Origin of the sequence: Planococcus sp. FY231025 (assembly GCF_052078085.1) — a bacterium.
In the GTDB taxonomy this organism is placed as follows: Bacteria; Bacillota; Bacilli; order Bacillales_A; family Planococcaceae; genus Planococcus.
Genome location: NZ_JBQJJG010000010.1, coordinates 1 through 57,671, shown reverse-complemented (window position 1 = coordinate 57,671; position 57,671 = coordinate 1). Strand labels below are relative to the sequence as shown.

Genomic DNA, 57,671 nt, shown 5'->3' with positions numbered 1-57,671 from the left:
CCCATAAATATTTGCAGCGGGCCACTGAACTGAATCCGGGAGATGCGGATATCTGGGTCCAATTCGGCATTGTCCAGATGGAAATGCAGGAATTTGAAGCTGCGATGGAAGCTCTTCGGACCGCGCATGAACTGGATCCATCAAAACCGGAGACGCTTTTTTTTCTTGCAGAAGTCTATGCACATATGGGCATGTTCCTGGATGCGCGGAATTACGCGAAAAGGTATACAGAAAAAGATGCCCACGGCGAATACGTGGCGGAAGCTCTGGAAATCATCGATTTTGCCGAACAGGAAGACTGGCAGCTCTTGGATGATGAAGGGGAAGCGCAGGATAGTGAATATTATTACCAGCAAGAAAAAGCACGCCGGTTGATGGAAGGGGGCAAATTCCCGGAAGCGATCGAACTGCTGGAGAACCTGATCGCCGAAAAGCCGGAATTCTGGGGAGCCCATAACAATTTGGCGCTCGCTTATTTTTATATCGGAGAATCAGAAATGGCAAAGGCGCTGCTTCACGATGTACTGAGAAGAAATACAGGGAATCTCCATGCACTGTGCAATCTGGCCGTGTTCCATTATTACGAGAAGAACGATGAACTGGAAGATATTTTGGCATTGCTGAAAAAAATCCAGCCGTATGTGTTCGAGCACCGGTATAAGCTAGGCGCAACATTCGCGCTGGTCGGCAAATATAAAGAAGCCTACCGCTGGCTGAGAAGCCTCCAAAAGCGAGGTTTTGACGGCGATCCCGCGTTTTATTTCTGGCTATCGCACGCGGCTTACCATTCCGGGCATGAAGATATTGCAAAACAGGCATGGAAGCAGCTGACTCTCATGGATCCGGGCAAGGGCGGCTACGAGCCGTGGGCAGACAATGGCGTCATGCCGCATGAAGATGCGCTTGAGCATAACCGGGATTACCTGGTCGGAAAGCTCGACCATTCCCATAAAAGCGAGCGGCTCTTCGGCTTATTTCTGCTGGGGAAATCCGCACACAAACAAGAGCTCATTTCCCATCCGAACTGGCTCGAGTCGGACCAGCCTTCTGTGCTTGAATCGTATATGCTCGGCTATGCACTCGGCCATCCGTTCAAAGAAGAGGTCTCTGAAGAGCGGGCATTCAAAAGAGCGATGGAAACGGCGGAAATCCTGTACGCGGAAGAAGGCATGGTGACGGAACAAGGATCCTACGCCTTTCAGATGTGGTTCATGTTGGTCGAAAAAGCGTTCGGCCATAATTATGAATTCAAGAACCCGACCGCTTTGGCGGCCGCAGTCCAATATATGGTGAAGTCTTCCCGGAACCGGGAAGTCACCAAAAAAAGCGTGTCCGCGCAGTATGGCATATCACCCGGCACGCTGACCAAATACGTCAACGACTTGATCCGTTTTTTGCCGCTTTTTGAATCATAAGCAAATAAGTTGCCCATAAAGTTTAATTCTTATACGATTTACTTATTGAGATTTAGGAGGCCATAATATGACTGAAACGACGAAAATCTACGATGTAATCATTATCGGAGCCGGACCTGCAGGCATGACAGCCGCAGTCTACACTTCACGGGCCAACCTTTCCACTTTGATGCTGGAGCGGGGAATCCCGGGCGGCCAGATGGCCAACACTGAGGAAATCGAGAACTATCCTGGATTTGACCATATCCTGGGGCCGGACCTATCCACTAAAATGTTCGAACATGCGAAAAAATTCGGTGCAGAATACGCTTATGGCGATGTGAAAGAAATCATTGACGGGGAAGAGTACAAAACCATCAATGCCGGATCGAAAGAATACAAAGCACGTTCGATCATCATCACTACGGGCGCCGAGTATAAAAAAATGGGCGTGCCGGGCGAAAACGAACTTGGCGGCCGCGGCGTCAGCTATTGCGCGGTTTGTGACGGAGCATTCTTCAAACAAAAGAACCTTGTCGTCGTCGGCGGCGGAGATTCAGCTGTTGAAGAAGGCGTCTACTTGACCCGTTTTGCGGACAAAGTGACCATCGTCCACCGCCGCGACGAACTCCGTGCGCAGAAGATCCTTCAAGACCGCGCTTTTGCAAACGATAAAATCGATTTTATCTGGAGCCATACCGTCAAAGAAATCAACGAAGAGAACGGCAAAGTCGGCAGCGTCACGCTGGTGTCAACAAAAGACGATACCGAACGCGAATTTGATGCGGACGGCGTCTTCATCTATATCGGCATGCTGCCATTGACGAAGCCATTTGCATCGCTGGGCATCTTGAATGACCAGGGCTATATTGTTACCAATGAAAATATGGAAACAGCAGTGCCGGGCATTTATGCTGCAGGGGACGTACGCGATAAAATGCTTCGCCAGGTCGTCACAGCGACAGGCGACGGAAGCATCGCAGCGCAGGCCGCTCAGCATTATATCGAAGAATTAACGGAAAAACTTCAAATAAAAGCGTAATTTAACGCTATTTTAATCCCTTTGTAACACCAGTGTCATGAAGCAGGGGTATAGTAGGAATAGTAAATTGACCCCCTTTTATAAGCAAGTTTGACAGGCCGTTTTCCGAGCTACTCGGAGGACGGCCTTTTTTTGTGAAAAAACCGATAAAAGCTTTTCATTTCACGGCTGCATCTGTCTTGAACAAGGACCCGGTATTCCGTTCCAAATAAAAGACTGAAAAGAAGAATGTGTGAAAAGTTCAAGCAACTGGGAAACTGTGCTTTTCTTTTTTTGCATGACACGCCTGGATAGTTGTATAATGAAAGAAGTTTACAATAGATACGGAGTGTCGACAGTGCAGCGAATCGCAAATTTACTAGTGGTCCAAAACGGCCAAATGCTTTTATTGAAAAAACCCCGCCGCGACTGGTACGTCGCACCTGGCGGGAAAATGGAGTCCGGCGAATCGATCTATGAAGCGGCGATTCGGGAATTTACCGAAGAAACAGGCGCCAAACCGGTTGGCACACATTTAAAAGGGATCTACACAATGATGATCCATGAAGAAGGCCGCATTATCGATGAATGGATGCTTTTCACTTTTATCGCTCATGGCATAGAAGGGGTTCCATTCGAAGAAACGCGTGAAGGGCTGCTCGAATGGCATCCGGTCAGCAGCTTGGCATATCTGCCGATGGCTGAAGGGGACCGGACGAATCTGCAATTTGCCGCTGTGCAGGAAGGCATCCAGTACGGAACATTCCACTATACAGAGGATTTCCAACTGATCGAAGAACAGATCCAAACATCAACCGAAGAGGTGAACCGCCTGAATGGATAATCATACCGATGAAACTGAATTGATCATCATAACCGGCATGTCCGGCGCCGGCAAGACGGTGGCGATTCAGAGCTTTGAAGACTTAGGCTTTTTCACCATCGATAACTTGCCGCCGGCATTGCTATTGACATTTATCAAATTGATGAGAGACTCCGGCAAATCGATGAAACGGGTCGCTGCTGTAATGGATTTGCGCGGCGGCGATTTCTTCGACAGCCTGGTGGATGCCATCGACAACCTGTCGCAAGAACCGAAAGTCTCTGTCACCATCCTTTTCCTCGATGCAGACAACCAGACACTGGTCAGCCGCTACAAAGAGTCGCGGCGTTCCCATCCCCTTTCTCCAGGCGGGCTTGTCCTTGGAGGCATCAAAAAAGAACGCGATATGCTGATGGATTTGCAAGGGCGTGCTAAATACATCTACAACACCTCTACGATGACACCGAGACAGCTGAAAGAACGGATTGCTTCCGATTTTGCCACACGAACCAGCAATGTTTTCACGGTCAATGTCATGTCGTTCGGATTCAAGCACGGCATGCCGATCGATGCGGATCTGGTATTCGATGTCCGTTTTTTGCCGAATCCGTATTACATCGAAGAATTGAAACCACAATCCGGGCTTGATGAGCCGGTTTCCAGCTACGTGCTGCGATGGAATGAAACACAGACGCTCATCAAAAAGCTCACCGATCTTTTCGAGTTCATGATTCCGCAATACAAGCGGGAAGGAAAAGCGCAGCTCGTCATTGCTTTCGGCTGCACCGGCGGCCAGCACCGCTCGGTGACGCTGGCTGAATACTACGGAAAATTGCTTGCTGAAAACTATAAAACAATCGTTACCCATAGAGACGTCAAAACAAGAAAGGGCTGAGTGCATGGAAGAAACTTTAGGCCGGAAGCGCATTGTGATCATAGGCGGCGGGACAGGACTTTCTACGCTGCTGCGCGGCCTTAAATTATTTCCGCTCGATTTGACCGCGGTGGTAACCGTAGCAGACGACGGCGGCAGTTCCGGACGGCTGCGCAATGATCTGGACATTCCGCCTCCGGGCGATATCCGCAATGTCATGGCGGCATTGTCCGACGCTGAACCGCTGGTTGCAGAAATGTTCCAATACCGTTTCAAAACATCACTTGACCTCGAAGGGCATTCGCTCGGGAATCTGATGTTGGCTGCTTTGACCGAGATCACAGGTGATTTCTCGCATGCTGTTCGGGAGATGAGCCGCGTGCTAAATGTCAACGGAACGGTGTTGCCGGCAGCCAACCAGCTGGTGACGCTCAATGCAGAATTTGAAGACGGCACCATCGTCAGCGGAGAATCGAAAATTCCGGCGTATTTGCAGCCGATCAAACGCGTATTCCTAGAGCCAGGCGATGTCAAGACCTTGCCGGATACAATTGCGGCCATCAGCAAAGCGGACGTCATCATCATCGGTCCGGGCTCGCTTTACACCAGCATTCTGCCCAATCTGCTTGTGCGCGACATCAAAAAAGCGCTTGTGGCGTCCCAAGCAAAGAAAATCTATATCTGCAATTTGATGACACAAGCCGGTGAAACATATAAATACACAGCCTCTGACCATGTCCAGGCACTTTATGACCACGTCGGCGTTCCATTTCTGGATGCCATCCTGCTCGATAAGATCCAAGTGCCGAAGACGGTGGCGGAGCGCTATGAAAAACAGAAGGCCTGGCCTGTCGAATGTGACGAAGAAAAATTGGAAGAAATGGGCTTGACGGTCTATAAACAGGACATCACCAGCATTTTCGGAGAAGCCGTACGGCATGAACCGATCAAAGTGGCTGAATGGCTGTTTGGATACGCCGGCGGCCTGATGAAGGAAAATCCGAAGCATCTTTATTTCTGATGCTAGGGAAGGGGGAAAACGGTATGTCCTTTGCCTCGGAGACGAAAAAGGAAATGACCCAGATTGAAGTGGATGACTGCTGCGGCAAAGCGGAACTTTCGGCCATGATCCGGATGAATGGGACACTGTCCTTTTCCAACCGGCAGCTGAGCCTGGATATCCAGACAGAAAACGCTGCGATTGCCCGGCGCATCTACACCTTATTAAAACGTTTTTACCCTGCATACCCGGTCGAATTGCTGGTCCGAAAAAAGATGCGGTTGAAGAAAAACAATATCTATATTTGCCGAATCCGGGAAGGCGCCAAATTGGTGCTGGAAGACCTGTCGATCATTTCAGAAGGATTCCAATTCCAGCATGAAATCGATAAAGGGCTGATCGAAAAGAATTGCTGCAAACGCGCTTACCTGCGCGGTGCTTTTTTGGCGGGAGGGTCGGTCAACAACCCGGAAACGTCTTCCTACCACCTGGAAATCTATTCGTCCTATAAAGACCATGCCGATTCACTGGTGGAGTTGATGAACGAATTCCATTTGAACGGCAAGACGATTGAACGCAAAAAAGGGTTTGTCACTTATTTGAAGGAAGCGGAAAAGATTGCGGATTTCCTTGGCATTACGGGCGCCCATTCGGCGTTGTTGAAATTCGAAGATGTCCGGATCATCCGGGATATGCGCAATAGCGTCAACCGGCTCGTCAATTGCGAGACGGCAAATCTCAATAAAACCATAGATGCGGCCTTGCGCCAAGTGGAAAACATCCGCTTTATCGATTCTGTGATCGGCATCGATCAGCTTCCGGAGCGCTTGCGGGAAATCGCAAGGCTGCGCGTAGAATACCAGGACGTAACCTTGAAAGAGCTCGGCGAAATGGTGTCTGCCGGGAACGTCAGCAAGTCCGGTGTGAACCACCGGCTGCGGAAAATCGATGAGATTGCAGAGCAATTGAGAAAAGGAGAAATGATTGGCCGGTAGCCAAAGGCCAATCTTTCATATATATTAGATTCAGTTCGGTTCAGAGGAGGAGCAGTATGGTTGAAAAACAAGTGGAAGTCCAGTTGAAATCAGGTTTGCAGGCAAGGCAGGCAGCATTGTTTGTGCAAGAAGCGAATCGCTACAATGCAGATGTGTATTTGGAGAAGGACTCTAAAAAGGTCAACGCCAAAAGCATCATGGGAATCATGAGCCTGGCAATCAGCAAAGGCACATCCGTCATCATTTCAGCAGACGGTTCAGACGAAGAGTCTGCAGTGGAAGCGTTATCTTCCCTAATCGATAAAGAAGCGTAAGAAGGTCCGCAGCGGAAGCTGCGGACCTTTCGAGCTTTTAAACAAAAGAATATTTTTTGTTCTTAAAGAATCACCAGTCATTTAAGAGAAGCTGTACCGGATCCTCCACTTCAGGCGGACGCTTTCCGCGGGCTTGCGCCAAACTAACTCGGACTGGCGTCCGAGTGGATTTCGGCACTTCGCTATCCCGCAGGAAAGCCAATGGCCGAAGGCAGTTCGGTCATTGGCTTTGCGACGAAGTGCGAAGCACTGCAGGAGCATAATGTTTGCACTTGCCGCCTTCCGTTCCGGATCCTGAAGCCAATGGTTTGGACTTAGCGAGTTTGTGTTGAATCTATTTCTCCTGCGTCATCGATTAAATACAAGTGACGCTCCAGCCCGGTCGGGCTTCTACATCTCAAATCTTTCTTTTCAGGCTGTAGGCCTAGAAAAAAACATCGGTGTCTAATGAGTTTTTCCAATATAAAAAGCCTGCAGCGTGAGCTGCAGGCTCTTGGTATTTAGATATCTTCTTTTACGTGTTCAGGCATTTTGCTGCGTGTGATGATCTGATCGATCAAGCCGTATTCAAGCGCGCGATCGGCAGTCATGAAGTTGTCGCGGTCCGTATCTTTCGAAATGACTTCCAAAGGCTGGCCTGTACGTTCTGACAGGATCGTGTTCAATTTCTCGCGAAGGAACAAGATGCGTTTTGCTGCGATCTCGATTTCAGTCGCTTGGCCTTGTGCGCCGCCCAGCGGCTGGTGGATCATGACTTCCGCGTTCGGAAGCGCATAGCGTTTGCCTTTCGTGCCGGCTGCCAAAAGGAAGGCGCCCATTGAAGCTGCCATACCTACGCAGACGGTCTGTACGTCCGGTTTGATGAATTGCATAACGTCGTAGATTGCCATACCGGCTGTGATGCTGCCGCCCGGGCTGTTGATGTAGATGGAAATATCTTTTTCCGGATCTTCAGCTTCCAGGAATAGCAACTGAGCTACGATTGAATTCGCAACATTGTCGTCGATGCCGCTGCCGAGCATGATAACGCGGTCTTTGAGCAAGCGCGAGTAAATGTCATATGCGCGTTCGCCTCTGCTTGTTTGTTCAATAACTGTAGGAATTAAGTTCATAGTACATTTCCTCCTCGGGTATATGTTTTCTTATTCATGCTGAAAGGTCTTCAGCTGTACTAATATCATACACATCATGGTCAATGAAGGTCAAATTTAACGAATTGAAAAAACAGGCTTGATAAAAATATTATATCTGTATATAATAGAAAAGTCGCTAATAGGTGATTCGCCCTCGTAGTGTAATGGATCACACGCAAGATTCCGGTTCTTGAAATGGGAGTTCGATTCTCTCCGAGGGCATTTTTAACAGCTAAGCCGATTCCTTTTTCGCATCTGCGGAAGGGGCGTCGGCTTTTATTATTTACGGAAGAAAATGCATCATTTCTTAATCATAAAAATGGAAAGCAGGGATGGCATGATCACTTTTTATACCCGGGCAAACTGCCCTCTATGTGAAGAAGCGCGGCTGATGCTTCAATTGGTCCAGGAGGATTTCGAACTCGATGTAACGGAAGTGGACATCGAAAGCGACGAGGCGCTCCATGAAAAATACATGCTCATGATCCCGGTCGTTGAAAAAGACGGCAAGACCGTCATCTATGGAAATATCGGCTATATCGAACTTTTGGAAGCGTTGGAACTCTAACGCTTCTTTTTATTTGCATTTATTCGGTCAATTGGCTATTATGAGGGTAGTGGGACATTAATATACATAGTGGGACAAAAAACGTCCAGCTATAAAGGAGTGAAAAAATGGATCCATTAACGGAAGCACAAAAGATGCTTGTACCGGAAATGACCGACCTCCTGAAAAAACGCTATCAGATATTGCAGACGATAGGGATGGAACAGCCGATTGGCAGGCGCACGCTTAGTGAACTGGCTGGCATTACGGAAAGGGAAGCACGCAAAGAAACCGATTTGCTTCGCGGCCAGCAGCTTATTGAGGCGAAATCAGCCGGTATGGTGATTTCCGCCCAAGGCGAGCTGGTGCTCGAAAGTTTAAAGGAATTTATGCGTGAGGTTTCAGGTTTATCCGATCTGGAGAAACAGCTGAAAGCCATTTTGGGAATTTCCAGGGTGCTGATTGTGCCGCAGGACAGCGATGAAATCCCGGCGGTTAAAACAACAATCGGCAAAGAGGCTGCAAGGCTGCTCGAAACCCGGTTCGCCCATTCCAAGAAAATCGCTGTAACCGGCGGCAGCACGATGGCCGCCATTTCAAAAGAATTGGCATTCGACAGGAACGACCCGGCCCTTCAGTTTATCGCTGCCCGAGGCGGCCTGGGCGAGGACGTACTTCACCAGGCCAACACGATTGCTTCTGCCTTTGCCGCCCAGACCGGCGGCTCTGTCAAAACGCTGTACTTGCCGGACCATCTAAGCGCAGAAGCGTTCGAGATGATGATGCGGGAACCGGTGATCATGGAAATGATGGACCTTTACAGCAAGGTTGATGTCGTCGTCCATGGAATCGGCAATGCAGAGGAAATTGCGCTGCAGCGGAAATCCTCCACTGAAGAAGTGGAACGCATCCGTTCCGGCGGCGCCGTAAGCGAAGCGTTCGGCTATTACTTTGACAAAGAAGGAAATATTGTTTACCGCATCCGTACAGCGGGAATCCAATTGGAGCAGGTCAAAAATGCCTCTTATATACTGGCGGTAGCCGGTGGGCATTCAAAGGCGAAAGCCATCCTTTCTTATTGCAAAGTTGCATCGCCTCAAACAGTCCTGGTCACCGATGAAGGTGCTGCCAGAGAAATAATTGAACAAATACAAAATTTGGAGGAATACTAAATGACTTTAAAATTAGCAATTAACGGATTCGGACGCATTGGACGCATCGTTTTCCGCCAGGCATTGGCAAACGAAGAAGTGGAAGTAGTGGCAGTAAACGATTTGACGGACGCGAAAATGCTTGCCCACCTTTTGAAATATGATTCCATCCACGGAATTTTGGATGCAGAAGTTTCAGCTGACGGCAATGATTTGGTCGTTAACGGCAAGAAAATCCATGTTTACTCTGAAAAAGATCCAGCAAACCTTCCATGGGCTGAAAACAACATCGATATCGTGATCGAGTCTACAGGATTCTTCACAAATGCCGACGATGCGAAAAAACACATCCAAGCTGGCGCGAAAAAAGTCATCGTTTCGGCACCCGGCAAGAACATGAAAACACTTGTCATGGGCGTTAACCATGAAAGCTATAACCCTGAAGAAGACGATGTCATTTCAAACGCATCTTGCACAACAAACGGCCTTGCAGGCATCTCTAAAATCCTGAACGACCGTTTCGGCATCAAAAAAGCGATGATGACGACAATCCACTCATATACAAACGACCAGATTCTTTTGGATTCACCGCATAAAGATTTCCGCCGTGCACGTGCTGCTGCAGAATCCATGATTCCGACAACAACAGGGGCAGCAGTTGCCGTTACAAAAGTATTGCCGGAATTGGTCGGCAAATTGGACGGTATGGCAATCCGCGTTCCAACGCCAAACGTATCACTGATTGATTTGGTTGCAGAACTTGAAACGGATGTAACGAAAGAAGATGTGAACAACGCTTTGAAAGAAGCAATCGATAAAGACGAAAATGCTTTCTTGAGCTATAGCGAGCTTCCATTGGTTTCGCGCGATTACAACGGCGTCACTGCTTCATCCACTGTCGACTTGTTGTCCACGATGGAACTTGGCGGCAACATGGTAAAAGTTCTTGCATGGTATGATAACGAATCCGGTTATTCTGCACGATGCATCGACATTGCAATGCACATGTACAAAAAGGGTTTGTAATCCCAAAATCATAGCTTAATTACCGTTGAACCTCTATAATGAAAGAGGGTAAAAGGGGTGGGGAATTTACCCCACCCCTTATTTTTTTAGATGAACGGGAGGATGTTTTCATGATGAAGAAAATGACCATGAAAGACGTGGATTTAAAAGGGAAACGCGTATTTTGCCGAGTGGATTTCAATGTGCCGATGTCTGAAGGGAACGTAACAGACGACACGCGGATCCGCGCAGCTGTCCCGACGATCGAATACCTGATCGGAAACGGGGCAAAAGTTATTTTGGCAAGTCATTTAGGGCGCCCAAAAGGCGCAGTCAATGAAGACATGAGGCTGGCGCCGGCTGGAGCCAGGTTAAGCGAATTATTACATAAAGAAGTGAAGAGCCTCGATGAATCCATCGGGGAAGAAGTGGAACAGGAAATTGCCGAAATGAATGACGGCGACGTTATCCTCCTCGAGAATGTCCGTTTCCACCCGGGCGAAGAAAAGAACGATCCGGAGCTGGCAAAAGCATTTGCGGCACTCGCTGACGTGTTCGTCAATGATGCATTCGGAGCCGCGCACCGTGCGCACGCGTCAACAGCTGGCATCGCAGAGCATCTGACAGCGGTGTCCGGCCTGCTGCTGGAAAAAGAATTGGACGTTCTCGGGAAAGCGCTATCCGAACCGGATCGCCCGTTCACAGCAATCATCGGCGGCGCGAAAGTGAAAGACAAGATCGGCGTCATCGACCATCTTTTGGATAAAGTTGATAACCTGATCATCGGCGGGGGCTTGTCTTATACATTCAGTAAAGCGGAAGGCCATGAAGTCGGAAACTCGCTGTTGGAAGAAGACAAGATCGACCTCGCAAAATCCTTCATTGAAAAAGCGAAGGAAAAAGGCGTCAAATTATACATGCCGATTGATGTAGTGGTTGCGAAGGAATTTTCTAACGAAGGAGAAACGAAAGTTGTCGGGATTTCGGAAATCCCTTCTGACTGGATGGGTCTCGATATCGGACCGGAAACCGCTAAAACCTATGCGGAGGTCATCAAAAATTCGAAGCTGGTCATCTGGAACGGACCTATGGGCGTGTTCGAAATGAGCTCCTTTGAAAATGGCACGAAATCCGTCGCTCAGGCGATGGCAGAAACCCAAGCGTACACGATTATCGGCGGAGGAGACTCTGCGGCGGCTGTGGAGAAATTCAACGTAGCTGATAAAATGGACCATATCTCTACGGGCGGCGGCGCTTCACTCGAGTTTATGGAAGGCAAGGACCTCCCAGGCGTTTCGGCTTTAACCGATAAATAAGAAGGAGTGGTTTTGTTGAGAAAACCTATTATTGCGGGAAACTGGAAAATGTACAAAACTTTTACTGAAGCAAAAGAATTTGTTGAAGAAGTCAAAGGGCTGGCGCCGGATGAAAACAAAGTGGATTCCGTCATTTGTGCGCCTGCACTCTTTTTGCAGCAGCTCCAAGCTTCAGCGGAAGGCAGCACGCTCCAAATCGGAGCCCAGACGATGCATGAAGAGAAAGAAGGCGCGTTCACAGGTGAAATCAGTCCGGCCCAATTGGCCGACCTTGGCATCCCTTATGTGATCATCGGCCATTCAGAGCGCCGCCAGTACTTCAACGAAACCGACGCTTCTGTCAATAAAAAAGTCCATGCCGCATTTGAGTTCGGACTGACACCGATCATGTGCGTCGGAGAAACGCTTGAACAGCGCGAAAGCGGTTCAACCGGCAGCATCGTTGAAAACCAGGTAGCAGAAGGGCTGAAAGGCTTAACGGAAGAGCAGGCGGCAAAAACAGTGATCGCATACGAACCGATCTGGGCAATCGGCACCGGAAAAACGGCGACGGCCGAAGATGCCAACGAAGTATGCGGCATTATCCGCAAAAAAGTAGCAGCTTTGTATAACGATGAAACAGCACAGCAAATCCGGATCCAATACGGCGGCAGCGTCAAACCGGCGAACATCGAAGAATTGCTTGGAATGGAGCATATCGACGGCGCGTTGGTCGGCGGAGCGAGCCTGGAAACGGAATCTTTTGTCAAACTATTAGAGGCGGGATTGCATGCATAATACTGAAAATCCAGTAGCGCTAATCATTCTCGACGGCTTCGGCTTCCGGGCTGAAAGCTACGGGAATGCAGTCGCTCAAGCAAAAAAACCGAATTTCGACCGATTATGGGCTACCTATCCCCACGAGCTTCTGACCGCTTCCGGCGAAGCGGTCGGCTTGCCTGAAGGGCAGATGGGCAACTCCGAAGTGGGCCATTTGAATATCGGCGCAGGGCGGGTTGTCTACCAGAACCTGACGCGCATCCATAAATCCATCAAGGACGGCGATTTCTTTCAAAATCCCGCTTTCCTGGAGGCTATCGCGAATGCCAAGACAAAAGGCACTGCGCTCCATCTGATGGGTCTGCTCTCTGACGGGGGCGTCCACAGCCATTATGAGCATCTTTTCGCCTTGCTCGAACTGGCGAAACAGCAAGGGCTGACAGAAGTTTATGTCCACGGATTCCTTGACGGCCGGGATGTAGGCCCACAGACCGCTGTGGGGTATATTGAAGAAACTGAACGGAGAATGGAAGAAATTGGAATCGGGAAATTCGCTTCGATCAGCGGACGCTATTACGCGATGGACCGGGACAACCGCTGGGAGCGGGTGGAACTTGCATATCGGGTGCTGGTGGACGGCGTCGGCGGAACCGCTGATACGGCCGCTGAGGGCGTATTGCGTTCCTATGAAGTGGGGACAGATGATGAGTTCGTCGTGCCGTTTGCGGTCACCGAGAACGGTTTGCCGATTGCAACAATCAAATCCGGCGATTCTATCATCTTTTTCAACTTCCGGCCGGACCGAGCGATCCAGCTGACTTCAGCTTTTGTACGGGAAGATTTCGAAGGCTTCCCGCAAGGCGGCACAAAACCCGAAGATCTCGTCTTCGTTACGTTTACGAGCTACAGCGACGACTTGCCGACGCGCGTGGCATTTGATACATTGAATCTTGAAAATACCATCGGCGAGGTACTGTCGGAAAATGGCCTGCGCCAGCTGCGCATCGCCGAAACGGAAAAATATCCGCATGTCACGTTCTTCATGAGCGGCGGGCGGGAAGATGTTTTCCCGGGCGAACAGCGCATTCTGGTGGATTCGCCGAAAGTCGCGACATACGATTTGCAGCCGGAGATGAGCGCATATGAAGTGACCGGCCGCCTTGTGCAGGAAATCAAGGAGGAGGCGTTCGATGCCATCATCTTGAACTTCGCCAATCCGGACATGGTCGGCCACAGCGGCATGCTGCAGCCGACCATCGAAGCCATTGAAGTGGTCGATGAATGCCTCGGCCGCATTGTCGAAGCACTTCATGAAAAAGGCGGCACGGCCATCATCACAGCCGACCACGGCAATGCCGACGAAGTGACGACGCTTGAAGGAAAGCCGATGACGGCGCATACGACCAATCAGGTGCCGCTCATTGTGACAAAGCACGGCGTCGTCTTGCGGAACGACGGCATCCTTGCTGATCTGGCGCCGACTGTATTGAAATTGCTGAACGTTGAACAACCGGCAGAAATGACCGGAAAACCATTATTCTAAACTAAGGGAGCTGTTTTTAATGCCAATCATTACCGACATTCTAGCACGCGAAGTACTTGATTCACGCGGAAATCCAACCATCGAAGTGGAAGTATTCACTGAAAGCGGCGCTTTCGGGCGCGCAATCGTGCCATCCGGCGCATCTACAGGAGAGCACGAGGCGGTTGAACTGCGTGATGGCGATAAAAGCCGTTACCTTGGAAAAGGCGTTTTAAAAGCTGTAGATTTCGTCAACAACGAAATTTCTGCTGAAATTGAAGAGAATTTCTCGGTTCTCGACCAAGTCTCGATCGACCAGGCGCTGATCGAACTGGACGGCACGGAAAACAAAGGCCGTCTGGGCGCAAATGCGATCCTTGGCGTTTCCATGGCGGTTGCGCATGCAGCGGCGGATTATTTGGACGTACCGCTTTACCAATACTTGGGCGGATTCAATGCCAAGCAATTGCCGGTTCCGATGATGAACATTCTGAACGGCGGCGAACACGCCGACAACAATGTCGACATCCAGGAATTCATGGTGATGCCGGTCGGAGCTGAAACGTTCCGCCATGCACTCCGCATGGGCGCAGAAATCTTCCATAACCTGAAGAGCGTCTTGAAAGAAAAAGGCTATAACACTTCTGTCGGCGACGAAGGCGGCTTCGCTCCGAACCTCGGTTCAAACGAAGAAGCACTGACAACAATCATGGAAGCAATTGAAAAAGCAGGCTATAAAGCGGGCGAAGATGTATTGCTTGCGATGGACGTTGCATCGTCTGAGCTATACGACAAAGAAAAAGGCGTCTACAACTTGCCTGGCGACAATACAGTGAAAACATCAGCCGAAATGGTTGACTGGTACGAAGAACTTGCCAATAAATACCCGATCATCTCAATCGAAGACGGCTTGGATGAAAACGACTGGGAAGGCCATAAATTGCTGACTGAACGCATCGGCGACCGTGTCCAATTGGTCGGAGATGATTTGTTCGTTACGAACACGAAGAAATTGGCGCAAGGCATCGAGCAGGGCGTCGGCAACTCAATCTTGATCAAAGTCAACCAGATCGGTACATTGACAGAAACATTCGATGCGATTGAAATGGCGAAACGCGCGGGCTACACAGCGGTCATCAGCCACCGTTCAGGCGAGTCGGAAGACGTAACGATTGCTGACATCGCAGTAGCGACAAACGCTGGCCAAATCAAAACAGGGGCTCCGTCGCGTACGGACCGTGTAGCGAAATACAACCAGTTGCTGCGCATTGAAGACCAATTGAATGATACGGCGAAGTATTTAGGCCTCAAAACTTTCTATAACTTGAAGAAATAAAGGCGAAGCAAAGGGTTTCTTCTATTGCTATTGTCATATTTCTTAGAATTTGGTAAACTAGTTCTTGTTGTGGAAGTTCTTTTCAGGAGGTGGAATTTATGCATACGTTGTTAATGACATTACTTGTCATCGTATCGCTCGCTTTAATCGTCGTTGTATTATTGCAATCAGGAAAAAGTGCAGGTCTTTCAGGAGCCATCTCCGGTGGAGCTGAGCAACTTTTCGGCAAGCAAAAAGCTCGTGGGCTGGACTTGGTCCTGCACCGGGTAACGATTGTACTTGCTGCCTTATTCTTTATTCTGGCTATCGCCGTAACCAAAGTTTAATGTAGATTAAATCGCCTGACCAAACTACTGGTTAGGCGTTTTCTTTTAGAACAAAATGAATGGAGTGTCTTTTATGCGGGTATCGCAGCCAAAACCGTTTTTCTTTAAATCTGGACCTAGAGCCGTCTTGCTGCTGCACGGATTCACCGGGAATTCTGCAGATGTGCGGATGCTGGGCCGCTTCTTGGAGAAGCACGGCTACACATCGATTGCGCCACATTATGCCGGACACGGAGTGGAACCGGAGAAGCTGGTGCCGACAGGGCCGGAAGACTGGTGGCAGGACGTCGAAGGCGCGTACAACCAGTTGAAAGAGGAAGGCTACCAGGAAATTGCGGTAGCCGGGTTGTCGCTCGGGGGCGTATTTGCCCTGAAGATAGGGTATACTTTCCCTGTAAAGGGGCTTGTCACGATGTGCGCCCCGATGTATATGAAAACGACGGACCTGATGTACGAAGGTGTGTTGAATTATGCACGAGAATATAAGAAATATGAAGGAAAAGATGACACGGTTATCGAAGAGGAAATGAAGAAGTTCCAGGAGAAGCCGATGGAATCGCTTCAGTATCTCCGGGAACTGATCCACGAAGTCCGAGGACAGGTGGATCACATCTATGCACCGCTCTTCGTGGTGCAAGGCAGGCTTGATGACGTCATCAATACCGATTCCGCCAATATCATCTATAAAGAAGCAGAATCTTTCCAGAAGAAAATCAAGTGGTATGAAGAATCGGGGCATGTCATCACCCTCGATAAGGAAAAAGAACAATTGCATGAAGATATTTTAGATTTTCTCGAATCGCTTGAATGGAGTGTGTGAGACGGTCGAATTAGGAGGAATAAGCAATGGCTAAAAACGAAATGTCACTGGAACAACGGCTATTGGTGTTTATGCGCGAGGATGCATACAAACCATTGACCGTACAAGAAATAGAAGAACAATTCGGGTTCGAAGATGCGGACGAGTTCAAGGAACTCGTCAAGACATTGGTTCGGCTCGAAGAGAAAGGCCTGCTCGTGCGTTCGCGTGCGAACCGCTACGGCGTGCCTGAGCGCATGAATCTGATGCGCGGGAAGTTTATCGGACATGCCAAAGGCTTCGGTTTTGTAGCTCCGGAAGAACCGGGCCTCGATGATGTTTTCATTCCGCCCAATGAAGTGAACGGCGCGGTCAACGGCGATAAAGTCATGATCCGCGTCTCGGATGATTCAGCGGGCGACCGCCGGGAAGGGTCCATTATCCGGATCCTCGAGCGCGGTACGTCGAAAGTGGTCGGCACGTTCCAGGACAACCGCGGCTTCGGTTTTGTCGTGCCGGATGACAAGAAGCTGAACATGGATGTCTTTATCGCAAAAGACGATACGCTGGGAGCAGTCGACGGCCATAAAGTCGTTGTGGAAATCACCAGCTGGCCGGAAGGGCGCTTGTCAGCGACCGGAATGGTTACACAGATCCTCGGGCACAAAAACGATCCGGGCGTCGATATCCTGTCGATCATCCACAAGCACGGCATTGAAACCGAGTTTCCGCCGGATGTATTGGAGCAGGCGAACAATGTACCGGAAGAAATCGATCCGGCTGATTTGAACGGCCGCCGCGACTTGCGCGACCAGCAGATCGTCACAATCGACGGCGCTGACGCGAAAGACCTGGATGATGCTGTCCAAGTGATCAAATTGGAAGACGGAACCTATAAATTAGGCGTCCACATCGCCGATGTCAGCCATTACGTCACAGAAGGCTCGCCGATCGACCGGGAAGCTTACGACCGCGCGACGAGCATCTATTTGACTGACCGGGTCATCCCGATGATCCCGCACCGCCTGTCGAACGGAATCTGCTCGCTGAACCCGCAAGTGGACCGATTGACGCTGTCGTGTGAAATGGTCTTCAACGACATGGGTGAAGTGCTGTCGCACGATATTTTCCAAAGTGTCATCAACACATCGGCGCGCATGACCTACACCGATGTCTACGAAATATTGGAAACGGACAACCAGGAATTGAAAGAGAAGTATTCCGAGCTTGTGCCGATGTTCGAATTGATGAAAGATCTGGCAGAAATCCTGCGCGGACGCCGCATGCGCCGCGGTGCAATCGATTTCGACTTCAAGGAATCGAAAGTGATTGTCGACGAAGAAGGCTACCCGATCGACGTCGTTGTCCGGGAACGGACGGTTTCGGAACGCTTAATCGAAGAGTTCATGCTGGCCGCCAACGAAACGGTCGCTGAACATTTCCATCACATGGAAGTGCCGTCGCTGTACCGGATCCACGAAGACCCGAAACCGGAAAAACTTCAGCGCTTCTTCGAATTCATTACGAATTTCGGAATCGTTGTCAAAGGGAAAGGGACGCAGGTAGAACCGAGCGCACTCCAGGAAATCATCAACTCGATTAAAGATACGCCTGAAGAAGCGGTTGTTTCAACGATGATGCTGCGCTCGATGCAGCAGGCGAAATATTCAGCGGACAGCGTAGGGCATTTCGGACTGGCAAGTGAGTATTATACGCATTTCACATCACCGATCCGCCGCTATCCGGATTTGATCATCCACCGTTTGATCCGTACGTACCTGATCAACAAGGATCTTTCGAAAGCGACTCTAATGCATTGGGATGCGAATATGGATGAAATCGCTGAACATACGTCCGAGCGGGAACGCCGGGCAGTGGATGCAGAACGCGATACGGACGCTTTGAAGAAATCACAATTCATGGCTGACAAGATCGGCGAGGAATTTGAGGGCATCATTTCGTCTGTGACGAATTTCGGTTTGTTCATCGAATTGCCAAATACGATTGAAGGTTTAGTCCACGTCTCCAATATGACGGACGACTTCTACCGGTTTGATGACCGCCAGATGATGATGATCGGCGAACGCACGAACCGCCAGTTCCGCATCGGCGACGAGATCCAGATCAAGGTGATCGGGGTGAAACCTGAGGAATCTTCGATCGACTTTGAAATTGTGGGCATGCCGCAAAGCAACCGCCGCACAAGAAAAGACGCACCGAAAGTGATCCGTGCCGGCAAACGCGATGGAGAAGCAAAAGGCAAAGGGCGCGGCGGCAGCAGCAAGCCAGGCGGCGGCAAACCCGGCAGCAAACCGGGAGAAGCCCCAGGGCGCAAAGCCAAGAGCCAGAAGAAGAAGTTCTACGAAGGTGCCGCTAAACGCGGAGGCAAAAAGAAAAAATGAGGATGCGGCTTCCGGGCCGCTCTTTTCAGATTGATTATGAGGTGAAGCATTATGGCAAAGGGTGAAGGGAAAGTCATAGCCCAAAACAAAAAAGCCGGCTTCGATTATGCGATTGAAGAGACGATCGAAGCCGGAATTGTCCTGCAAGGGACGGAAATCAAGTCAGCCCGTAACGGCAAAGTGCAATTGGTCGATGCGTTTGTCCGGATCCGCAACGGCGAAGCCTGGATTTCCAATATGCACATCGCGCCATACGAACAAGGCAATATTTTCAACCACGATCCGACACGGGTCCGGAAACTGCTGCTGCATAAAAAGCAGATCAACGAACTGATCGGCGTGTCGAAAGTGCAAGGAGCGGCAATCATTCCGCTGAAGATGTACCTGAAGGACGGCTATGCGAAAGTGCTGCTTGGCGTCGGTAAAGGGAAGAAGAACTACGACAAGCGCCAGGACCTGAAAAAGAAAGACGCGAAACGGGAAATCGACCGTGCGATGAAAGAACGCAGCCGTTAAGCTTGAAGTCTGACCTATCTTGTCTTATAATAATGGTATAGCACACAAGGCTGATCGCCTTTCCGTGTTCCTTTAATATGAGGGGACGTTACGGATTCGACAGGGATGATCTGGGCTTGGGTTGCGCGTCGGAGGGTCGGCTCCGTAAAAACGCGTTTATAACAACTGGCAAAACAAACCAAAACCTAGCATTCGCAGCGTAAGCTCGAATCTGCTTTATCTATCCATCGCCCATGTGGCTGGGTAAAGCTCAACTTTAGTGGGATACGGCAGGCAGTGCCACTTGAGCTGCATGCAAGAGATTCGCAAGTTAGTGCCCAGGACGCCCGCTTATTGGCAGATTGAGGCATGAAACCCTAATAAGTAAGCTACACGCGTAGACGCTCAAGTAGCGGAGTTTCTGGACGCGGGTTCGACTCCCGCCGTCTCCATTTTGGAGAAAAAGGATTTTATGAAAAACGCCAAAACCTAGTCAGTAGGTTTTGGCGCTTTTTTAATGATTTCATAGAAAAAACCAGCAACCCCCATTCCTGGGATCGCCGGCTTATAAAAGTATTACCTATTCTTTCGTATTATCAACAAACGCTCCGTACTGGCGGCGTTGGTGCTGTACAGACAACCATTTCAAGGTGGTGAATTCTTCAAGCACCCATTCGCCGTTAAAGCGGCCGAGGCCTGATTCTTTTTCGCCGCCGAACGGCATATGCGCTTCGTCGTTGACCGGCTGGTCATTGACGTGGATCATGCCAGTATGGATTTGGTGGGCGATGTTCGTGCCATGTTCGATGTTGGCGGAATGAACGGCTCCGCTCAGTCCGAATGGGTAGGCGTTCGCCATTTGGACGACTTCTTCATCGGATTTGAACGGGATCAGAATGGCTACCGGCCCGAAGATTTCGTTTTCCGCAAGCGGCATGTCGTTGGTGACGCCGGTCAATACGGTCGGCTCCAGGACATTGCCGTCGGCTTTGCCGCCGAGTCGCAGTTGGGCGCCTTGTTCAACGCTGGCGTCGATGTCTTTCAGGATCCGGTCAACTTGCTCGCGGTTGATGAGCGGTCCGACCTGGGTATCTTTTTCAGCCGGGTTGCCGAACTTCACTTTTCCAGCACGGGAGATAAATTGTTCTGCAAATTCGTCGTAAATGTCTTCATGGACGAAGATGCGGTTGATCGCCATGCAGATCTGTCCTTGATGGTAGAACTTGCCGAACAACGCTGAATCTACGGCGCCTTCGATATCGGCGTCGTTCAAGACGATGAAGTTGTTATTGCCGCCGAGCTCCAAGGCGGTTTTCTTCAACTCTCCTCCGGCAAGTTTGCCGATGCGTTTTCCGACTGGCGTGGATCCGGTGAAGGAAATCAAACGCGGCGTCGGGTGTGTGACGATGTCATCGCCAATCTCAGAGCCGCGTCCGACGACAACGTTCAAGAGGCCTTTCGGCAAGCCGGCTGCTTCAAAAATGCTGGCAAACAGCAAGCCGCTGGTTACCGGTGTGTCTGTCGCCGGCTTGATGACCACGGCATTGCCTGTCGCAATCGCCGGTGCGATTGAACGGATCGCCAGATGAAGCGGGAAGTTCCATGGGCTGATGATGCCGATGACGCCAAGTGCATGGCGGTAGACACGGTTTTCTTTGCCCGCTTGCTGGGAAGGGAGGATCTTGCCTTCCATGCGGTAAGGGAAAGTCGCCGCTTCCTTCAGGATGTTGATCGATGCATCGAACTCGACGGTCGCTTTGATGACCGTGCTGCCGGCTTCTTTGACGAGCCAGTCGATGATGAGCTCCTTATTTTCCTGCATGACTTCCAGCGCTTTTTCAATGACGGCCCGCTTGGTTTGCGGCAATTCTTTCGCCCACTGGACTTGCGCTTCGGCTGCTGCTTTATAAGCGGCATCCAGGTCGGCCTTGTCGGCTGCTTGGGTGGTGACCAGTTCTTCGCCAGAGAACGGGTTTGTGTTTTACATCTGGCTATCGCTTGATCCTGAAATCCATTCGCCGTTTATATAAATCTTCGAAAAATCGGTATTCATTAAGTTTGTCTCCATTCTATTTTCGGTGTCCGTTCTTGGAAGTTGCGCCAAGAACAGCCCCTTGTTAAATGCACCTTCTCTGTTTACCCCTCCGGCTTTTTATTTCAAACAAGTTACCCAGCTTTCAGCCCAAACAGCTTTAAGGAGCTTCATAAGTTTGACTTATTCATGCTTGCATGCTAGATTAGAATCTATTAAAGATAACAAGAGTCTTTAATATCTTTGAAATAAAACTTCAGGAGGTTCCTATGAAATATTCTAATGCAACAAATTATGCTTTGCACACGATGGTTCATTTGATGCGGCTGCCGCAAACCAGCACGATCGGCGTGCAGGAATTGGCGGAAATGCAAAAATTGTCGCCAACCTACCTGTCCAAAATTTTGACGAAGCTGACGAAAGCCGGTTTGATCGAATCAATGACAGGCGTCAAAGGCGGCTATAAAATTGCCCGCTCGAAAAGCCGGATCTCTTTTTTGGACGTAATCAATGCCATTGAAGGGGACACGCATTTATTCGATTGTTCGATCCATCATGGCGAAGGCTGCCTAATTGAAAATGCCATGCGGCAGGCGGAAGATAACATGAAGGCGGAGCTGGAAAATACACTTATCAGCGATATTGTAGCCATGGCAGTGTCCACACAGCAAAAAAAATAAAGCTCGGACGGAGGACAAGCGATGATCATGGAATGTGCAGTAATTGGCGGAGGTCCGGCTGGGCTGAATGCCGCGTTGGTTTTGGGAAGGTCGCGCAGGAAAACCGTTTTGTTTGATGACAATCAGCCGCGCAATGCGGTTACTTCCGAGTCCCACGGCTTTATAACGAGGGACGGCATCGACCCGCAAGAGTTGAAAAGCATTGCGCAGGAAGAGCTGGGCAAGTATCCGGACGTAAAGATAGAAAAACAGCGTGCGCTGGCTGTCGAAAAAAAGGAGGGGCTGTTTGAAGTTAGAGCCGCGGACGGAAAGGTCTTCCTGGCTAAAAAGCTTATCCTGGCAACCGGCTTTAAAGAAGTTCTTCCTGATTTGAAAAGCGTCAGTGAGTTTTACGGAAAAAGCCTGTTCAGCTGTCCGTTCTGCGATGGTTGGGAAATGCGGGATCGGCCGCTCGCGGTCATTTCCGAAAATGAAAACGCCTTACACCTCGTGAAAGTCGCGTCGAATTGGACCGATGATTTGATCTTCTGCACCAATGGCAAAGCCTCACTGTCGGCCGACGAGAAGAACCTGCTGGAGAGCAATGGGATTCAAGTTTATGCAGAAAAGATTGCGAGACTCGTCGGCAATCATGGAGGTTTGGAGAAAATCGAATTTGAAAGCGGAGCGGCTGTACGGCGGCAAGGCGGATTTATCACACCCGAGTGGGTACAGGCGTCAGACATAAGTGCCTCACTTGGCTGTAAACGGAATGCGCTCGGCGGCATCGAAACGGATGGCATGAAACGCACCAATGTAGAAGGCGTGTTTGCTTGTGGAGACACCTTGATGGCAGGGGCGTCACAGCTGATTATGGCAGCAGCCGATGGCAGCATGGCCGCAATTGGCGTAAACGCCGCATTGATCGAAGAGAAGTTCAAGATATGAACACATGGAGGAATGAAAAGATGCACGGAAAATCGAGCAAGCCGCACGAAACACACTCGCATAAAGGAAAAATAGCCTATCTGGAAAGCCGGGAGCGGAGAGGTGAATTTTCACCGGAGCAATTGTTCAGCAAGATACCCTTGCAGCAAAGCGGCAATGTGTTGGATTTCGGTGCAGGCACCGGCTATTTTTCATTGCCGCTGGCCAAAAAAGTGATGGGCAAGGTATACGCTATGGACATTGATCAAAGCATGCTCGACATCATCGCGGAAAAAGCGATAGAGGAACACCTCACGAATATTGTGCCGCTCCAGGCCGGAAGCAACGGTATCCCATTGCCGGACGCCTCCATCGATCTTGTCATCGCTTCGCTTGTGCTGCACGAAATCAAACCGCTGGCGCCAACCTTGGACGCGATCAGCACAGTCCTCAAAAAAGGTGGCTTGCTGGTGTGCATCGAACTTGAACCAAAAAGCGATCCGCTTCACAAAGCACCGCGAATCACAGCAGCCGGGATGGAAGAAGCCCTAACAGCGGCAGGCTTGCGCATCACCGAAAAGTTCTTTCCAGCAGCCTCGTTATACGTGCTGATTGCCCAGAAATAAAGCGGAATAAAAAACTTTTTTTGTTCAATTATAGATAACAAGTATCTTTAAAGTAGGTGATTGAAAGAGGAAAACAGGAAACAGCCGGATAAACGCGGCTGTTTCCTGTTTTCAATTCCCACCCAATTCTTGAACGGCCCTCAAGAAGATCTGCCTTTTGAAAGCGATCAGGCGGGCTGCTGCCGAAATCAGGGCCGATTCATATTTATGAAAGCAGCTGGCACGGCTAAGAGATCAGAAAAGTTATCAATATCGATTCAGAAATCTATGGGAATCTTAGGGATAGTCGCTTAAGGGCGTTTGTCCCATGGTTCTGTCGTCCCAATGACCGATTCCGGTTTTCCTGATCGGACGGCTCCGATGATGCCTTGTGATATTTCATCATGCGTCAGCCAGCGGGAAATCCCATTTTCTATTTTGAACCCGAGCTGGATCTGCTGATAAAGAACGTGATTGGGTGCTGCTGTTTTAGCTTTTATGTCCTTCAGGTTTGAATTGCTGCCATTCACATGGAAGAATGCCACAGGCTGATGGGCAGGAAGCATTCGCAGTAGGCTTGGAATAACGAGTGGTCCGGTTGAATGGACCCAGGCAATGACCAACTGAATCGGTCCATTTTTTTGCTGTATTGCAGGAATTTGTTGAGCCAACTGACTGGTCAGCGTGTAGTCAACCAAGACGGGTGTTAGTTGTGCGGGGTTTTGTCTTACCAGCTGCTGCATCTTTTCCGGATTTCTGCCGATCACCGAAACATGATAGCCGTTTTCAGACAACCAAACTGAAGCCTTAGCAAGCATCCCAGTCCCGCCGATGACCAATGCATGTTTCATTCCCTTCACTCCTTTGCATTTTGTATCAGAGATTGCTTCATTTTCTACAGGACAAGTATTTTCATTATACTTTACTGTTCTGGAAATTCCTTGGATTGAAATGGAGAAGTTGGATATAGTTAAAGATAGACAGCAGAAAACAAAAAACTGGAGATGAGAACATGTTTATTGTAAATGTCGAAGGCGCAATTTATAAAGACGGGAAATGGCTGATTGTCCGAAGAAGCGACAAGGAAGATCATGCGCCGGGAACGCTGGCTTTGGTGGGCGGGAAAGTCGACCAGGAAGGAAACACGACGGATATCCTGGAGCGGACCTTGATCAGGGAAGTGGAAGAAGAGGTGGGCGTAACCGTATCCCTTCTTGTCTACGTCAACAGTGCTTCGTTTGTGGCAGACTCCGGGGTTCCTGTCGTGGATATTGTCTTCCTTTGTACATATGAGTCCGGGGAACCGTTCGCGAAAGATCCGGATGAAGTGGCGGCTATCAGCTGGATGAGCACACAGGAGTTGATGGAAAGCGATGAAGTTCCGGACTTTTTAAAAGTGAATATAAGGATCGCGGACAGCATCGTGAAAAACGGTTCGGCTGGGTTTGCCGCAACAATGGAAGGGCGAGTTGGGAGAATTAAATGAAAAACATAAAGCTGGTACAGCACCGGGAAGAGTTCGGAGAAGAGATATACAGGTTATCTTCCGCACCGGCTGTGAAGGAAGCCTTGGGGCGGCCGGACGGACCTGTGGAGGATACCTTTCCCGCTCGCTGGAATTTTAGATATGAAAGTAGAAAAATAGAACAGTCATGAAAGCTTGTATATACGCAGATGAGAAGGAAGAGGTGGTTGGCATCAGATCAAAACTCATTATTTTACGCGGAAACTCAGGGAGTGGAAAGACTACGATCGCCAAAAGCCTGCAGAATCATTTCGGGGAAGGCACTCTCTTGGTATCTCAGGATACCGTACGGCGGGATATGCTGATGGTCCGGGACCGGCCAGGAAATCTATCGGTGGATTTTATCCGGCAATTAACGGAGTACGGAAAAGGCAGATGCCCGGTTGTTGTTCTGGAAGGGATTTTTGTAAAGGAGCGCTATGATGAAATGCTGCTCGGCTTAATCCAATTTTATGAAGGCAACGCGCACGTTTATTATTTCGATCTGCCTTTTGAGAAAACAGTAGAACGCCATAAAACACGTCCCAAATCTTTCGAATTTGGAGAGGATTCGCTTCGGTCCTGGTGGAGCCCGAACGATTATCTTGGTGTGGATGGCGAAATGACTCTGACAGAAGAGATGACAGAAGAAGATATAATGGAGTTGATTTGCAGCGCAACGAATTAAGTGGTGCGTGATTGAAGGTCTGAAGCCATCTGAATCTGGCTGTTCAGTTCTGCTGCACAGCAGGGAGGGGCGGAAGTCCTGTTCTAAAGCTTTTTTTAACAATTTAAAAAAGCTGAACTCAGTTCATAGATGAATAACTGGCCAAGTAGGGGTTCAGCTTTTTTAAGAAATATACTATGCAGTTTTCTTAGCGCTTCGCCCGATAATGAAGAATCCGCCCACCAAAGCCATCAACATACCAATTAGTGTATATAGAGGGCCATTTGAAGCAGTAGTCGGCATTTCATCACCAGCCATCATCACTTGTCCACGAAGTTCGCCATCGGGATATTGTTCGGTATGGAGATTGACATAAATATCACCGGCGACCATCGCTTGAGTGAATTCTTCCCATCCCATCTCTCCGGCTAGATCCGCTTCTGTCACTGTGCCAGATACCACTTCACCGTCATAATCCATTGGCTCTTCGTTAGTGAATAAAGGTATTTCGACTGGCCCGTTGACTCCAGGAGGGCCGCTGTGGAAGTGGCCTGCAACCGTGTTGTCCAAGCCATTGGCATTTACGGTGAATTCCATCGACATGCCATCTTCACTAAATTGGATATGAGCGTCCCCGGTTGCATTGCTCTCGACTTCCATCGGTTCCTGGTCAGGCGTCATTTCTGCCATGAATTCTTGGCCTTCATGAGCCGCAAAAACCGATCCGGCAAACCCAGCAATTGCCAATACTGATACTAACGGTAAAGCCATAAGCTTTTTCATATATCAATCTCCTTCTTGCATATTTCGCCGAATGGCGATACCATATTATACAATAAAGTATTCTTCAATGTTCGAATTTTCTGATAAAAAGAATAGTATTTCCTGTTTTAATGGGTAAATTTAACAGTTGTTATAATAAAAAGTAATGCATACAACCATATCTTTTGTAAAATTTACATGCTTGAAGGAAAACTGACAAGGGAAGCTGCTGATTCTAATGAAGCATAGGAGGTGAAGGGATTGAAGCGAAAACTGGGGATAATGCTCATCTTGCTAGGATTGTTCATTGCAGGTTGGAACGGCTTTGTCTGGCTTTCAGAATTCTCGTCAGGCCGGGAACCTATTGGGGAACATGACATTGCAGAAGCAGACGGACCTGAAGACTTGGAAGGCGCAAGCAAAGACGTTTCACCAGTTGCAGAGGAAACAAGGCCGATAAAACAGCATAGAGAAGCGTCGCTTCTTGAAGAAGCCGCATTTTTATCGAAAAAAGATAAGAAATCAGAAGAACCAAAACAGCGGGATTATAAGAAATATGGCCGGGGTGAAGAAGTAGGCTGGTTGCTGATTCCTTCACTTGACCGGAAATATCCGATCTACTGGGGGAGCGATGATGAAACATTAACACAAGGAGTCGGATACCACACCGGACAATTTACCACGCCTCCGGATGGGCAGCGGCACACAGTGCTAGCCGGCCACCGGGATACGGTGTTCAGGGAACTTGAAGCCTTGAAAGAAGGGGATCAAATGTATGTCCAATTCGAGGGTGTCCAATATGAGTATAAAATCAGCCGAACCTGGATTACACATGCCGAAGACCGCACGGTAATCGTTGCAAAGGATGAACCCGTCTTGACGCTTACAACGTGTTACCCGTTTGCGTTCATCGGGGCGGCTCCTGACCGCTATATTATTGAAGCACCGCTTGTCGATATAACTGAAATAAATTCTTAGCATCGCTTGATCAAGGAAACACGAAAGTTAAGAGGAAGACAATAATTTTTATTGTTAGGCAAAGAGCAAAGATGCTGTTCTTTTTCAATGGAACGAAGAGTTGGATAGAAAAAAGTAACTCAAAAAGCGTAAATCTGTATTTCATCAGATTTACGCTTTTCCTATATATAAGTAACTGAGGATTGAAGAGTAATTATTATTAAAAGAATAACGATAAGAACAAAATAAGATTTACCGTAATGTTCATCAGAGAGATGATTTTAAGCTCTTTCTAGACTTTCTTCACAATACTTTATTGACAACTATGAATAGAATCATTATAGTTACAATATTGATATTGAGAATCATTATCATTGAAAAGGGATAGAGAGGACTACTCAAATATGCAAAAATCTCCAAGAAAGAAATTTTCTTTGCTTGCCATCGTTTCATTGTTTTTTATCTTATTGGCGGGATGCGCCAGTGAGGATACTGGTTCTGCTTCGCCTGAAACTCCGGAGGAAGCCGGAAATTCAATCACATTGTCTTGGCCGAGGGATATCGGTTCCATGAATCCCCACGTCTATAACCCTTCACAATTAATAACGCAATCGATGATTTATGAGCCGCTTGTTAAATACGGTGAGGGCGGAGAGCTCCAACCTCATCTTGCAGAATCATGGACAGTTTCGAAAGACGGGCTTGAATACATATTTAAATTGCGCAAAAACGTAGAGTTTACAGATGGTTCTCCATTCAATGCCGCGATTGTGAAAAAGAATTTTGATGCGGTGATGAAAAATAAAAGTTCGCATAGCTGGCTTGGCGTTATCAATGTAATTGAAAAAACAGAAGCCGTTGATGATCTGACGTTTAAAATGGTCTTAACGGAACCATACTATCCAGCACTTCAAGATCTGTCCGTTGTCCGCCCTATCCGTTTCTTAGGGGAGTCTGGGTTTCCAGAAGATAATGATACGTCAAAAGGGATAACTGAACCTGTAGGGACTGGCCCCTGGGTTTTAGCGGATTATAAAAAAGACGAGTATGCCACTTTTACCCGCAATCCGGATTATTGGGGCGAAAGCCCAAAAGCGGAAAAAGTGACGATCAAGATCATTCCTGATGCGGAAACACGCGTCCTTGCTTTTGAAAAAGGGGAACTGGACTTGATTTATGGAGAAGGCGTCATCAGTATGGATTCTTTCAATTATTTGAAAGACACGGGGGAGTACCAGACGGACTTGTCTGAACCGGTTGGAACAAGAACGTTGCTGCTGAACTCAACTAATGAAAAATTGGCTGATTTAAATGTCCGTTTGGCATTGCAGCATGGCTTCGACAAAGCGGCAATGGTTGAAGGCATCACACTTGGCTTGGAAGAGAAAGCGGATAATATCCTCTCGACAAACTTTCCCTATACCGATATTGAAGTTCAGCCCGTCGGTTACGATGTTAAAAAAGCAGAAAAGTACTTGGAAGAGTCCGGATGGAAGCTCCCTTCAGGAAAAGCGGTTCGGGAGAAGGGTGGCCAGCCTTTGGAATTGGAAATGATGTATGACAAGACAGACCCGATTCAAAAAGCGATGGCAGAAACTCTTCAAGCTGAATGGTCTGTTATCGGGGTCAAGCTAAACATAGTGGGCGAAGAATTAACGACCCAAATCGAACGCCGGAAAGCTGGGAAATTTGATATCGATTTCTGGTATAACTACGGGGCACCATACGATCCGCATTCGTTTATCAACGTAGTTGCAGAAAAGGGATGGGGTGTATCTGAAGCACTTTCCAACTTGCCGATGAAAGCGGACCTTGACCAGCAAGTACAAGAGGCACTTGCTTCCACCGATGAAGCGGAGCGCCAGGAACTATACGGTGCGATTTTGAACACCTTGCAAGAGCAGTCGGCTTTTGTCCCGATTTCTTATATCAAGAAGACGGTCGTTCATCAAAAAGACGTGAAAGAGTTTGTCTTCCCGGCTAATCGGGATGAGCAGCCTTTCGACAAAATTGAAAAAGGTCAGGAATAACAGGAGGGCAACTTATGGTCAGCTATCTTATCAAACGGCTCTTTGCTGTCATTCCCATTATCCTTTTCGCCATCCTTTTAATGTTTATCCTGATACGCCTGTCGCCTGTTGATCCGGCAGAAGCGTACTTAGCAGCAGCCAACATTCATCCAACGGAAGAGCTATTGGCTGAGAAAAGACAGGAATTCGGATTAGACAATCCCTTGATCGTGCAATATTTTCAGACGGTCACAGAAATTCTTCAATTGGATTTTGGCAATTCCTACGTTACCAACACGCCGGTCTGGCAGGAAGTGGCAACGAGAATGCCTGCCACTATCCAATTGGCCGTCAGCAGCATCCTGGTTGCGATCGTGGTCAGCATCCCATTAGGGTTTTTATCTGCGGTATATAAGAATAGCGCAATCGATCATTTTAGCAGGATCCTTTCTTATTTAGGCGCCTCGATTCCACAGTTCTGGCTGGGCTATATTTTGATTTTCTTCTTCTCGGTGAAACTGGATCTGTTCCCGGTAGAAGGAAGAGGGACTTGGCAGCATTTTGTGCTGCCAAGTCTAACGCTGTCTTTGGCATTGATTGCGATATACACGCGTCTGCTTCGGGCAAGTGTGCTGGAAGAAATGGAAGAAGTGTATGTCTTATATGCAAGAACCAGAGGAGTCAAAGAAAAAGCGATCATGGTAAAGCATGTGCTCAGAATTGCCATCGCTCCCATGCTGACAGGACTAGGCATGAACCTAGGAAAGTTGCTTACCGGTACGATTATAGTGGAACAGGTTTTTTCTTGGCCTGGGTTCGGCCGGTTTTTCATCGAAGCGATTTTCAACCGGGACATACCCGTGATCCAAAGCTACGTCGTTTTAGCAGCTTGTTTGTTTATTATTTGTAATCTGATTGTCGATATTGTGCAATTGTACTTGGATCCGCGCATTTCATGGAAGGGAAGGGCCGAATATTGATTTCTAGCATACGAATTGGCACTAAAAGCAAATGGGCGCTTGTCATCTGTTCGGCCATCCTTTTTGTTTTTTTCCTGGTCAGCATTCTGGCTCCATGGATTGCCCCGCATGATCCGATCCAGGTGAATCTGGCATTGAAACTATCCCCGCCTTCATGGGAGTATCCGTTGGGCACAGACCATTTAGGCCGCTGCAACCTATCACGTCTGATGTATGGCTCAAGGGTTTCTTTGGGCTTCGCTTCATTGATTTTTGCAGTCTCTTTAGGCGTAGGGCTGTTTGTCGGCACGATTGCAGGATATCGCGGCGGATGGATCGACCTTTTCCTGATGCGTTTTTGCGACGGAGTCATGGCATTCCCGAACCTGGTCCTTGTCCTTGGCATCGTCGGTTTGTTGGGGCCGGGCCTTTGGCAGGTCGTGTTAGCGCTCATGATGGTCCAGTGGGTCTACTACGCCCGCATGATCCGTGGGTTGGTCGTCAGTTTGAAAGAGCAGAATTTCATAACGGCCGCAAGGATTAGCGGTTCTTCCACCAGCAAGATCATTCGGCGCCATATGATTCCGAACGTGCTGCCCCCGATTATGGTCATGGGGACACTTGAAATGGGATGGGCGATCATGGATATTTCGGCTTTGTCGTTTTTGGGACTTGGCATACAGCCGCCTACGCCCGAATGGGGCGCGATGATTCAAGAAGGCAAGAACTTCATACGAAGCCAACCCGAACTGATGCTTTATCCAGGCATAATGATTTTATTGGTTGTCATTTCTTTTAATGTTTTAGGCGAGTCATTATCGGAACGATTCGGTGTAAAAAGACGGTTTTGAAAGGGGAACGATACAGATGGAGAAACAAGGCAATGTGTTGCAAGTGAAAGACTTGAATGTTGCTGTGGAGTCAAAGCAAGGGGTGCTCCCTTTGGTTCAGAACCTTCACTTGGAATTGAAACCCGGAAAGGTTTTGGGACTGGTCGGCGAAAGCGGCAGCGGTAAAACCATGACTTGCATGTCCCTTCTTCAACTTTTGAACCAGAAGACTATGCGTGTAGAAGGAAGCATCAAACTGCATGGCAAGGAATTGAATGGTTTAAAAGAAAAAGAGATGCGCAGCATTCGCGGGAAAGACATTGGCTTCATCATGCAAAATCCGATGAATGCCTTTACTCCCGTGTATACCATTGGCAATCAATTTGTTGAAACCATCCGTATCCATACCAATTTGTCAAAAAGACAAGCCATCGAACTGGCGATTTCCTCTTTGGAAAAAATGGACCTGCAAGAACCTGCCAAACTGATGAAGATGTTTCCTTTCCAACTCAGTGGAGGGATGCTGCAACGGGTCATGATCGCCATTTCGATGTGCTTGCGGCCTTCAGTCGTGATTGCGGATGAACCGACAACAGCGCTTGATGTGACAACGCAACGGCAAGTTCTTCAGGAACTGGACCGGCTTAGAACCGAATGCGGGACTTCTATTTTATTGATCTCACACGATCTCGGGGTGATTTCTGAACTCGCAGACGATGTGGCTGTTATGCAAAATGGTCAAATTGTCGAAAAGGCGGATGTCTACCGCCTGTTTGACCAGCCGAAGCATGATTATACGAAAAAACTGCTGCAGGCAAGACCTGCTTTGCCGGTGAATCGAGAGTTGAGCAAACTTGTTATATAATCTGGACATATACAGGACGGCTTACCGGAAAGGAAGAAAAGAGTCTATGAATATCTTGGAAGTAAAAGAAGTATCGCATTCATATGGCCCTTCCCGGTCTTTTTGGCGGCCATCAAAAGACCAGCCGGTGCTTTCCGAGGTTTCTCTTTCTATAGAACAAGGTATATGCATGGGATTGCTTGGGACAAGCGGTGCAGGAAAAAGCACTTTAGGAAAAGTGATTTTAGGGCTTGAAAAGCCGCGGAAGGGCCAGGTGGTTTTCCAAGGACAGGATCTTTATGCGATGGATGCGGCCACCCGTAAACGAATCCGAAGAGACCTACAAGTCGTCTTTCAAGACAGCTATTCCTCCGTGAATCCGCGCTTGACTGCGGAAAAGATTATCGGGGAACCATTGGGAAACTTTGAGCGGCTTTCTCCAACAGAACAAAAAAGGACCATCGCCAATCTAATGGATATGGTCGGATTGAATGCTGAAGATATGAAAAAATATCCACGGCAATTCAGCGGAGGGCAATTGCAGCGAATCAGCATTGCTAGGGCCATCGCATTAAAACCGAAAATGATTGTTCTGGATGAGTCGGTAAGCAGCCTCGATATGGTCAACCAGAAAAATATATTAAGGTTATTGGACGATTTAAAAGCTGAACATGGACTCTCTTACCTCTTTATAACTCATGATATCCGGGCAGCCTATTCAATTTCAGATTCTTTGAGTGTCATGGAAAAGGGGCGAATAGTCGAAGTCTGTGAAGATAAAAATGAGGTCTTCACATCGCAGCAGCCTACCGTAAAGAACTTGGTGGCTTCTATCCTGCCTGAACACCCACGGAACCGGACGATCTCGCGGGCATAACAAGTAGCGGGAAAAGTAAAAGCGATATACCAAACCATATAAAAATCCTTCAGAAGAATACATTTCTTCTGGAGGATTTTTATATGCTTGGACCTGATAAATCTTATCGAATGGTCGCTTCTCTAATACATCACCGCTGCAACAACCCCGCAGTCGGTGGTCTGTTTTATTAGAGCGAGAGAAGGGTATTCTACTATATATTCCGCATTAAATTGCTGATAATCAGGCATAAGGAGGACAAAATGGATTACATTTGCCTTGGAAAGTCGGGACTGCGTGTCCCGAAATACATTTTAGGAACGGTGCCGTTCAGCGGAACGAACGGGTTTGAAGCAGCGGGTGACATCAAAGAAGATGCAGCTCGCCGCATGGTGGACCTGTCACTGGAGGCTGGGATCAACATGTTTGATACGGCGAACCTGTATTCAAAAGGCGATGCAGAGCGGGTACTTGGCGCAGCCATCAAAGGGCGCCGGGATGAAGTGCTGCTGACTTCGAAAACCGGATTTCCGCTAAGCGAAAACCCGAATGTCCGCGGTGCTTCGCGGAACAATATCCTGTCTTCGATCGACGAGTCGCTGGAGCGCCTCGGGACGGATTATCTCGATGTCTATTTCGTGCATCTTTGGGACGGGCAGACGCCAGTCGAAGAAACGGTGGAAGCGATGACGAGCCTCGTGAAATCCGGGAAGATCCGGCATTGGGGCGTATCGAACTACAGCGGCTGGGCGCTGGCAAGAACGTTCTCGGTTGCGGAGCAAAACGGTTTTATTCCGCCGATCACCCAGCAGATCTACTACACGCCGGAAGCCCGCGAAGCGGAATACGAGCTATTGCCTGCTGGCGCGGAACTCGGCATCGGTTCGATGATCTGGAGCCCGCTCGGTGAAGGGCTCCTGAACGGAAAAATCGGGCGCAATAAAAAAGCGCCGGAGAATACGCGCCAAGGCGCCGGATGGCCGGAGCCTTGGGTACAGGATCAGGAACGGCTATACGATGTGATTGATGTGCTTGAAGAAGTGGCTGCGAACCACAACGCTTCGGTCCCTCAAATCGCCTACGCATGGGTGCGGGACCGCCCGAATGTCGGCCCGATCGTCATCGCCGCCCGCAATGAGGAGCAGTTGAAAGAAAATATCGCTTCTTATGAGATTGGGCTGGCGCCAGAAGAGCATGACCGGATCGAAGCCGCTGCGAGGCCGGCGCCAATCTACCCGAATTGGCATCGGGCGATGAATTCAATGGAGCTTGCCAGCCCGTCTGAAATGGCTTACTTGAACGGCTATAGGAAATCGATGGGCATTGAAGAATAAAACAGGCCTTCGTGCACCATAAGCGCCTGTCCCAGAGCAGAAACGGAGGCTCTGGCACGGGGGCTTTTTTTATTTTGTGCGAAAGCCGATTCAGGGAATAGTTTAAGAAATTTAAGGGAATGAAGAAACTAACAAGTCGCGGAAGCAAAGGGCTTTCAGCGGAAACGGGGTACAGCCGGGTCCCTTTTTGCATGTTTTCAGTGCGCCGGAATATTTATTTGATATTTGATTGTGCGCTTTTGAAAGGAATGGCATAGGGAGCCAACGGCCGGTCCGGCTCAAGGCACGCCTGATTTCATTTCCCGGCGAGGCTGATCCGTTCGAAAATCAGGCTCTCCTTTTTGCGTGCATACATAGGGGGAGGGGTTTGACAGAGCCTCCATTATTCCGTAGTATAAACACTTGTGATTAAAAAAATCAGGAGGGGTACTATATGAAGAAAGTAACCAATGTCTTCTGGATTGCGTTGGCGCTTGTCGTTTTGGCTGTAGCCTATGGAGCGATAGCACCAGACAGTTTTGCAGAAGTTACCGGGAATATAGAAGGATTCCTGACCACATCGTTCGGTTGGTATTATTTATTGATTGTTTCGGTCATGGTTCTGTTCTGCTTGTTTTTCCTCATCAGTCCGATGGGGCAAATCCGTTTAGGGAAAGACACCGACAAACCGGAATTTTCGTACGGCACATGGATCGCCATGCTGTTTTCAGCAGGCATGGGGATCGGACTTGTGTTCTGGGGGGCGGCGGAACCGCTGTCCCATTTCGCCATCGACCCGGCTACGGCAGAACCGGGAAGCGTTGAAGCTTTCCGCGAGTCGATGCGCTTCACATTTTTCCACTGGGGCATCCACGCTTGGGCGATTTATGCAGTCGTCGCGTTGTCGCTTGCTTATTTCCAATTCCGCAAAGGCGAGCCGGGGCTGATTTCATCCACGCTGAAGCCGCTTTTCGGAGATAAAATGAACGGCCCGCTGGGTGTGCTTGTAGACGTCATCGCTGTTTTCGCGACAGCAGTCGGCGTCGCCACGACGCTTGGCTTCGGGACTATCCAGATCAATGAAGGACTTGCTTTTTTGATCGATGACATCCCTGGAGACAATTTCACAGTCCAGCTGATCATCATTGCCGTCATCACGGTCTTGTTCATGATTTCCGCATGGAGCGGGCTTAGCAAGGGCATCAAGTATTTGTCGAACACCAATATGGTATTGGCCATCGCATTGCTTGTCCTGGTCATCATACTGGGGCCAACTTTGCTGATCCTGAACATGTTCACCGATTCACTGGGCAGTTATTTCCAGAACCTGGTCCAAATGAGTTTCCGTTCTGCGCCGGTCAATGGCGAGAACCGGGCATGGATTGATGGTTGGACAATCTTCTATTGGGCATGGTGGATCTCCTGGTCACCGTTCGTCGGGATTTTCATCGCCCGCGTTTCAAGAGGGCGGACCATCCGTGAATTCCTGGTGGGGGTTTTGTTGATTCCGACCTTCCTCAGCTTTATCTGGTTCGCAGCATTCGGCTCAACAGCCATGGATGTACAGCAAAGAGGGACGGATTTGACAGGGCTGCTTACTTCAGAAGTGCTGTTCGGCGTCTTCAATGAACTGCCATGGGGCATTATTTTGTCCATCATTGCAGTCATGCTCATTACCACCTTCTTCATCACTTCTGCAGACTCCGCGACATTTGTCCTCGGGATGCAGTCGACAAACGGTTCCTTGAACCCGGCGAACACAGTCAAGCTGACATGGGGAATCGCCCAGTCGCTGATCGCGGTGATCTTATTATCTGCAGGCGGGCTCGATGCCTTGCAGACCGCGTTGATTGTCGCCGCTTTCCCGTTCTCGTTCATCATGCTGTTGATGATGGCTTCGTTCTTCAAGTCCGTCAGCATCGAACACCGGGCCTATAAAAGAAAACGCTAAAACCGCCGCTTCGGCGGTTTTTTGCTGTTTGAAAGTGTATAATGGAGATTATGTTTAGATTGAATGGGGGACTTTTTATGAACGAAAAACCACATGTACTGCTGGTGGACGGCATGGCGCTTTTGTTCCGTTCTTTTTTTGCGACATCAGCGGTCGGCCAGTACTTCCGCACGTCTGAAGGGCTAGCCACCAATGCGGTGCAAGGCTTCGCTCGCCACGTGCTGGCGGCGAAAGAGATGATGAAACCGACCCATATGGCGGTCTGCTGGGACATGGGAGCCCATACGTTCCGGACGGATATGTTCGAAGGCTATAAATCGAACCGCCCGGCGCCGCCGGATGATATGCTCCACCAATTCGATCTGGCGAAGAAAGTATCGGAAGAGCTCGGCTGGATGAACTACGGGGAAAAAGGGATTGAAGCGGACGATTTTATCGGCTCGTTCACAAAGCAATGGAAAGACAAAGCAGAGTTCACTATCATCACAGGCGACAAGGACATGCTGCAATTGCTGAATCCTTCTGTTAAAATCGCATTCATGAAAAAAGGGTTTCATGTGTACGATGTTTATACAGAGGAACGCTTCAAGGAAGAGTATGGCATCGAGCCGGCCCAGTTTGCAGACGTCAAAGCGTTCATGGGCGATGCAAGCGACGGCTATCCGGGCGTCAAAGGGATCGGCCCGAAAACCGCCCTCCAGTTGATCCAGGCGCACGGATCGGTCGATGGTGTGCTTGGAGCGATCGACGAACTGAAGCCGGCGCAAAAGAAAAAGATAGAAGAGCATAAAGAAATGCTTCTCCTATCCAAGGAATTGGCTGTCATCAAATGCGACATTCCGCTCGAGGTTTCTTTAGATGAAATTACAGTGCCGAACTACACGAACGATATGGTACAGAATTTTGACGGCCAGGAATTGAAACTGCTGGCCCGCCAATTGGAAAAAAGTGTGGCGCCTGTCAATCCGTTTGAGTAGGGACGATTTTGACGAACGTCAGAAATTTTTTATTCGCTCCATAGGAAACTGCCTGCAATTTACTGGGGCGGTTTCTTTTTCCGTTGTCGTGGACGTAGAGGATCAGGTCGTCCGGCTTTTCTTCAAAGCCGACAAGCGGCACCCAATGGTAATTGAAGACCGGTTTCGAGAACCAGCGGAATGAAAAATAGCGGTCGAATTTCACGGCAAGCGGCCGACCGGCGGCCAGCTCGCTTTTGACTTCCTCCAAGGAAGCCGCTTTTTCGATTTTGTACCGCTTGTCCGCGAGCTTCCGGAAATTCCGTTTTAGGCGCCAGGTGAAAAGCCCGACGCGGGTGGTGCCGAGTGCTTGATACACATCGTTGACATCCCAGTCCTTTTTTTCGTGGTGGCGGAGAATGGTAGCGGCAGTCGTAGGCCCGCATGCCGACCCGCGTAATTTTTCGTCAATTTTCTTATCGTATTGCGACATGCCGGCAAAAGGGATCAGGACTTTCATCGTTCCACCTCCAGATCGAAAAGAATTATTATTTTGTCAGGCCGCTTGCGCTTTTATCCAGCAAAGTCTGCAGTGCCGCACGGAACGTAATGAATACTTCCAGCTCCACTTGGATGCCGGCGTGGACGATTTCCCGGACAAAGCGGGGGTTGAAGCCGACATAGATCGGCCGGAGGCCCATCAGTTTCAAAGCGTTGTTCAATTGCGTCAGCTCAGTAGCGAGCACATTGTAATCGAAGGTTTCCACATCTTCTATCCGGACGCCGGTGAAATCGAAAATCACGCGTTCCGTTTCACGGTTTTTTTCAGCATGCTCCAGCACTTTCGTGCGGATCGTTTCAAAGCGTTCCGGAAACACGAAGCCTGCGATCGGAACGAGGATGGTATTCGGAACGATGGATGGGATGATGGGGGCTGACATATTCTTTATGACTTTTTCATAATGGGAAACCAATTGTTTCAATTCTTCAATTTGCTGTGTTTGATCCATGGGACACCTCTGATTTTAGTTAGTGATTCTATTATAACGCAAAAAAAGAATTAGACCGAAATCTAATTCTTTTTTGGGGGGTCTGCTTATTTTTCCTGGCTTGCAAGAAAGCCTGTGACCGATTCCGGCGATTTCGCATTTGCGCTGTGCAAATGAGCCGTCTTCTCGCCATTTTTGAAAATCAACAGGCTAGGAATGCCCATGACTTCGTATTTTTCAGCCAGCTCCGGCAATTCATCGCGGTTTACATCAAACCATTGGTATTGGTTGTATTCCTCGATGATCGGATCGATGAACATATCCATCCTTGTGCAGTCAGGGCACCAGCCAGCCTGGAATTTCACGATGACAGGCTGTGTTCCTGCAATCACTTCATTGAATTGTTCGGTTGTGTTGATCGGTTTCATAAAATCTCCTCCTAATCGCTTCTACAACAGTGTACCTTGTGTTTCGCTTTTCGAAAAGAATTTTTGCTTATCGCTGCTGAAGTTTTATTTTAGCGAAAACAGAAGAAGTTTTAACAAGGATCGGCAACGGAAGATTCGGAGCTGGTTCTGAACTGCTAAAAATTTAAGGATTAAATATTGCGAAAACAACGAAAATAATTTACACTAAAGAGCATAGAGAACGTTCTATTTTTTTTAACTAAAAAATGAATGAGGATTCATTCAAAAACACTAGGAGGGTTTTCGAGTGGCATACCAAATCAAAAAAGCGGCTGTCATCGGTTCGGGCGTCATGGGATCGGGCATAGCAGCACACCTTGCAAATATCGGAATTCCAGTCGTGCTTCTGGACATCGTTCCGCGCGAACTGACAAAAGAAGAAGAAGCCAAAGGACTGACTTTGGACAATAAAGGAGTACGCAACCGGATCGCATCCACTGCGGTGCAGAAATTGCTGAAACAGAAGCCGGCTCCGCTTGCGGCGAAAAAAAATTTGCAGCTGATTACAACGGGCAACTTGGAGGACGATCTGGACCGCTTGAAAGACGTGGACTGGATCATCGAAGTCATTGTCGAGAACCTGGAAGTGAAAAAATCGCTTTATGAAAAATTGGATGGGGTCAGAAAGCCAGGAACCATCATTACATCAAATACTTCGGGCATCAGCATCAACGCCATGGCGGAAGGCCGCTCAGAGGATTTCGGGAAGCATTTCCTCGGCACCCATTTCTTCAACCCGCCGCGCTACTTGAAGCTGCTTGAAGTGATTCCGGCGAACACGACTTCCCCGGAAGTGCTTGAGTTCATGACCCGCTTCGGCGAAGACCGGCTAGGAAAAGGCGTCGTCATTGCCAAAGATACGCCGAACTTCATCGCGAACCGGATCGGCACATACGGGCTGCTGGTAGCGCTTCGTGAAATGCAAAGCCGCGGCTATTCGATCGGTGAAGTGGATTCCGTAACAGGCCCATTGATCGGCCGTCCGAAATCCGCGACATTCCGTACATTGGATGTGGTAGGGCTTGATACGTTCATGCACGTTGCGAAAAATGTCTATGACCAGACGTCAGGCGAAGAGCAGAAAGTATTTGAAGCGCCAGCCTTCATGACGAAGATGGTCGAGAAAGGCTGGATCGGTGCTAAATCCGGACAAGGCTTCTTCCTGAAAAAAGACAAAGAGATTCTCGAACTCGACCCGGAAACAATGGAATACCGCACAGCCGGGAAATTGAAAACGCCTTCACAGGAAATGGCAAAACAGCAAAAAGGGCTTTCCGCGAAAATGAAGACTCTGGTTTATGCGAATGACCGCACAGGCGAATTGCTGTGGAACCTCTTCAAGCCGACCTTGCTTTATTCGGCGCAATTGCACGGCGAAATCGCCGATGACATCGTGGCAATCGACAACGCCATGAAGTGGGGCTTTGGCTGGGAACAAGGGCCATTCGAGACGTGGGATGCAATCGGCGTCCGCGAATCGGTTGAAAAAATGAAACAAGAAGGACACGAAATTCCGGCATTCGTTCAAAGCCTGCTCGACAGCGGCAACGAAAGCTTCTATAAAGAAGAAAACGGCGACCTCTATTTCTTCAATGGCGCGGACTACACACCGGTGCCGGTCAATGAAAAAGTGATCGACCTGAAGCGCTATAAGAAAAAACATGGCGTCCTGAAGTCGAATTCCGGTGCCAGCTTGATCGATCTCGGCGACGGCATCCTGCTGCTCGAATTCCATTCACACTCAAATGCCATCGGCTTGGATATCATGCAGATGATCAATTACGCGGTAGACGAAGTGGAGAAAAACTACAAAGGGCTTGTCATCGGCAACCAGGGCAAGAACTTCTGTGTCGGCGCGAACCTCGGGATGATCTTGATGGAAGCGCAGGACGACAATATCTTTGAACTCGATTTCACTATCAAGACGTTCCAGAATGCATTGATGAAAATCAAATACAGCTCCAAGCCGGTCGTTGTGGCGCCATTCGGCATGACACTCGGCGGAGGCGCGGAAGTGGCGCTGCATGCAGCTCATATCCAGGCATCGATGGAGACCTATATGGGCTTGGTTGAAGCCGGCGTTGGGCTGATCCCGGGCGGCGGCGGAAACAAGGAATTGTACATCAAACACTTGAAAGGCCTGCCGCATGGCGTCACGTTCGATTACCAGAACGTCGCAAGCAATGTTTTCGAAATGATCGCCATGGCGAAAGTTTCAACTTCGGCAGAAGAAGCGCGCGAAAACAACTTCCTGAACTTTACAGACGGCATCAGCGTCAATAGCGACCACTTGATCTATGACGCGAAGCAAGCCGCTTTGAATCTTTTCGAAAACGGCTATCAGGCTCCGGTACGCGATAAAGTGCCGGTTACAGGGGAACCGGGATATGCCACGCTGCTTCTTGGCGCAGAAGGCATGCTGATTTCAGGCTATATTTCGGAATACGATTTGAAGATTGCGAAAAAGCTTGCATTCGTCCTATCCGGCGGAAAGCTTCCGTACGGCACTTTGGTGGATGAACAGTACCTGCTTGATCTAGAGCGTGAGGCTTTCTTGAGCCTGGTCGCGAAACCGAAAACCCAACAGCGGATGCAGCACATGCTGGTCAAAGGAAAACCGCTCCGCAACTAAGGGCGAGATATTAAAGGAGGAAACAACATGCGCGAAGCAGTAATTGTGGCCGGCGCCCGTACACCGGTCGGAAAAGCGAAAAAAGGTTCTCTAGCAACTGTGCGCCCGGATGATTTCGGGGCACTGGTTGTACGGGAAGCGTTAAACCGGGCAGGATATGATGGCCCGATAGATGATTTGATTATGGGATGCGCTATGCCGGAAGCGGAGCAGGGCATGAACATCGCCCGCAATATCGGGGCCCTTGCAGGATTGCCTGATACAACACCGGCGGTTACAGTCAATCGGTTCTGTTCCTCCGGCCTTCAATCGATTGCCTATGCAGCGGAAAAGATCATGGTCGGTTCAGCCGAAGCGGTCATTGCCGGAGGCGTCGAATCGATGAGCATGGTGCCGATGATGGGCAACGTCATCCGCCCGAACGCGAAACTGGCAGAAACAGCTCCCCAGTACTATATGAGCATGGGACATACCGCTGAACAAGTGGCCACACAATATGGCGTCAGCCGTGAAGACCAGGATGCATTCGCTGTCCGCTCGCACGAACGGGCAGCAGCTGCGATCGCAGCCGGCAAATTCGACGAAGAAGTCGTTCCGGTCGAAGTGACCAAGCGCTTTGTCGACGAAAACAACAAGTACCAGGAAAAAACATTCATGTTCGAGATGGATGAAGGCGTACGCCACGGCACGAGCATCCAGACATTGAATAAATTGCGCGCTGCATTTTCTGCACGCGGTTCAGTAACGGCGGGGAATTCCTCGCAGACATCGGACGGCGCAGGGGCACTGTTGGTCATGGACCGGGAGAAAGCGGAAGCACTCGGCTTGAAGCCGATCGCAAAATTCCGTTCGTTCGCAACAGGCGGCGTGCCGCCGGAAGTCATGGGAATCGGACCGATCGTAGCCATTCCGAAAGCATTGAAAATCGCAGGCCTTTCGATTGAAGACATTGATGTTTGGGAATTGAACGAAGCTTTCGCTTCCCAGTCGCTCGCAGTCGTCCGCAACTTGGGCATCGATATCGATAAAGTGAACTTCAATGGCGGCGCCATTGCACTTGGCCATCCGCTCGGTGCAACAGGTTCGATCCTGACCATCCGCATGATGAGTGAGTTGAAGCGCCAAGGCAAGCAGTTCGGCGTCGTGACCATGTGCATCGGCGGCGGAATGGGCGCAGCCGGCGTCTTTGAAATGCTGTAAATCAAATTACTTGATAAGAATTCCCGCTATAAATTTCATACTATATACACCGCTTCGGCCGCTTTGGGCAGAGCAAAGACTATTGCTCCTGCGCAAGCTCGTCGCAAAAGAGTCACCCAAATGCTTTGGGCGCCTCTTTGGCTTCCGCTAGGAGCCGAGAAGAACACTCGTCTCCTAGCTCCGCCTAGCCCGTGGACGCGCCGGCGCTGGAAACTCACTTTGTAAAAGCGAGTTTAGGCATATCCATTATTTATAGAAGATATGGAGCAAAACAGCGCAGAAAACCGTACTGCTCCTGCAGCACTCCGTGCTTCGTCGCAAAGTACCGGCCAAATGCTGTTTGGCCGATACTTGCCTGCAGGAACAGCGAAGTGCATAGCGCGAAGGAGCAAGCGGTTTTACGCAGCTGTTTTGCGGAATATCTAGAACCTATCAAAGAAAATGAACGATAACTAGGAGGAATTCACAATGGCAGAAGAAAAAACATTGATCAAAGGCGGCAGTTTCCTAATTGAAGAAGCGGACCTTTCCCGGGTTTTCACACCGGAAGATTTCACGGAAGAGCATAAGATGATTGCGAAAACGACGGAAGACTACGTGAACACAGAAGTCATGCCGGTCGTCGAGAACTTGGAAAACCACGAATTCGAACATTCTGTCCGTTTGTTGAAATCGGCTGGAGACCTGGGCTTGCTGGGTGCAGATGTGCCTGAACAATACGGCGGCCTCGGGCTAGATAAAATCGCTTCTGCTTTGATCGCTGAAAAGATGTCCAAAGCAGGCGGCTTCGGTATTACGCACGGCGCACACGTCGGAATCGGTTCATTGCCGATCGTGCTTTTCGGAAACGAAGACCAGAAACAGAAATACCTTCCGCGCTTGGCAACAGGTGATCTGATTGCTGCATACGCGTTGACTGAGCCTAGCTCAGGATCCGATGCACTTGGTGCGAAAACGACTGCCCGCTTGAATGAAGCAGGCACGCATTACGTCTTGAACGGCGAAAAACAATGGATCACGAACGCAGGATTTGCGGATGTCTTCGTTGTGTACGCAAAAATTGACGGCGAAAAATTCTCTGCTTTCATTGTAGAGCGCGCTTACGACGGTGTTTCAGTCGGACCTGAAGAGAAAAAAATGGGTATCAAATCTTCTTCAACACGTACGTTGATCCTGCAGGATGCGCAAGTGCCTGTTGAGAACTTGTTGGGAGAAGCAGGGCGCGGACATGTGATCGCGTTCAACATCCTGAACATCGGCCGCTACAAATTGGGCGTCGGCACAATCGGCGGCGCAAAATATGCATTGGAATTGACCATCCCTTACACAAACCAGCGCCAGCAGTTCAAGACGCCGATTTCATCTTTCAACTTGACGCGCGAAAAATTGGCGACAATGGCTTCTCAATTGTATGCCCTTGAAAGCTCCGTCTACCGCACAGTCGGCTTGTTCGAAGACCGCATGAGCGGCTTTACAGACGAGCAGCACGCAGACGGCAAACTAGTTGCTGATTCCATCGCTGAATTTGCAGTGGAGTGTTCCATGAACAAATTCTTCGGAACAGAGACGCTTGATTATATCGTCGATGAAGGCGTTCAATTACACGGCGGCTACGGCTTTATGGCTGAATATGAAATTGAGAAAGCTTACCGCGATTCACGCATCAACCGGATCTTTGAAGGAACGAATGAAATCAACCGCCTGCTTGTACCAGGCACTTTGATCCGCAAAGCGATGAAAGGCGAACTCCCATTGTTCGAGCATGCACAAAAACTCCAGGAAGAGCTTTTGATGATGATGCCGGAAGAAATCGGCACAGAAGCATTGGCACAGGAGAAATACTTGGTGCGGAACGCGAAGAAGATCGCGCTTTTAGCGGCTGGCCTTGCGGCACAGACCTACGGAGCAAAACTTGAGCAGGAGCAGGAAGTGCTTGTGAACATCGCGGACATCGTCAGCAACGTCTTTGCAATGGAATCAGCAGTCTTGCGTACAGAAAAAGCGATCGCGGCTTCTGGCGAAGAAAAAGCGAAACAGAAATTGCTGTACACGCAGATCTATTGCCAGGAAGCATTCGACAAAATCGAAAAAGACGCAAAAGAAACTTTGCTTGCAGCTATCGAAGGCGACAACCAGCGCATGATGCTGTCAGCATTACGCAAATTGACGCGCTCGACTCCTTATAACGTCATCGCGAAAAAACGCGAAGCGGCAGTTAAATTGATCGAAGTTGAAAAATACGTCGTGTAAGAATTTTTTAAAACGCAGCTCAGGCTGCGTTTTTTCTTTGTTCAATTTCTATGGCAGATGGAGAGTAGTAAGGCATGAACAGGCATTTTCCAGTTATGTGCTCATAGAAGTACGGAATGTGCTCATAGAGCCTTAAAACCGCTCATAGAGAATAAAAACGTTAATCTTTTATAGAATTAGAAAACTCCATCACAATAAACACAGGCACCTAAAATAAATGAACATTTTTCTTCGTTCGACCGGCTAGCTGGATTTTGGTAAGCTTGAAGAAAAGGAGGTTTTATTGTGATTACATATTATGCTTATCCGAAATGCACAACGTGCCGCAACGGAAAGAAATGGCTTGATGAACACGGTGCCGAGTACCGCGAGATCAATATTGCTGAAGCGCCGCCGTCCAAGGAAGAGCTCCGCAAGATCTACAAAGCCAGCGGCATTGAACTGAAGAAGTTCTTCAATACGAGCGGCATGAAGTACCGTGAGCTTGGGCTGAAGGAAAAACTGCCGGAAATGGGCGAGGACGAACAGCTGGAATTGCTGGCTGGCGACGGGATGCTCATCAAGCGGCCGCTTGCATGGGACGGGGAGAAAACGACGCTTGGTTTCAAGGAAGACGTCTATGAAAATACCTGGAAGTAGAGCCATACATTTCTTGTGTTTCCCATATGTTTATGTCAAACTAAAGGGGAGCAAACTACATAATTTGGAGGGTTTTCGATGAGCACACCACAAGAACTTCGTTATTCAAAAGAGCATGAATGGGTAAAAGTAGAAGGCGGTACAGCACGCATTGGCATCACTGATTTTGCACAGGCCGAATTGGGCGATATCGTTTTCGTTGAATTGCCGCAAGTTGGGGACGAACTGAAAAAAGACCAGCCTTTCGGAAGCGTTGAATCTGTAAAAACCGTATCGGAACTTTACGCGCCGATTAGCGGCAAAGTGGTTGAAGTGAACTCTGAGCTGGAAGACAGCCCTGAATTTGTCAACGAATCTCCTTACGAAAATGCGTGGATGGTGGTAATCGAATCTCCTAGCGAAGCTGAAGTAGGCGAGTTGATGACAGCTGAGCAATATAAAGAAATGATCAACGAGTAATCTCAAAGCGCCTCCTTTTGGCGCTTTTTTTATACAGATTTTCTTTCATACCGATCTAGTGAGGTGTTGGCTTATGGAAAAAGTAATCGTGGTGGAAGGGATCAGCGATAAGACGCGGATCGCGCCGCTCATTGCAGAACCCGTGACGATTCTTTGCACAAATGGTACAGTAAGTGCATCGAGGCTTGAAGAACTGCTGCTGCCATATGAAGGCCTGGACATCATCATCCTGGTCGATGCGGACAAATCAGGAGAGAAATTGCGGAAATTGGTGAAGCGCGAATTTCCCGAAGCCCGGCACTTTTACATCAGCCCGAGCTTCAAGGAAGTGGCGGCCACGCCGATCCGCAACTTGATCGATGTTCTGATTTCAGCAAACGTTCAAGTCAATAAGTTATTAGCTGAGGGATGAAACGAAATGGAAGAATGGACTCATAAAGAATGGCTGAAAGAAAAAAACACGAACACGGTCGCCGCGTTTTATTTGTATACGCCGATGTGCGGCACATGCAAAGTCGCTTCCAAAATGCTCGATGTGGTTGAAGAGCTCCTGCCGGACATGCCGATGGGCAAAGCGGACTTGAACTATGTGCAGGAAATTGCCGGACTCTATAAAGTGGAAAGCGTGCCTTGCCTGCTCATCACAAAGAACGGAGAGCTGGAAGAAAAGATCTATGCATTCCAATCGGTGCCTTATTTATACGAAAAGTTAAAATCTATTGACGGATAAAGTGAAGCGTGGTAAATTGAATTTCTGAAATCAATTAAATATCGTCAACTCTTATTAAGAGTGGTGGAGGGAAGTGCCCTATGAAGCCCGGCAACCGTCATGAAAATGAAATGGTGCCAAATCACACAAGGCGAAAGCTTTGGAAGATGAGAGATCGGTTTAACTTTTAAAGTTACCCTTCTGCTCAAATTTGCGCAGAAGGGTTTTTATTTTGAGGCGGGAGTGTTTAGGAATGATCGAATTAAAACAATTATCGAAAGTGTTCGATACCGGTAAAGGTTCACTGACCGCAGTGGACGGCGTGGACTTGTCAATCGGCGGCGGCGAGATCTTCGGTATCATCGGCTATAGCGGCGCCGGAAAAAGTACATTGATCCGTTTGCTGAACGGGCTTGAAAAGCCGACAAAAGGTTCTGTCGTCATCAACGGGCAGGACATCACGAATATCAGCAGCGGTGAGCTGCGGAAGGCGCGCCAGAAAGTCAGCATGATTTTCCAGCATTTCAATTTGCTTTGGTCGCGCACCGTCAAAGAGAACATCGAGTTCCCGCTCGAAATCGCCGGTGTCCCGAAAGAGAAACGCGCAGCGCGCGTCCAAGAACTGGTGGAACTGGTAGGCTTGGGTGGACGTGAGAATGCATACCCGTCCCAGCTGTCAGGCGGCCAGAAGCAGCGCGTCGGCATTGCGCGCGCACTTGCCAATGAACCGGAAGTGCTGCTATGCGATGAAGCAACGTCTGCACTCGATCCACAGACGACGGACTCGATTCTGGACTTGCTGGTGGACATCAACAAGCGCCTTGGACTTACGATTGTGCTGATTACGCACGAAATGCACGTCATCCGGAAAATCTGCCATCGCGTCGCCGTCATGGAAGGCGGCCGGGTCGTAGAGATGGGCGATGTGCTCCGCGTCTTCCAGGCGCCGAGGGAAAACATCACCAAGCGATTTGTGGCGCAAGTGACAGATACGGAAGATTCACAGGAGACGATCAAGCATCTCCGCGAGTTGTATCCGGAAGGCGTGCTGGTAAAACTGGTCTTCGTCGGGGACCAGACAGAGCAGCCGATTTTGACCAAGTTGATCCGGAAGCATCCGGTCGATATCAATATTGTGCAAGGGAATATCGCCCATACACAACGAGGAGCATACGGAACATTGATTTTGCAGATAAAAGGCTCTCAGCCGGAAGTTGCTGAGGCAATGGCATTCTTGAATGCGGAAGGCGTCCAGACGGAGGTGATGGCAAATGATTGAGTCATTATTCCCGAACGTCGACTGGCAGGATATGTGGGAAGCCACGCTTGAAACATTGTATATGACGGCTATGTCGACGCTCTTTACATTCGCCATCGGCCTTGTGCTGGGCATCGTCCTATTTTTAACCGCACCTAAGCAATTATGGGCAAACAGCATCGTGAATTGGCTGACTGGCGCATTCGTCAATATTTTCCGGTCGATTCCGTTCATCATCTTGATCATTTTGCTGATTCCGCTTACGAAATTCATGATCGGAACCATCCGGGGGCCGAATGCGGCATTGCCGGCGCTGATCATCGGGGCAGCACCGTTCTATGCACGCATGGTGCTGATTGCATTGAAAGAGATCGACAAAGGCGTTATTGAAGCGGCGCGTTCGATGGGTGCAAGCACATGGACGATCATCCGCAAGGTGCTGCTGCCGGAGTCGAAGCCGGCGTTGATTTCCGGAATTACGGTTACGGCCATTGCCTTGGTCGGCTATACCGCGATGGCCGGCATCATCGGAGCAGGCGGTCTTGGCACGCTGGCTTTCCTTGATGGCTTCCAGCGCAGCCGCCAGGACGTTGTTCTGGTAGCGACCATCCTGATTTTGGTCATCGTTTTTGCCATCCAGTTTGTCGGGGACCGTTTGACGGTGAAATCAGATAAACGTTAATCTAAAATTCCATAATAAAAAACACCATAGAAAAGGGAGCGTACACACATGAAGAAACTTGTAACAGGAACATTATTGGCAGCATTGGCATTGGCAGGCTGCGGTGCAGAAGAATCCGGCAGCGGCGGATCCGGCGGGGAAGAGTCAAGCACATTGAAAGTGGGAGCGTCCAACGTACCGCATGCGGAGATTCTGGAGCAGGCCCAGCCCATCCTGGAAGAACAGGGTATTGAACTGGAAATTGAAACATACCAGGATTATATCTTCCCTAACCAAGATCTTGAATCAGGCGAAATTGATGCCAACTACTTCCAGCATGTCCCTTATTTAGAATCACAAATTGCCGAGAATGGCTATGAGTTTGAAAATGCCGGCGGCATCCATATTGAACCGATCGGAGTTTATTCCCAAAAATATAAGTCGCTTGAAGAACTTCCTGAAGGCGCAACGATCCTGATGAGCAGCTCTGTTGCAGACCATGGACGAATCTTGTCCATGCTTGAAGCGCAAGGCTTGATCACTTTGGATGAGTCGGTGGAAAAAACAACAGCCGAAGTAAGCGACATTACAGATAATCCGAAGAACCTGCAATTTGAAACAGATTACGAAGCGGCGATTCTTGTGCAAATGTATGAGCAAGGCGAAGGCGATGCCGTGTTGATCAACTCCAACTACGCGATTGATGCCGGATTGAACCCGCTTGAAGATTCCATTGCTCTTGAAAGCTCGGATTCACCATATGTCAACATCATTGCTGTCCGCAAAGGCGATGAAGACAACGAAAACGTCAAAGCCTTGGTGGAAGTGCTGAAATCTGACGAAATCCAAGATTTCATCCTTGAAGAGTGGGGCGGCTCAGTAGTGCCGGTCGACTAATAAAATGAACAAAAGGCCCCTGAATCAGATTCGGGGGCCTTTTGTATTTTGCTGAAGGAGTGGGAAGAGGAAAGGGAAGTTTTAACTTTGTTGAAATAATAAAAATATTTCGCGTATTGGAGATTCTATTAACTTTTTTTTACCTTTGTGATACTTTTGGATAATAAATAAAATACATTTGTTCATATAGGGAGGACATGGAAGTGAAGTTTAATTTTGGTTTATTGCCGAGAATTATTGTGGCTATCGCTTTAGGGGTGTTGATCGGTTCGTTTGCGCCGGAATGGCTGGCCCGGAGTTTTGCTACATTCACAACGATTTTTGGCAACTTTCTTAATTTCATTGTGCCATTGATCATTCTCGGATTTATCGCACCGGGAATTGCCAAATTAGGCAAAGGATCGGGAAAACTGCTTGGATTGGCAACGTTTTTCGCGTATGCGTCGACTATTATCGCTGGTACGATGGCATTTTTCGCAGCAACGACGATTTTGCCGAATTTCATGCAAGGCGGTTCGTTGAGCGCAATCGATGATCCGGAACATGCACTCGCAACTTCGTTTATCGCGCTTGATATGCCGCCGGTGTTCGGCGTCATGTCTGCGTTGATACTGGCATTCCTGCTCGGAATCGGCATGGCTTCCACCGGAAGCAAGACGATGTTTTCGTTTTTTGATGAATTTCAGGCAATCATCGAGAAGACAATCACGTACGTCATCATCCCTCTTCTGCCATTCCATATTTTCGGGATTTTCGGAAACATGGCCTATGGCGGGGCGGTTGCAGAGATTCTTTCACTCTTTGCTGTCGTATTCGTCATGATTATCATTTTGCATTGGGTCATGCTGCTGCTGCAATATACGACAGCCGGCACACTCAATGGCCGCAATCCGTTTTCATTGCTGAAAACGATGCTGCCGGCATATTTCACGGCCCTTGGTACTCAATCTTCAGCAGCGACAATTCCAGTCACCGTCCGGCAAGCCCGCAAAACAGGTGCTAACGAACGGGTCATTGACTTCGCGGTTCCATTGTTTGCAACGATCCATCTATCGGGCAGCACGATCACAATCGTCTCTTGTGCGGTCGGCGTCATGCTATTGACAGGCGATGTCGCTTCTTTCGGAAGTGTCCTTCCCTTCATCCTGATGCTGGGCGTCACGATGATCGCAGCACCTGGTGTACCTGGCGGAGCGGTTATGGCCGCAATTGGTTTGTTGGAAACCATGCTCGGATTCGACTCTACTATGGTCGCTTTGATGATTGCCTTGTACTTGGCGCAAGACAGCTTCGGAACAGCGACGAATGTGACGGGAGACGGTGCTTTAGCAATGATCGTCGACCGGTTTACTAATGGGAAGCAGGCAGCGAAACTATAGGACGGCGGTTTTAGAGGGGTGAAACGTCTTTCTGGAGCGGAAAAAACTCCTCATCGCTGGAATAGAAATGGAAGTATTAGGAATGTTTTTCTAATTGCGACTATTCGGCCATGTATATACGCTCTCTTAAAGCTGTGTTAATATAATTTTCGGAACATACACACAAGGGGGCTTTTACATGAAGAAATTATTGGTCATCGGATTTTCAGCAGCTTTGCTTCTTGGAGCATGCAGTGAAGAAACCGCTACAGACACAACAAAAGAAGAAACAGCTGGCACCGAAGAAGCAGCAGGATCATCTGCTGATATGAAGCAGGAAATGATGCGCTTCTATATGTCAGTACCGAATACAATCAATGCAAACGACGCAGACTTGAACGCTTTTGAAGCGGCGCAGGCAGATGCATCCCTTCCGGAAGGCGAAGACTTGCAGAAGATGAAAGATGCAGCTAAAACAGCTGCAGAAAAAACAGCTGCTGCAGTAGAAGGCATTGAAATCCCTGAAACACTTGAAGATCAAAAAGGCGAGATTGAAGAAGCGTTGGCGCTGATCAAAGAATCGTACGATATGAAAGCGGATGAACTGACAAAGGAAGCTTCTTTTGAAGCGGCAACTGCGAAATTCCAGGAAGCGGACGATAAGTTCAACGGTTTGTTGGAAGCGCAGGAACTGAATCCTTCAAGCATCCAGAACGAAGTAAGCCAATAAGAAACCCAGAAGCCCGGCGGTCCTCCGCCGGGTTTTTGAATTTATTGGAAATTCGCATGACAATTGAGCTATTTTCTGTAAAATATAAAAGCTTTGGTTTTAATCTGGAGTCAAAGGGTATAACATAATAGAAAATTACAAACCAAGAGAGGGATGACCAACTATCGATTCACATGGCTTAGAACGTACCGAGAAAATGGAGCAAGCCTTCAGGGATGTACACGGATTCGGAATTGACGAGTATACAAATGACACAGACAAGATTGTACAAGTGGAACAGCGCAGGGAAGCAGATTACCGGCAGGGGCAGCAAGTAGCCGCCCGACTCGAACGCCAAGTACACGGACATTCATAAATAGAAATTGCAGAAAACCAGCCAGTGCCTTAAGGTGCTGGTTTTTTCTTTGGCCGGATTTCTCATTTAGCCTAAGGTTATTGAAAAAACGTAAAGGAGAGCGCACCTCCTGATTGAGAAGAGATTTCAGTGGAAATACAGGTAAATAAAATGGTTTTATCAATCCTGAACATCCGATTTAAAGATTTGCTACTATGCCTAATTTCAGGTAAGATTAGAATGATACTAATTAAGGATGGATTTCCATTCTATATTAACTTACTGGAGGTATTTAAATGTCAACTTTGGTCATTAAAGATTTACACGTTAAAATCGAAGATAAAGAGATTTTAAAAGGTGTAAACTTAACAATTAATACAGGTGAAATCCATGCCATCATGGGGCCTAACGGTACAGGGAAGTCCACTTTGGCTTCTGCTATCATGGGTCATCCGAAATACGAAATCACATCAGGATCGGTCACGCTTGACGGGGAAGACGTTCTTGAAATGGAAGTTGACGAACGCGCCCGTGCAGGCCTGTTCCTGGGCATGCAATACCCAAGCGAAATTTCCGGCGTTACCAATGCCGATTTCATGCGCTCTGCGATCAACGCGCGCCGCGAAGAAGGCGAAGAGATTTCATTGATGAAATTTATCCGCGAATTGGATAAAAAGATGGAAGTCCTTGATATGGACCAGGAAATGGCTCAGCGCTATTTGAATGAAGGTTTCTCAGGCGGGGAAAAGAAACGCAATGAAATCCTTCAAATGATGATGATCAAACCGACCTTCGCCATTTTGGATGAAATCGACTCCGGTTTGGATATCGATGCATTGAAAGTTGTTTCAGAAGGCGTCAACCAGATGAAAGGCGAAGATTTCGGCTGCTTGATCATCACTCACTACCAGCGTCTCTTGAACTACATCACACCGGACCAAGTCCATGTCATGATGCAAGGCCGCGTCGTGAAATCCGGCGGCAAAGAGCTTGCGCATAAATTGGAAGCGGAAGGCTATGACTGGATCAAAGTTGAGCTTGGCATCGAAGACGAGACAGTAGGACAAGAAGCTTAATTGGAAGGGGAGACTAACGTGACGGTTGAAACAAATCTTAAAGTGACCGAGCAGGACGTGCGCTCCTTCTCGGCTTCGAAATCAGAACCGGAAGAGTTTACGAACCTGCGCGTCCAAGCGCTGGCAGCTGCGGAAGCATTGCCGCTGCCGAAACCGGATAAAACGAAAATCACGGCCTGGAATTTTACAGAGTTTCCGGTCCATTCAACAGAAAGCTCCACGTATTCTTCATTAGGAGAGCTTCCTGAAGAAGTGAAATCACTGGTGGATCTTGAACAGAAAAACCTGTATATCCAGCACAATAATACACCGGCATACTCATCGCTTTCCGAGGACTTGAAAGCGAAAGGCGTCATCTTGACGGATATCTTCACTGCCATCCGCGACCATGCGGACATCGTAGGGAAGTATTTCATGAAAGATGCGGTAAAAGCCGAAGAGCATAAATTGACAGCATTGCATGCTGCTTTATTAAACGGCGGGGTTTTCCTTTACGTTCCGAAAAATGTCGTTGTTGAAGAGCCTGTCCAGGTCATCTTCATCCATGACAACGAAGACGCGTCATTGTTCAACCATGCGCTGGTGGTTGCGGATACGAGCAGCCAAGTGACATATGTCGAAACGTATATTTCGACAGTGCCGCATGCCAACGGATTGGCAAACATCGTTTCCGAAGTCATTGCGGAAGACAACGCACAAGTCACTTATGGTGCAGTCGATGTATTGGCGGAAGGCTTCACAACTTATGTCAACCGCCGCGGCGTTGCGAAGCGCGACTCGCGCATCGAGTGGGCATTGGGCATGATGAACGACAGCGATACGATTTCTGAAAACACGACGTATTTGATCGGCGACAATTCCGTCGGCGACACAAAAACAGTGGTGGTCGGACGCGGATCCCAAAAACAGAACTTCACAACAAAAGTTATCCACTGGGGCAAAAACTCAGATGGCCAAATCCTGAAGCACGGCGTCATGAAAGATTCGGCATCATCAATCTTCAACGGCATCGGAAAAATCGAGCACGGCGCTACCAAGGCGAATGCCGAGCAGGAATCACGCGTATTGATGCTCAGCCCGCAAGCCCGCGGAGACGCCAATCCGATTCTTCTGATTGATGAAGATGATGTAACAGCAGGGCACGCCGCATCGGTCGGCCGTGTCGATCCGCTTCAATTGTTCTATTTAATGAGCCGAGGCATTTCAAAACAAGAAGCTGAACGTCTTGTAATTCACGGCTTCCTGGCACCAGTTGTAAATGTGCTGCCAATCGAAGGCGTTAAAAAGCAATTGACGGAGGTTATCGAAAGGAAAGTCCGCTAATGATATCAAAAGAGATTAAAAGCTATTTTCCGATCTTGAACCAGGAAATCAATGGCCATCCGCTTGTCTATCTGGACAGCGCGGCTACTTCACAGAAGCCGGTGCAAGTGATCGAAGCGCTGAAGCATTATTATGAATTCGATAATTCAAATGTGCATCGCGGCGTTCATACACTTGGCAACCGTGCGACTGAGAAATATGAAGGTGCACGTGAAAAAGTACAGAAGTTCATCAATGCTTCTTCGACAGAGGAAATTGTCTTTCTCCGCGGCACGACAACCGCCCTTAACCTGGTGGCCCAAAGCTACGGGCGTGCTAATGTCGAAGAAGGTGATGAGATTGTCATCACCTATATGGAACACCATTCAAACATCATTCCATGGCAGCAGTTGGCGAAAGAACGCGGTGCTGTCCTGAAATATATCGAACTTGAAGAAGACGGCACCATTTCATTGGAACAGGTCCGTTCAGCCATTACGGACCGCACGAAAATCGTCTCGATGGTTTACGTTTCCAACGTGCTAGGCACGATGAATCCGGTCAAAGAAGTGGCTGAAATCGCGCATGGTGTCGGAGCTGTCATGGTCGTAGACGGCGCACAAGCGGCGCCGCACCTGAAAATAGATGTGCAGCAGCTGGACTGCGATTTCTTCGCATTCTCAGGGCATAAGATGGTCGGACCGACAGGAATCGGCGTCTTGTATGGAAAAAAAGCCTTGTTGAATGAGATGGAACCGGTTGAGTTCGGCGGCGAAATGATCGATTTTGTCGGACTTTATGATTCGACATGGAAAGAACTGCCTTGGAAATTTGAAGGCGGTACGCCGATTATTGCAGGAGCTGTCGGATTGGGTGCAGCAATCGATTTCCTTAACGAAGTCGGCCTGGGTGAAATCGAGAAACATGAACACCAGATGGCTGCATATGCCATGGACAAGATGAACGGAATCGAAGGGCTGCAGATTTACGGTCCGAAAGATCCCGCGAAACGGGCAGGCATTGTGACATTCAACTTGAATGATGTCCACCCGCATGATGTTGCTACCGTCCTGGATATGAGCGGCATTGCAGTGCGCGCAGGCCACCATTGTGCGCAGCCGCTGATGAAATGGCTGGAAGTCTCAGCCACAGCCCGCGCAAGCTTCTACTTGTATAATGACGAGTCGGATATCGACCGCCTGGTGGAAGGACTGCGTTCAGCAAAGGAGTATTTCAACGATGTCTTCTAATAATTTAGATCAATTATACCGGCGCGTGATTATGGACCATTACAAGACTCCGCGGAATAAAGGTACGCTTGATTCAAATAGTGTTAATATAGAGATGAACAACCCGACTTGCGGAGACCGCATCCAGCTGACCTTGCAAGTCGAGGACGGCATCGTCAAAGATGCGAAATTCGATGGCGAAGGCTGCTCGATTTCAATGGCTTCTGCTTCCATGATGACGCAGGCAGTCAAAGGGAAAGACGTAGACACCGCTTTAGAGCTATCGCACATTTTTTCTGACATGATGCTCGGCAAAGATTATGACGATTCGATTGACTTGGGAGACATTGAAGCCCTTCAAGGGGTTTCACAATTCCCGGCTCGCATCAAGTGTGCGACGCTTGCTTGGAAAGCCATGGAAAAAGGTGTACAAAGCGAAGAAAAATCGTAACTTAGAACGGAGGAACGGCGATGGCTAAAAAAATGCCAGAAATCGGCGATTACAAATATGGGTTTCATGACAAAGATGTCTCGATTTTCAGATCCAAGCGCGGTCTGACGGAAGATATCGTTAGAGAAATCTCGAAAATCAAGGAAGAGCCTGAATGGATGCTTAAATCCCGCTTGAAAGCTCTTAAATTGTTCTACTCAATGCCAATGCCACAATGGGGCGGCGACTTGGGGTCATTGAACTTCGATGAAATTACGTATTACGTAAAACCATCTGAGCAAAGCCAGACTTCTTGGGACGAAGTACCGGAAGAAATCAAAGCTACATTCGACAAACTCGGCATTCCTGAAGCGGAGCAGAAATACCTTGCAGGCGTTTCAGCGCAGTATGAATCCGAAGTTGTTTACCACAACATGAAAGTCGAATTGGAAGACATGGGCATCGTCTTTAAAGATACCGGTGCCGCACTTCGTGAAAACGAAGACCTTTTCAAGGAATATTGGCAATCGGTTATTCCAGCTGCCGACAATAAATTTGCAGCATTGAATACGGCCGTATGGTCAGGCGGATCGTTCATCTATGTTCCAAAAGGCATTAAAGTGGAATCTCCGCTGCAAGCTTATTTCCGCATCAACTCGGAAAACATGGGCCAATTCGAACGTACTTTGATCATCGTTGATGAAGGCGCAAGCGTTCATTACGTAGAAGGCTGTACCGCACCAGTTTACACAACCAATTCATTGCACTCAGCAGTAGTTGAGATCATTGTGAAAAAAGATGCTTACTGCCGCTATACAACGATCCAAAACTGGGCAAACAACGTCTACAACCTTGTAACGAAACGTGCATTCGTGGATGCGAACGGTACAATGGAATGGATTGATGGCAACATTGGTTCGAAATTGACGATGAAATACCCGGCTGTTTACTTGAAAGGCGAAGGCGCACGCGGCATGACCTTGTCAATTGCAATCGCCGGTAAAGGGCAGCACCAGGACGCCGGAGCGAAAATGATTCACTTGGCTCCAAACACTTCATCTTCAATCGTTTCGAAATCCATTTCGAAACAAGGCGGTAAAGTTTCATACCGCGGGATCGTCCACTTCGGCCGCAAAGCTGATGGCGCCCGTTCAAACATCGAATGTGATACATTGATCATGGACAATCAGTCAACTTCTGATACAATTCCATACAATGAAATCTTGAACGATAACGTATCTTTAGAGCATGAAGCGAAAGTTTCAAAAGTGTCTGAAGAGCAATTGTTCTACTTGATGAGCCGCGGCGTTTCTGAGCAGGAAGCAACAGAAATGATCGTTATGGGCTTCATCGAGCCATTCACAAAAGAACTTCCAATGGAATATGCGGTGGAAATGAACCGCTTGATCAAGTTCGAAATGGAAGGCTCTATCGGTTAATAATTACTTCAGTAACCCTTGGCATGACTTAAGTCATACCAAGGGTTATTTTTTTGATTTCTTTCATTGCTGGATAGGCAGACGGCAGCCCCGGTTCTATCGGCCTGAATAAAATCGGGCAGTTTTGCTGCTTGTTATAAGGGTATAGGAGGAACGAAGAGAAAATCCAAGGAGGTAGTTTGCATATGAGCCAAAAATTCGATGCATTGAAAGAAAAGCTGAGCAGCGCAGACTTGGGGCAAGCGAAAGATGTCATGATGGAAGCGAAACAAGCTTACGAAGATGGCCAAATCGACGAAAATGAAAAGAACGAACTGATGGAATCGGCTAAATCCGTAATCGGAGACAAAGGGATTGGCGGGATTTTTTAAGTAAGCGTAGCTGAATATGTTTGGGAGAAAAAAGCTCAGCCTTCGGCATACAATATATATGCTGAAGGCTGAGCTTGTAGACAAAAGAATAATTTTTCAATTAGATGAATAAAACTAATGGAAGCTGTGTTGGATCCTCCACTTCAGGCGGACGCTTTCCGCGGGCTCGCGCCGAACTAACAAAGAACCTGTGCTCCT

Annotated in this window: 57 protein-coding genes, 1 tRNA gene, 1 other RNA gene, 1 pseudogene and 1 riboswitch (1 of these 61 running past the window's edge); of the genes and pseudogenes, 53 read left to right on the top strand and 7 right to left on the bottom strand. The window is 48.6% G+C overall.

The features are described 5' to 3' along the window. The 7 genes from ACTL32_RS15570 to ACTL32_RS15540 all read left to right on the top strand — a co-directional run. Positions 1-1,415: the 3' portion of a tetratricopeptide repeat protein gene (locus ACTL32_RS15570; RefSeq protein ID WP_441342340.1), read on the top strand. The gene continues 112 nt to the left of window position 1, outside the view; the window shows 1,415 of its 1,527 coding nt (coding positions 113-1,527); its start codon lies off the left edge, out of view; the stop codon is at positions 1,413-1,415. Between the two features lie 67 nt (positions 1,416-1,482). Beyond that, positions 1,483-2,436 carry a thioredoxin-disulfide reductase gene (gene trxB, locus ACTL32_RS15565; RefSeq protein ID WP_441342339.1) on the top strand — a complete coding sequence of 318 codons (954 nt, stop codon included), beginning with the start codon at positions 1,483-1,485 and terminating at the stop codon, positions 2,434-2,436. Between the two features lie 337 nt (positions 2,437-2,773). Further along, entirely contained in the window at positions 2,774-3,259 is a 486-nt protein-coding gene (locus ACTL32_RS15560; RefSeq protein WP_204893129.1) for an NUDIX domain-containing protein, read from the top strand. After that, positions 3,252-4,133 (top strand): RNase adapter RapZ, encoded by an 882-nt coding sequence (gene rapZ, locus ACTL32_RS15555; RefSeq protein WP_204893036.1) that lies wholly within the window; start codon positions 3,252-3,254, stop codon positions 4,131-4,133. Before ACTL32_RS15560 ends, rapZ begins: the two co-directional genes overlap by 8 nt. Before the next feature lie 4 nt (positions 4,134-4,137). Beyond that, positions 4,138-5,133, top strand: a complete 996-nt coding sequence (locus ACTL32_RS15550) for a gluconeogenesis factor YvcK family protein (RefSeq protein ID WP_441342338.1) — start codon at positions 4,138-4,140, stop codon at positions 5,131-5,133. Between the two features lie 23 nt (positions 5,134-5,156). Beyond that, positions 5,157-6,107 carry a DNA-binding protein WhiA gene (whiA, locus tag ACTL32_RS15545; RefSeq protein ID WP_204893038.1) on the top strand — a complete coding sequence of 317 codons (951 nt, stop codon included), beginning with the start codon at positions 5,157-5,159 and terminating at the stop codon, positions 6,105-6,107. A 56-nt stretch (positions 6,108-6,163) separates the two neighbouring features. Then, complete coding sequence (locus tag ACTL32_RS15540) at positions 6,164-6,421, top strand: HPr family phosphocarrier protein (protein ID WP_441342337.1); 258 nt, start codon at positions 6,164-6,166, stop codon at positions 6,419-6,421. Positions 6,422-6,921: 500 nt separating this feature from the next. Here ACTL32_RS15540 and clpP read toward each other — a convergent pair whose 3' ends face one another. Next, positions 6,922-7,533: an ATP-dependent Clp endopeptidase proteolytic subunit ClpP gene (gene clpP, locus ACTL32_RS15535; RefSeq protein WP_441342336.1), complete on the bottom strand. Its 612-nt coding sequence runs from the start codon at positions 7,531-7,533 to the stop codon at positions 6,922-6,924. Between the two features lie 171 nt (positions 7,534-7,704). Here clpP and ACTL32_RS15530 point away from each other — a divergent pair. From ACTL32_RS15530 to ssrA, 13 genes are all read left to right on the top strand, one after another. Continuing rightward, positions 7,705-7,776: transfer RNA gene (locus ACTL32_RS15530), tRNA-Arg, on the top strand. Between the two features lie 115 nt (positions 7,777-7,891). Continuing rightward, the gene (locus ACTL32_RS15525; RefSeq protein WP_441342335.1) at positions 7,892-8,122 is read left to right on the top strand and encodes a glutaredoxin family protein; all 231 of its coding nucleotides are present in this window, start codon (positions 7,892-7,894) and stop codon (positions 8,120-8,122) included. 107 nt (positions 8,123-8,229) lie between these two features. Then, positions 8,230-9,273 carry a sugar-binding transcriptional regulator gene (locus tag ACTL32_RS15520; RefSeq protein ID WP_441342334.1) on the top strand — a complete coding sequence of 348 codons (1,044 nt, stop codon included), beginning with the start codon at positions 8,230-8,232 and terminating at the stop codon, positions 9,271-9,273. Beyond that, on the top strand, positions 9,274-10,278 hold the full coding sequence (gene gap, locus ACTL32_RS15515; protein WP_441342333.1) for a type I glyceraldehyde-3-phosphate dehydrogenase: 1,005 nt from the start codon (positions 9,274-9,276) through the stop codon (positions 10,276-10,278). Between the two features lie 110 nt (positions 10,279-10,388). Beyond that, positions 10,389-11,573 (top strand): phosphoglycerate kinase, encoded by a 1,185-nt coding sequence (locus ACTL32_RS15510; protein ID WP_441342332.1) that lies wholly within the window; start codon positions 10,389-10,391, stop codon positions 11,571-11,573. 15 nt (positions 11,574-11,588) lie between these two features. Further along, on the top strand, positions 11,589-12,350 hold the full coding sequence (tpiA, locus tag ACTL32_RS15505; protein WP_441342331.1) for a triose-phosphate isomerase: 762 nt from the start codon (positions 11,589-11,591) through the stop codon (positions 12,348-12,350). Further along, positions 12,343-13,875: a 2,3-bisphosphoglycerate-independent phosphoglycerate mutase gene (gpmI, locus tag ACTL32_RS15500; protein WP_441342330.1), complete on the top strand. Its 1,533-nt coding sequence runs from the start codon at positions 12,343-12,345 to the stop codon at positions 13,873-13,875. Before tpiA ends, gpmI begins: the two co-directional genes overlap by 8 nt. Before the next feature lie 19 nt (positions 13,876-13,894). Next, positions 13,895-15,190, top strand: a complete 1,296-nt coding sequence (gene eno, locus ACTL32_RS15495; protein ID WP_441342329.1) for a phosphopyruvate hydratase — start codon at positions 13,895-13,897, stop codon at positions 15,188-15,190. A gap of 98 nt (positions 15,191-15,288) precedes the next feature. Continuing rightward, positions 15,289-15,516 (top strand): preprotein translocase subunit SecG, encoded by a 228-nt coding sequence (gene secG / locus ACTL32_RS15490; RefSeq protein ID WP_008429540.1) that lies wholly within the window; start codon positions 15,289-15,291, stop codon positions 15,514-15,516. Between the two features lie 73 nt (positions 15,517-15,589). Further along, positions 15,590-16,336, top strand: a complete 747-nt coding sequence (locus ACTL32_RS15485) for an alpha/beta hydrolase (protein ID WP_441342328.1) — start codon at positions 15,590-15,592, stop codon at positions 16,334-16,336. 26 nt (positions 16,337-16,362) lie between these two features. Next, positions 16,363-18,717 (top strand): ribonuclease R, encoded by a 2,355-nt coding sequence (gene rnr / locus ACTL32_RS15480; RefSeq protein ID WP_441342327.1) that lies wholly within the window; start codon positions 16,363-16,365, stop codon positions 18,715-18,717. A gap of 51 nt (positions 18,718-18,768) precedes the next feature. Beyond that, positions 18,769-19,233 carry an SsrA-binding protein SmpB gene (smpB, locus tag ACTL32_RS15475; RefSeq protein WP_135501110.1) on the top strand — a complete coding sequence of 155 codons (465 nt, stop codon included), beginning with the start codon at positions 18,769-18,771 and terminating at the stop codon, positions 19,231-19,233. Between the two features lie 81 nt (positions 19,234-19,314). Further along, positions 19,315-19,667: a transfer-messenger RNA gene (gene ssrA / locus ACTL32_RS15470) on the top strand. 125 nt (positions 19,668-19,792) lie between these two features. Here the strand turns inward: ssrA and ACTL32_RS15465 are convergent. Further along, a pseudogene (locus tag ACTL32_RS15465) lies at positions 19,793-21,265 on the bottom strand (aldehyde dehydrogenase family protein). A gap of 248 nt (positions 21,266-21,513) precedes the next feature. Here ACTL32_RS15465 and ACTL32_RS15460 point away from each other — a divergent pair. From ACTL32_RS15460 to ACTL32_RS15450, 3 genes are read left to right on the top strand one after another with little or no spacing between them, the layout of a single operon-like run. Further along, positions 21,514-21,924 carry an Rrf2 family transcriptional regulator gene (locus ACTL32_RS15460; protein ID WP_441342326.1) on the top strand — a complete coding sequence of 137 codons (411 nt, stop codon included), beginning with the start codon at positions 21,514-21,516 and terminating at the stop codon, positions 21,922-21,924. 21 nt (positions 21,925-21,945) lie between these two features. Then, positions 21,946-22,851 (top strand): NAD(P)/FAD-dependent oxidoreductase, encoded by a 906-nt coding sequence (locus ACTL32_RS15455; protein ID WP_441342325.1) that lies wholly within the window; start codon positions 21,946-21,948, stop codon positions 22,849-22,851. After that, on the top strand, positions 22,848-23,456 hold the full coding sequence (locus ACTL32_RS15450; RefSeq protein WP_441342324.1) for a class I SAM-dependent methyltransferase: 609 nt from the start codon (positions 22,848-22,850) through the stop codon (positions 23,454-23,456). The genes ACTL32_RS15455 and ACTL32_RS15450 overlap by 4 nt, the downstream gene beginning before the upstream one ends. Positions 23,457-23,746: 290 nt before the next feature. Here the strand turns inward: ACTL32_RS15450 and ACTL32_RS15445 are convergent, their stop codons facing one another. Then, entirely contained in the window at positions 23,747-24,286 is a 540-nt protein-coding gene (locus ACTL32_RS15445; protein WP_441342323.1) for a short-chain dehydrogenase, read from the bottom strand. A 161-nt stretch (positions 24,287-24,447) separates the two neighbouring features. Here ACTL32_RS15445 and ACTL32_RS15440 point away from each other — a divergent pair, with 161 nt between their 5' ends. Together ACTL32_RS15440 and ACTL32_RS15435 are read left to right on the top strand one after the other, a co-directional pair. After that, on the top strand, positions 24,448-24,921 hold the full coding sequence (locus ACTL32_RS15440; RefSeq protein WP_441342322.1) for an NUDIX domain-containing protein: 474 nt from the start codon (positions 24,448-24,450) through the stop codon (positions 24,919-24,921). Positions 24,922-25,132: 211 nt separating this feature from the next. After that, entirely contained in the window at positions 25,133-25,627 is a 495-nt protein-coding gene (locus tag ACTL32_RS15435; protein ID WP_441342430.1) for a kinase, read from the top strand. Positions 25,628-25,801: 174 nt separating this feature from the next. On the opposite strand, the gene ACTL32_RS15430 is transcribed toward ACTL32_RS15435, so the two are convergent. Further along, positions 25,802-26,377, bottom strand: a complete 576-nt coding sequence (locus ACTL32_RS15430) for a CHRD domain-containing protein (protein ID WP_441342321.1) — start codon at positions 26,375-26,377, stop codon at positions 25,802-25,804. Between the two features lie 252 nt (positions 26,378-26,629). Here ACTL32_RS15430 and ACTL32_RS15425 point away from each other — a divergent pair, with 252 nt between their 5' ends. From ACTL32_RS15425 to ACTL32_RS15385, 9 genes are all read left to right on the top strand, one after another. After that, positions 26,630-27,346: a class D sortase gene (locus tag ACTL32_RS15425; RefSeq protein WP_441342320.1), complete on the top strand. Its 717-nt coding sequence runs from the start codon at positions 26,630-26,632 to the stop codon at positions 27,344-27,346. A 383-nt stretch (positions 27,347-27,729) separates the two neighbouring features. Then, a complete protein-coding gene (gene nikA / locus ACTL32_RS15420) occupies positions 27,730-29,355 on the top strand; it encodes a nickel ABC transporter substrate-binding protein (protein WP_441342319.1) in 1,626 nt (541 codons plus the stop codon). Positions 29,356-29,369: 14 nt separating this feature from the next. Then, the gene (gene nikB, locus ACTL32_RS15415; protein WP_441342318.1) at positions 29,370-30,314 is read left to right on the top strand and encodes a nickel ABC transporter permease subunit NikB; all 945 of its coding nucleotides are present in this window, start codon (positions 29,370-29,372) and stop codon (positions 30,312-30,314) included. Next, a complete protein-coding gene (nikC, locus tag ACTL32_RS15410; protein WP_441342317.1) occupies positions 30,311-31,144 on the top strand; it encodes a nickel ABC transporter permease subunit NikC in 834 nt (277 codons plus the stop codon). Before nikB ends, nikC begins: the two co-directional genes overlap by 4 nt. Before the next feature lie 16 nt (positions 31,145-31,160). Next, on the top strand, positions 31,161-31,988 hold the full coding sequence (locus tag ACTL32_RS15405) for an ABC transporter ATP-binding protein (protein ID WP_441342316.1): 828 nt from the start codon (positions 31,161-31,163) through the stop codon (positions 31,986-31,988). A 46-nt stretch (positions 31,989-32,034) separates the two neighbouring features. Then, entirely contained in the window at positions 32,035-32,844 is an 810-nt protein-coding gene (gene nikE, locus ACTL32_RS15400; protein ID WP_441342315.1) for a nickel import ATP-binding protein NikE, read from the top strand. A 242-nt stretch (positions 32,845-33,086) separates the two neighbouring features. After that, positions 33,087-34,157, top strand: a complete 1,071-nt coding sequence (locus ACTL32_RS15395) for an aldo/keto reductase (RefSeq protein WP_441342314.1) — start codon at positions 33,087-33,089, stop codon at positions 34,155-34,157. A gap of 433 nt (positions 34,158-34,590) precedes the next feature. Beyond that, entirely contained in the window at positions 34,591-36,087 is a 1,497-nt protein-coding gene (locus ACTL32_RS15390; protein ID WP_441342313.1) for a glycine betaine uptake BCCT transporter, read from the top strand. Positions 36,088-36,164: 77 nt separating this feature from the next. Next, positions 36,165-37,064: a 5'-3' exonuclease gene (locus tag ACTL32_RS15385; protein ID WP_441342312.1), complete on the top strand. Its 900-nt coding sequence runs from the start codon at positions 36,165-36,167 to the stop codon at positions 37,062-37,064. Here ACTL32_RS15385 and ACTL32_RS15380 read toward each other — a convergent pair. The 3 genes from ACTL32_RS15380 to ACTL32_RS15370 all read right to left on the bottom strand — a co-directional run bounded on the left by ACTL32_RS15380 (position 37,048) and on the right by ACTL32_RS15370 (position 38,460). Next, the gene (locus tag ACTL32_RS15380; protein ID WP_441342311.1) at positions 37,048-37,563 is read right to left on the bottom strand and encodes a C39 family peptidase; all 516 of its coding nucleotides are present in this window, start codon (positions 37,561-37,563) and stop codon (positions 37,048-37,050) included. The two genes, ACTL32_RS15385 and ACTL32_RS15380, sit on opposite strands and share 17 nt — an antisense overlap. Before the next feature lie 28 nt (positions 37,564-37,591). Further along, on the bottom strand, positions 37,592-38,053 hold the full coding sequence (locus tag ACTL32_RS15375; RefSeq protein WP_441342310.1) for an STAS domain-containing protein: 462 nt from the start codon (positions 38,051-38,053) through the stop codon (positions 37,592-37,594). An 86-nt stretch (positions 38,054-38,139) separates the two neighbouring features. After that, positions 38,140-38,460: a thioredoxin family protein gene (locus ACTL32_RS15370; RefSeq protein ID WP_441342309.1), complete on the bottom strand. Its 321-nt coding sequence runs from the start codon at positions 38,458-38,460 to the stop codon at positions 38,140-38,142. Between the two features lie 286 nt (positions 38,461-38,746). Here ACTL32_RS15370 and ACTL32_RS15365 point away from each other — a divergent pair, with 286 nt between their 5' ends. The 19 genes from ACTL32_RS15365 to ACTL32_RS15275 all read left to right on the top strand — a co-directional run bounded on the left by ACTL32_RS15365 (position 38,747) and on the right by ACTL32_RS15275 (position 57,473). Beyond that, on the top strand, positions 38,747-41,131 hold the full coding sequence (locus ACTL32_RS15365) for a 3-hydroxyacyl-CoA dehydrogenase NAD-binding domain-containing protein (RefSeq protein WP_441342308.1): 2,385 nt from the start codon (positions 38,747-38,749) through the stop codon (positions 41,129-41,131). Positions 41,132-41,158: 27 nt separating this feature from the next. Continuing rightward, complete coding sequence (locus tag ACTL32_RS15360; protein WP_204893065.1) at positions 41,159-42,331, top strand: acetyl-CoA C-acetyltransferase; 1,173 nt, start codon at positions 41,159-41,161, stop codon at positions 42,329-42,331. A 468-nt stretch (positions 42,332-42,799) separates the two neighbouring features. Further along, on the top strand, positions 42,800-44,581 hold the full coding sequence (locus ACTL32_RS15355; protein WP_441342307.1) for an acyl-CoA dehydrogenase family protein: 1,782 nt from the start codon (positions 42,800-42,802) through the stop codon (positions 44,579-44,581). 285 nt (positions 44,582-44,866) lie between these two features. Further along, on the top strand, positions 44,867-45,220 hold the full coding sequence (locus tag ACTL32_RS15350) for an arsenate reductase family protein (RefSeq protein WP_441342306.1): 354 nt from the start codon (positions 44,867-44,869) through the stop codon (positions 45,218-45,220). A 78-nt stretch (positions 45,221-45,298) separates the two neighbouring features. Then, entirely contained in the window at positions 45,299-45,679 is a 381-nt protein-coding gene (gene gcvH / locus ACTL32_RS15345) for a glycine cleavage system protein GcvH (protein ID WP_441342305.1), read from the top strand. 73 nt (positions 45,680-45,752) lie between these two features. After that, positions 45,753-46,091: a toprim domain-containing protein gene (locus ACTL32_RS15340; protein WP_441342304.1), complete on the top strand. Its 339-nt coding sequence runs from the start codon at positions 45,753-45,755 to the stop codon at positions 46,089-46,091. A gap of 6 nt (positions 46,092-46,097) precedes the next feature. Further along, positions 46,098-46,409 (top strand): thioredoxin family protein, encoded by a 312-nt coding sequence (locus tag ACTL32_RS15335; protein ID WP_441342303.1) that lies wholly within the window; start codon positions 46,098-46,100, stop codon positions 46,407-46,409. Positions 46,410-46,457: 48 nt separating this feature from the next. Continuing rightward, positions 46,458-46,562: riboswitch (SAM riboswitch) on the top strand. Between the two features lie 79 nt (positions 46,563-46,641). Continuing rightward, positions 46,642-47,667, top strand: coding sequence for a methionine ABC transporter ATP-binding protein (locus ACTL32_RS15330; protein ID WP_441342302.1), 1,026 nt, complete (start codon positions 46,642-46,644; stop codon positions 47,665-47,667). Then, positions 47,660-48,328 (top strand): methionine ABC transporter permease, encoded by a 669-nt coding sequence (locus tag ACTL32_RS15325; protein WP_441342301.1) that lies wholly within the window; start codon positions 47,660-47,662, stop codon positions 48,326-48,328. The genes ACTL32_RS15330 and ACTL32_RS15325 overlap by 8 nt, the downstream gene beginning before the upstream one ends. A gap of 48 nt (positions 48,329-48,376) precedes the next feature. Further along, positions 48,377-49,204, top strand: a complete 828-nt coding sequence (locus ACTL32_RS15320) for a MetQ/NlpA family ABC transporter substrate-binding protein (protein WP_441342300.1) — start codon at positions 48,377-48,379, stop codon at positions 49,202-49,204. Positions 49,205-49,407: 203 nt separating this feature from the next. Next, a complete protein-coding gene (locus ACTL32_RS15315; protein ID WP_441342299.1) occupies positions 49,408-50,583 on the top strand; it encodes a dicarboxylate/amino acid:cation symporter in 1,176 nt (391 codons plus the stop codon). Positions 50,584-50,761: 178 nt separating this feature from the next. Beyond that, a complete protein-coding gene (locus tag ACTL32_RS15310) occupies positions 50,762-51,292 on the top strand; it encodes a hypothetical protein (protein ID WP_441342298.1) in 531 nt (176 codons plus the stop codon). A 196-nt stretch (positions 51,293-51,488) separates the two neighbouring features. Further along, entirely contained in the window at positions 51,489-51,647 is a 159-nt protein-coding gene (locus ACTL32_RS15305; protein ID WP_204893075.1) for a hypothetical protein, read from the top strand. 275 nt (positions 51,648-51,922) lie between these two features. Continuing rightward, positions 51,923-52,702, top strand: a complete 780-nt coding sequence (gene sufC, locus ACTL32_RS15300; protein ID WP_441342297.1) for a Fe-S cluster assembly ATPase SufC — start codon at positions 51,923-51,925, stop codon at positions 52,700-52,702. A gap of 18 nt (positions 52,703-52,720) precedes the next feature. After that, entirely contained in the window at positions 52,721-54,025 is a 1,305-nt protein-coding gene (sufD, locus tag ACTL32_RS15295) for a Fe-S cluster assembly protein SufD (RefSeq protein ID WP_441342296.1), read from the top strand. Then, the gene (locus tag ACTL32_RS15290; RefSeq protein ID WP_441342295.1) at positions 54,025-55,254 is read left to right on the top strand and encodes a cysteine desulfurase; all 1,230 of its coding nucleotides are present in this window, start codon (positions 54,025-54,027) and stop codon (positions 55,252-55,254) included. Before sufD ends, ACTL32_RS15290 begins: the two co-directional genes overlap by 1 nt. Further along, positions 55,244-55,684 (top strand): Fe-S cluster assembly sulfur transfer protein SufU, encoded by a 441-nt coding sequence (gene sufU / locus ACTL32_RS15285; RefSeq protein WP_204893079.1) that lies wholly within the window; start codon positions 55,244-55,246, stop codon positions 55,682-55,684. The genes ACTL32_RS15290 and sufU overlap by 11 nt, the downstream gene beginning before the upstream one ends. Positions 55,685-55,704: 20 nt before the next feature. Beyond that, on the top strand, positions 55,705-57,102 hold the full coding sequence (sufB, locus tag ACTL32_RS15280; protein ID WP_204893080.1) for a Fe-S cluster assembly protein SufB: 1,398 nt from the start codon (positions 55,705-55,707) through the stop codon (positions 57,100-57,102). A gap of 185 nt (positions 57,103-57,287) precedes the next feature. Beyond that, positions 57,288-57,473 carry a hypothetical protein gene (locus tag ACTL32_RS15275; protein WP_441342294.1) on the top strand — a complete coding sequence of 62 codons (186 nt, stop codon included), beginning with the start codon at positions 57,288-57,290 and terminating at the stop codon, positions 57,471-57,473. Positions 57,474-57,671: the final 198 nt, after the last annotated feature.

Coding starts and splice junctions, on each gene's coding strand:
- ACTL32_RS15340 (WP_441342304.1), top strand. CDS start 45,753: ATGGAAAAAGTAATCGTGGTGGAAGGGATCAGCGATAAGACGCGGATC.
- ACTL32_RS15445 (WP_441342323.1), bottom strand. CDS start 24,286: ATGAAACATGCATTGGTCATCGGCGGGACTGGGATGCTTGCTAAGGCT.
- ACTL32_RS15360 (WP_204893065.1), top strand. CDS start 41,159: ATGCGCGAAGCAGTAATTGTGGCCGGCGCCCGTACACCGGTCGGAAAA.
- nikE (WP_441342315.1), top strand. CDS start 32,035: ATGAATATCTTGGAAGTAAAAGAAGTATCGCATTCATATGGCCCTTCC.
- trxB (WP_441342339.1), top strand. CDS start 1,483: ATGACTGAAACGACGAAAATCTACGATGTAATCATTATCGGAGCCGGA.
- nikB (WP_441342318.1), top strand. CDS start 29,370: ATGGTCAGCTATCTTATCAAACGGCTCTTTGCTGTCATTCCCATTATC.
- ACTL32_RS15310 (WP_441342298.1), top strand. CDS start 50,762: ATGAAGAAATTATTGGTCATCGGATTTTCAGCAGCTTTGCTTCTTGGA.
- smpB (WP_135501110.1), top strand. CDS start 18,769: ATGGCAAAGGGTGAAGGGAAAGTCATAGCCCAAAACAAAAAAGCCGGC.
- ACTL32_RS15520 (WP_441342334.1), top strand. CDS start 8,230: ATGGATCCATTAACGGAAGCACAAAAGATGCTTGTACCGGAAATGACC.
- whiA (WP_204893038.1), top strand. CDS start 5,157: ATGTCCTTTGCCTCGGAGACGAAAAAGGAAATGACCCAGATTGAAGTG.
- ACTL32_RS15540 (WP_441342337.1), top strand. CDS start 6,164: ATGGTTGAAAAACAAGTGGAAGTCCAGTTGAAATCAGGTTTGCAGGCA.
- ACTL32_RS15460 (WP_441342326.1), top strand. CDS start 21,514: ATGAAATATTCTAATGCAACAAATTATGCTTTGCACACGATGGTTCAT.
- ACTL32_RS15355 (WP_441342307.1), top strand. CDS start 42,800: ATGGCAGAAGAAAAAACATTGATCAAAGGCGGCAGTTTCCTAATTGAA.
- ACTL32_RS15380 (WP_441342311.1), bottom strand. CDS start 37,563: ATGAAAGTCCTGATCCCTTTTGCCGGCATGTCGCAATACGATAAGAAA.
- ACTL32_RS15405 (WP_441342316.1), top strand. CDS start 31,161: ATGGAGAAACAAGGCAATGTGTTGCAAGTGAAAGACTTGAATGTTGCT.
- gap (WP_441342333.1), top strand. CDS start 9,274: ATGACTTTAAAATTAGCAATTAACGGATTCGGACGCATTGGACGCATC.
- sufU (WP_204893079.1), top strand. CDS start 55,244: ATGTCTTCTAATAATTTAGATCAATTATACCGGCGCGTGATTATGGAC.
- secG (WP_008429540.1), top strand. CDS start 15,289: ATGCATACGTTGTTAATGACATTACTTGTCATCGTATCGCTCGCTTTA.
- ACTL32_RS15485 (WP_441342328.1), top strand. CDS start 15,590: ATGCGGGTATCGCAGCCAAAACCGTTTTTCTTTAAATCTGGACCTAGA.
- ACTL32_RS15550 (WP_441342338.1), top strand. CDS start 4,138: ATGGAAGAAACTTTAGGCCGGAAGCGCATTGTGATCATAGGCGGCGGG.
- ACTL32_RS15370 (WP_441342309.1), bottom strand. CDS start 38,460: ATGAAACCGATCAACACAACCGAACAATTCAATGAAGTGATTGCAGGA.
- ACTL32_RS15375 (WP_441342310.1), bottom strand. CDS start 38,053: ATGGATCAAACACAGCAAATTGAAGAATTGAAACAATTGGTTTCCCAT.
- ACTL32_RS15290 (WP_441342295.1), top strand. CDS start 54,025: ATGATATCAAAAGAGATTAAAAGCTATTTTCCGATCTTGAACCAGGAA.
- ACTL32_RS15320 (WP_441342300.1), top strand. CDS start 48,377: ATGAAGAAACTTGTAACAGGAACATTATTGGCAGCATTGGCATTGGCA.
- ACTL32_RS15330 (WP_441342302.1), top strand. CDS start 46,642: ATGATCGAATTAAAACAATTATCGAAAGTGTTCGATACCGGTAAAGGT.
- sufC (WP_441342297.1), top strand. CDS start 51,923: ATGTCAACTTTGGTCATTAAAGATTTACACGTTAAAATCGAAGATAAA.
- ACTL32_RS15525 (WP_441342335.1), top strand. CDS start 7,892: ATGATCACTTTTTATACCCGGGCAAACTGCCCTCTATGTGAAGAAGCG.
- ACTL32_RS15430 (WP_441342321.1), bottom strand. CDS start 26,377: ATGGCTTTACCGTTAGTATCAGTATTGGCAATTGCTGGGTTTGCCGGA.
- ACTL32_RS15305 (WP_204893075.1), top strand. CDS start 51,489: ATGGAGCAAGCCTTCAGGGATGTACACGGATTCGGAATTGACGAGTAT.
- rnr (WP_441342327.1), top strand. CDS start 16,363: ATGGCTAAAAACGAAATGTCACTGGAACAACGGCTATTGGTGTTTATG.
- ACTL32_RS15455 (WP_441342325.1), top strand. CDS start 21,946: ATGATCATGGAATGTGCAGTAATTGGCGGAGGTCCGGCTGGGCTGAAT.
- ACTL32_RS15440 (WP_441342322.1), top strand. CDS start 24,448: ATGTTTATTGTAAATGTCGAAGGCGCAATTTATAAAGACGGGAAATGG.
- eno (WP_441342329.1), top strand. CDS start 13,895: ATGCCAATCATTACCGACATTCTAGCACGCGAAGTACTTGATTCACGC.
- nikA (WP_441342319.1), top strand. CDS start 27,730: ATGCAAAAATCTCCAAGAAAGAAATTTTCTTTGCTTGCCATCGTTTCA.
- ACTL32_RS15510 (WP_441342332.1), top strand. CDS start 10,389: ATGATGAAGAAAATGACCATGAAAGACGTGGATTTAAAAGGGAAACGC.
- rapZ (WP_204893036.1), top strand. CDS start 3,252: ATGGATAATCATACCGATGAAACTGAATTGATCATCATAACCGGCATG.
- ACTL32_RS15450 (WP_441342324.1), top strand. CDS start 22,848: ATGAACACATGGAGGAATGAAAAGATGCACGGAAAATCGAGCAAGCCG.
- sufB (WP_204893080.1), top strand. CDS start 55,705: ATGGCTAAAAAAATGCCAGAAATCGGCGATTACAAATATGGGTTTCAT.
- ACTL32_RS15325 (WP_441342301.1), top strand. CDS start 47,660: ATGATTGAGTCATTATTCCCGAACGTCGACTGGCAGGATATGTGGGAA.
- ACTL32_RS15385 (WP_441342312.1), top strand. CDS start 36,165: ATGAACGAAAAACCACATGTACTGCTGGTGGACGGCATGGCGCTTTTG.
- ACTL32_RS15390 (WP_441342313.1), top strand. CDS start 34,591: ATGAAGAAAGTAACCAATGTCTTCTGGATTGCGTTGGCGCTTGTCGTT.
- clpP (WP_441342336.1), bottom strand. CDS start 7,533: ATGAACTTAATTCCTACAGTTATTGAACAAACAAGCAGAGGCGAACGC.
- ACTL32_RS15275 (WP_441342294.1), top strand. CDS start 57,288: ATGAGCCAAAAATTCGATGCATTGAAAGAAAAGCTGAGCAGCGCAGAC.
- ACTL32_RS15335 (WP_441342303.1), top strand. CDS start 46,098: ATGGAAGAATGGACTCATAAAGAATGGCTGAAAGAAAAAAACACGAAC.
- gcvH (WP_441342305.1), top strand. CDS start 45,299: ATGAGCACACCACAAGAACTTCGTTATTCAAAAGAGCATGAATGGGTA.
- ACTL32_RS15395 (WP_441342314.1), top strand. CDS start 33,087: ATGGATTACATTTGCCTTGGAAAGTCGGGACTGCGTGTCCCGAAATAC.
- gpmI (WP_441342330.1), top strand. CDS start 12,343: ATGCATAATACTGAAAATCCAGTAGCGCTAATCATTCTCGACGGCTTC.